The 57,671-nt window shown below is 51.8% G+C and carries 51 protein-coding genes, 6 tRNA genes, 2 rRNA genes and 1 pseudogene (1 of these 60 running past the window's edge); 42 read left to right on the forward strand and 18 right to left on the reverse strand.

Translation table 11 applies throughout. The features are described from left to right. The 4 genes from WC5_RS23755 to WC5_RS14790 all read left to right on the forward strand — a co-directional run bounded on the left by WC5_RS23755 (position 1) and on the right by WC5_RS14790 (position 2,793). Positions 1-2,362: ribosomal RNA gene (locus WC5_RS23755) — 23S ribosomal RNA — on the forward strand. Positions 2,363-2,462: 100 nt separating this feature from the next. Further along, positions 2,463-2,578: ribosomal RNA gene (gene rrf / locus WC5_RS14800) — 5S ribosomal RNA — on the forward strand. A gap of 54 nt (positions 2,579-2,632) precedes the next feature. Continuing rightward, positions 2,633-2,709 (forward strand) — tRNA-Asp (locus WC5_RS14795). Positions 2,710-2,717: 8 nt separating this feature from the next. Beyond that, positions 2,718-2,793, forward strand: a tRNA-Trp gene (locus WC5_RS14790). 95 nt (positions 2,794-2,888) lie between these two features. On the opposite strand, the gene hdfR is transcribed toward WC5_RS14790, so the two are convergent. After that, on the reverse strand, positions 2,889-3,728 hold the full coding sequence (gene hdfR, locus WC5_RS14785) for an HTH-type transcriptional regulator HdfR (RefSeq protein WP_000379263.1): 840 nt from the start codon (positions 3,726-3,728) through the stop codon (positions 2,889-2,891). A gap of 118 nt (positions 3,729-3,846) precedes the next feature. Here hdfR and maoP point away from each other — a divergent pair, with 118 nt between their 5' ends. Further along, a complete protein-coding gene (maoP, locus tag WC5_RS14780) occupies positions 3,847-4,185 on the forward strand; it encodes a macrodomain Ori organization protein MaoP (RefSeq protein WP_000841001.1) in 339 nt (112 codons plus the stop codon). Between the two features lie 24 nt (positions 4,186-4,209). Here maoP and WC5_RS14775 read toward each other — a convergent pair whose 3' ends face one another. Then, a complete protein-coding gene (locus WC5_RS14775) occupies positions 4,210-5,730 on the reverse strand; it encodes a YifB family Mg chelatase-like AAA ATPase (RefSeq protein WP_000059004.1) in 1,521 nt (506 codons plus the stop codon). Between the two features lie 350 nt (positions 5,731-6,080). On the opposite strand from WC5_RS14775, the gene ilvL reads away from it, so the two are divergent. From ilvL to ilvA, 7 genes are all read left to right on the forward strand, one after another. Next, positions 6,081-6,179: an ilv operon leader peptide gene (gene ilvL / locus WC5_RS0122050; RefSeq protein ID WP_001311244.1), complete on the forward strand. Its 99-nt coding sequence runs from the start codon at positions 6,081-6,083 to the stop codon at positions 6,177-6,179. Between the two features lie 86 nt (positions 6,180-6,265). Continuing rightward, positions 6,266-6,316, forward strand: a complete 51-nt coding sequence (gene ilvX / locus WC5_RS25235) for a peptide IlvX (protein WP_001387183.1) — start codon at positions 6,266-6,268, stop codon at positions 6,314-6,316. Positions 6,317-6,318: 2 nt separating this feature from the next. Further along, positions 6,319-7,965, forward strand: coding sequence for an acetolactate synthase 2 catalytic subunit (gene ilvG / locus WC5_RS14770; protein ID WP_001012644.1), 1,647 nt, complete (start codon positions 6,319-6,321; stop codon positions 7,963-7,965). Beyond that, entirely contained in the window at positions 7,962-8,225 is a 264-nt protein-coding gene (gene ilvM, locus WC5_RS14765; protein ID WP_000983255.1) for an acetolactate synthase 2 small subunit, read from the forward strand. Before ilvG ends, ilvM begins: the two co-directional genes overlap by 4 nt. Positions 8,226-8,244: 19 nt before the next feature. Further along, a complete protein-coding gene (gene ilvE, locus WC5_RS14760) occupies positions 8,245-9,174 on the forward strand; it encodes a branched-chain-amino-acid transaminase (protein ID WP_000208526.1) in 930 nt (309 codons plus the stop codon). Positions 9,175-9,238: 64 nt separating this feature from the next. After that, positions 9,239-11,089, forward strand: coding sequence for a dihydroxy-acid dehydratase (gene ilvD, locus WC5_RS14755; protein ID WP_001127416.1), 1,851 nt, complete (start codon positions 9,239-9,241; stop codon positions 11,087-11,089). 2 nt (positions 11,090-11,091) lie between these two features. Further along, complete coding sequence (gene ilvA / locus WC5_RS14750; protein WP_000785603.1) at positions 11,092-12,636, forward strand: threonine ammonia-lyase, biosynthetic; 1,545 nt, start codon at positions 11,092-11,094, stop codon at positions 12,634-12,636. On the opposite strand, the gene ilvY is transcribed toward ilvA, so the two are convergent. Next, positions 12,633-13,523 (reverse strand): HTH-type transcriptional activator IlvY, encoded by an 891-nt coding sequence (ilvY, locus tag WC5_RS14745; protein WP_000365753.1) that lies wholly within the window; start codon positions 13,521-13,523, stop codon positions 12,633-12,635. The two genes, ilvA and ilvY, sit on opposite strands and share 4 nt — an antisense overlap. Before the next feature lie 151 nt (positions 13,524-13,674). Between ilvY and ilvC the strand changes: the two genes are divergently transcribed. Further along, entirely contained in the window at positions 13,675-15,150 is a 1,476-nt protein-coding gene (gene ilvC / locus WC5_RS14740; protein WP_000024944.1) for a ketol-acid reductoisomerase, read from the forward strand. A 74-nt stretch (positions 15,151-15,224) separates the two neighbouring features. On the opposite strand, the gene ppiC is transcribed toward ilvC, so the two are convergent. Together ppiC and WC5_RS14730 are read right to left on the reverse strand one after the other, a co-directional pair. Beyond that, positions 15,225-15,506 carry a peptidylprolyl isomerase PpiC gene (ppiC, locus tag WC5_RS14735; protein WP_001140258.1) on the reverse strand — a complete coding sequence of 94 codons (282 nt, stop codon included), beginning with the start codon at positions 15,504-15,506 and terminating at the stop codon, positions 15,225-15,227. Positions 15,507-15,662: 156 nt separating this feature from the next. After that, positions 15,663-16,112 carry a type II toxin-antitoxin system PemK/MazF family toxin gene (locus WC5_RS14730; protein ID WP_000996704.1) on the reverse strand — a complete coding sequence of 150 codons (450 nt, stop codon included), beginning with the start codon at positions 16,110-16,112 and terminating at the stop codon, positions 15,663-15,665. 215 nt (positions 16,113-16,327) lie between these two features. Here WC5_RS14730 and rep point away from each other — a divergent pair, with 215 nt between their 5' ends. Beyond that, positions 16,328-18,349 carry a DNA helicase Rep gene (gene rep, locus WC5_RS14725; protein ID WP_001238878.1) on the forward strand — a complete coding sequence of 674 codons (2,022 nt, stop codon included), beginning with the start codon at positions 16,328-16,330 and terminating at the stop codon, positions 18,347-18,349. A 104-nt stretch (positions 18,350-18,453) separates the two neighbouring features. Here the strand turns inward: rep and gppA are convergent, their stop codons facing one another. Together gppA and rhlB are read right to left on the reverse strand one after the other, a co-directional pair. Then, a complete protein-coding gene (gene gppA, locus WC5_RS14720) occupies positions 18,454-19,938 on the reverse strand; it encodes a guanosine-5'-triphosphate,3'-diphosphate diphosphatase (protein ID WP_000535974.1) in 1,485 nt (494 codons plus the stop codon). Positions 19,939-20,073: 135 nt separating this feature from the next. After that, the gene (rhlB, locus tag WC5_RS14715) at positions 20,074-21,339 is read right to left on the reverse strand and encodes an ATP-dependent RNA helicase RhlB (RefSeq protein ID WP_000047511.1); all 1,266 of its coding nucleotides are present in this window, start codon (positions 21,337-21,339) and stop codon (positions 20,074-20,076) included. A gap of 130 nt (positions 21,340-21,469) precedes the next feature. Here rhlB and trxA point away from each other — a divergent pair, with 130 nt between their 5' ends. The 19 genes from trxA to WC5_RS14625 all read left to right on the forward strand — a co-directional run bounded on the left by trxA (position 21,470) and on the right by WC5_RS14625 (position 37,991). Next, complete coding sequence (gene trxA / locus WC5_RS14710) at positions 21,470-21,799, forward strand: thioredoxin TrxA (RefSeq protein WP_001280776.1); 330 nt, start codon at positions 21,470-21,472, stop codon at positions 21,797-21,799. Between the two features lie 139 nt (positions 21,800-21,938). After that, the gene (rhoL, locus tag WC5_RS0122055; RefSeq protein WP_010345119.1) at positions 21,939-22,040 is read left to right on the forward strand and encodes a rho operon leader peptide RhoL; all 102 of its coding nucleotides are present in this window, start codon (positions 21,939-21,941) and stop codon (positions 22,038-22,040) included. Between the two features lie 84 nt (positions 22,041-22,124). Then, a complete protein-coding gene (rho, locus tag WC5_RS14705) occupies positions 22,125-23,384 on the forward strand; it encodes a transcription termination factor Rho (RefSeq protein ID WP_001054527.1) in 1,260 nt (419 codons plus the stop codon). Positions 23,385-23,623: 239 nt separating this feature from the next. Next, positions 23,624-24,727: a UDP-N-acetylglucosamine--undecaprenyl-phosphate N-acetylglucosaminephosphotransferase gene (gene wecA, locus WC5_RS14700; RefSeq protein ID WP_001050953.1), complete on the forward strand. Its 1,104-nt coding sequence runs from the start codon at positions 23,624-23,626 to the stop codon at positions 24,725-24,727. 11 nt (positions 24,728-24,738) lie between these two features. Then, entirely contained in the window at positions 24,739-25,785 is a 1,047-nt protein-coding gene (gene wzzE / locus WC5_RS14695) for an ECA polysaccharide chain length modulation protein (protein WP_000193459.1), read from the forward strand. Positions 25,786-25,840: 55 nt separating this feature from the next. Next, entirely contained in the window at positions 25,841-26,971 is a 1,131-nt protein-coding gene (gene wecB, locus WC5_RS14690; RefSeq protein ID WP_010349832.1) for a non-hydrolyzing UDP-N-acetylglucosamine 2-epimerase, read from the forward strand. Continuing rightward, positions 26,968-28,230, forward strand: coding sequence for a UDP-N-acetyl-D-mannosamine dehydrogenase (gene wecC / locus WC5_RS14685; protein WP_000006633.1), 1,263 nt, complete (start codon positions 26,968-26,970; stop codon positions 28,228-28,230). Before wecB ends, wecC begins: the two co-directional genes overlap by 4 nt. A gap of 34 nt (positions 28,231-28,264) precedes the next feature. After that, positions 28,265-28,939: a dTDP-4-amino-4,6-dideoxy-D-galactose acyltransferase gene (rffC, locus tag WC5_RS14680; RefSeq protein ID WP_001122571.1), complete on the forward strand. Its 675-nt coding sequence runs from the start codon at positions 28,265-28,267 to the stop codon at positions 28,937-28,939. A gap of 4 nt (positions 28,940-28,943) precedes the next feature. Continuing rightward, a complete protein-coding gene (rffA, locus tag WC5_RS14675; protein ID WP_000612066.1) occupies positions 28,944-30,074 on the forward strand; it encodes a dTDP-4-amino-4,6-dideoxygalactose transaminase in 1,131 nt (376 codons plus the stop codon). A 1-nt stretch (position 30,075) separates the two neighbouring features. Continuing rightward, positions 30,076-31,326, forward strand: coding sequence for a lipid III flippase WzxE (gene wzxE, locus WC5_RS14670; protein ID WP_000050234.1), 1,251 nt, complete (start codon positions 30,076-30,078; stop codon positions 31,324-31,326). After that, positions 31,323-32,402: a TDP-N-acetylfucosamine:lipid II N-acetylfucosaminyltransferase gene (gene rffT, locus WC5_RS14665; protein WP_000217205.1), complete on the forward strand. Its 1,080-nt coding sequence runs from the start codon at positions 31,323-31,325 to the stop codon at positions 32,400-32,402. The genes wzxE and rffT overlap by 4 nt, the downstream gene beginning before the upstream one ends. Next, positions 32,399-33,751: an ECA oligosaccharide polymerase gene (gene wzyE, locus WC5_RS14660; RefSeq protein ID WP_000055105.1), complete on the forward strand. Its 1,353-nt coding sequence runs from the start codon at positions 32,399-32,401 to the stop codon at positions 33,749-33,751. The genes rffT and wzyE overlap by 4 nt, the downstream gene beginning before the upstream one ends. Before the next feature lie 2 nt (positions 33,752-33,753). Continuing rightward, on the forward strand, positions 33,754-34,494 hold the full coding sequence (wecG, locus tag WC5_RS14655; protein WP_001064022.1) for a lipopolysaccharide N-acetylmannosaminouronosyltransferase: 741 nt from the start codon (positions 33,754-33,756) through the stop codon (positions 34,492-34,494). Positions 34,495-34,683: 189 nt separating this feature from the next. After that, positions 34,684-36,069 (forward strand): bifunctional threonine/serine APC transporter ThrP, encoded by a 1,386-nt coding sequence (gene thrP, locus WC5_RS14650; RefSeq protein WP_000774732.1) that lies wholly within the window; start codon positions 34,684-34,686, stop codon positions 36,067-36,069. A 102-nt stretch (positions 36,070-36,171) separates the two neighbouring features. Then, positions 36,172-36,248, forward strand: a tRNA-Arg gene (locus WC5_RS14645). A 58-nt stretch (positions 36,249-36,306) separates the two neighbouring features. Beyond that, a tRNA-His gene (locus WC5_RS14640) sits at positions 36,307-36,382 on the forward strand. Between the two features lie 20 nt (positions 36,383-36,402). Further along, a tRNA-Leu gene (locus WC5_RS14635) sits at positions 36,403-36,489 on the forward strand. A gap of 42 nt (positions 36,490-36,531) precedes the next feature. Then, a tRNA-Pro gene (locus tag WC5_RS14630) sits at positions 36,532-36,608 on the forward strand. Between the two features lie 147 nt (positions 36,609-36,755). Continuing rightward, entirely contained in the window at positions 36,756-37,991 is a 1,236-nt protein-coding gene (locus WC5_RS14625) for an anaerobic sulfatase maturase (protein WP_000941564.1), read from the forward strand. 127 nt (positions 37,992-38,118) lie between these two features. Here the strand turns inward: WC5_RS14625 and aslA are convergent, their stop codons facing one another. The 5 genes from aslA to hemC form a co-directional block, all read right to left on the reverse strand. After that, the gene (aslA, locus tag WC5_RS14620; RefSeq protein ID WP_000406037.1) at positions 38,119-39,774 is read right to left on the reverse strand and encodes an arylsulfatase AslA; all 1,656 of its coding nucleotides are present in this window, start codon (positions 39,772-39,774) and stop codon (positions 38,119-38,121) included. 680 nt (positions 39,775-40,454) lie between these two features. Further along, on the reverse strand, positions 40,455-41,648 hold the full coding sequence (hemY, locus tag WC5_RS14615) for a protoheme IX biogenesis protein HemY (RefSeq protein WP_000921808.1): 1,194 nt from the start codon (positions 41,646-41,648) through the stop codon (positions 40,455-40,457). A gap of 2 nt (positions 41,649-41,650) precedes the next feature. Beyond that, complete coding sequence (gene hemX / locus WC5_RS14610; protein ID WP_000139134.1) at positions 41,651-42,826, reverse strand: uroporphyrinogen-III C-methyltransferase; 1,176 nt, start codon at positions 42,824-42,826, stop codon at positions 41,651-41,653. Positions 42,827-42,847: 21 nt separating this feature from the next. Further along, positions 42,848-43,588, reverse strand: a complete 741-nt coding sequence (gene hemD, locus WC5_RS14605) for a uroporphyrinogen-III synthase (RefSeq protein ID WP_000026037.1) — start codon at positions 43,586-43,588, stop codon at positions 42,848-42,850. Then, positions 43,585-44,526, reverse strand: a complete 942-nt coding sequence (hemC, locus tag WC5_RS14600) for a hydroxymethylbilane synthase (protein WP_010351350.1) — start codon at positions 44,524-44,526, stop codon at positions 43,585-43,587. Before hemC ends, hemD begins: the two co-directional genes overlap by 4 nt. Positions 44,527-44,911: 385 nt before the next feature. Between hemC and cyaA the strand changes: the two genes are divergently transcribed. Further along, on the forward strand, positions 44,912-47,458 hold the full coding sequence (cyaA, locus tag WC5_RS14595; protein ID WP_000281706.1) for a class I adenylate cyclase: 2,547 nt from the start codon (positions 44,912-44,914) through the stop codon (positions 47,456-47,458). Positions 47,459-47,497: 39 nt separating this feature from the next. Here the strand turns inward: cyaA and cyaY are convergent, their stop codons facing one another. Both cyaY and WC5_RS25245 read right to left on the reverse strand, forming a co-directional pair. Continuing rightward, complete coding sequence (cyaY, locus tag WC5_RS14590) at positions 47,498-47,818, reverse strand: iron donor protein CyaY (RefSeq protein WP_000999936.1); 321 nt, start codon at positions 47,816-47,818, stop codon at positions 47,498-47,500. Between the two features lie 47 nt (positions 47,819-47,865). Then, positions 47,866-48,057, reverse strand: a pseudogene (locus tag WC5_RS25245) (DKNYY family protein); the annotation flags it as partial. A gap of 179 nt (positions 48,058-48,236) precedes the next feature. On the opposite strand from WC5_RS25245, the gene lptM reads away from it, so the two are divergent. The 6 genes from lptM (at position 48,237) to uvrD (ending at position 53,860) form a co-directional block, all read left to right on the forward strand. Beyond that, positions 48,237-48,440: an LPS translocon maturation chaperone LptM gene (gene lptM / locus WC5_RS14580; protein WP_000799886.1), complete on the forward strand. Its 204-nt coding sequence runs from the start codon at positions 48,237-48,239 to the stop codon at positions 48,438-48,440. A 36-nt stretch (positions 48,441-48,476) separates the two neighbouring features. Continuing rightward, the gene (gene dapF / locus WC5_RS14575; protein ID WP_001160645.1) at positions 48,477-49,301 is read left to right on the forward strand and encodes a diaminopimelate epimerase; all 825 of its coding nucleotides are present in this window, start codon (positions 48,477-48,479) and stop codon (positions 49,299-49,301) included. Continuing rightward, the gene (locus WC5_RS14570; protein WP_000812781.1) at positions 49,298-50,005 is read left to right on the forward strand and encodes a DUF484 domain-containing protein; all 708 of its coding nucleotides are present in this window, start codon (positions 49,298-49,300) and stop codon (positions 50,003-50,005) included. The genes dapF and WC5_RS14570 overlap by 4 nt, the downstream gene beginning before the upstream one ends. Continuing rightward, a complete protein-coding gene (xerC, locus tag WC5_RS14565; RefSeq protein WP_000130704.1) occupies positions 50,002-50,898 on the forward strand; it encodes a tyrosine recombinase XerC in 897 nt (298 codons plus the stop codon). Before WC5_RS14570 ends, xerC begins: the two co-directional genes overlap by 4 nt. After that, positions 50,898-51,614, forward strand: coding sequence for a 5-amino-6-(5-phospho-D-ribitylamino)uracil phosphatase YigB (gene yigB / locus WC5_RS14560; RefSeq protein ID WP_001213584.1), 717 nt, complete (start codon positions 50,898-50,900; stop codon positions 51,612-51,614). Before xerC ends, yigB begins: the two co-directional genes overlap by 1 nt. Positions 51,615-51,697: 83 nt before the next feature. Continuing rightward, on the forward strand, positions 51,698-53,860 hold the full coding sequence (uvrD, locus tag WC5_RS14555; protein WP_000383446.1) for a DNA helicase II: 2,163 nt from the start codon (positions 51,698-51,700) through the stop codon (positions 53,858-53,860). 135 nt (positions 53,861-53,995) lie between these two features. On the opposite strand, the gene WC5_RS14550 is transcribed toward uvrD, so the two are convergent. Continuing rightward, the gene (locus WC5_RS14550) at positions 53,996-54,760 is read right to left on the reverse strand and encodes a phosphodiester glycosidase family protein (protein ID WP_000951169.1); all 765 of its coding nucleotides are present in this window, start codon (positions 54,758-54,760) and stop codon (positions 53,996-53,998) included. A gap of 161 nt (positions 54,761-54,921) precedes the next feature. Between WC5_RS14550 and ysgD the strand changes: the two genes are divergently transcribed. Both ysgD and corA read left to right on the forward strand, forming a co-directional pair. Beyond that, positions 54,922-54,978, forward strand: coding sequence for a YsgD/CorL family protein (gene ysgD, locus WC5_RS25630; RefSeq protein ID WP_212723238.1), 57 nt, complete (start codon positions 54,922-54,924; stop codon positions 54,976-54,978). A 151-nt stretch (positions 54,979-55,129) separates the two neighbouring features. Continuing rightward, entirely contained in the window at positions 55,130-56,080 is a 951-nt protein-coding gene (gene corA / locus WC5_RS14545) for a magnesium/cobalt transporter CorA (protein ID WP_000947145.1), read from the forward strand. Positions 56,081-56,122: 42 nt separating this feature from the next. Here corA and WC5_RS14540 read toward each other — a convergent pair whose 3' ends face one another. The 3 genes from WC5_RS14540 to rarD all read right to left on the reverse strand — a co-directional run. Next, positions 56,123-56,503, reverse strand: coding sequence for a DUF2628 domain-containing protein (locus WC5_RS14540; protein ID WP_000033710.1), 381 nt, complete (start codon positions 56,501-56,503; stop codon positions 56,123-56,125). Between the two features lie 16 nt (positions 56,504-56,519). Next, a complete protein-coding gene (locus tag WC5_RS14535; protein ID WP_032159886.1) occupies positions 56,520-56,897 on the reverse strand; it encodes a hypothetical protein in 378 nt (125 codons plus the stop codon). Positions 56,898-56,991: 94 nt separating this feature from the next. Beyond that, positions 56,992-57,671, reverse strand: partial view of an EamA family transporter RarD gene (gene rarD, locus WC5_RS14530; RefSeq protein ID WP_000379997.1) — the 3' portion only. The gene runs 211 nt beyond the window's last position; the window shows 680 of its 891 coding nt (coding positions 212-891); its start codon lies beyond the right edge, outside the window; the stop codon is at positions 56,992-56,994.

Genomic DNA, 57,671 nt, shown 5'->3' on the forward strand with positions numbered 1-57,671 from the left:
TTTATGGGGTGACTGCGTACCTTTTGTATAATGGGTCAGCGACTTATATTCTGTAGCAAGGTTAACCGAATAGGGGAGCCGAAGGGAAACCGAGTCTTAACTGGGCGTTAAGTTGCAGGGTATAGACCCGAAACCCGGTGATCTAGCCATGGGCAGGTTGAAGGTTGGGTAACACTAACTGGAGGACCGAACCGACTAATGTTGAAAAATTAGCGGATGACTTGTGGCTGGGGGGGAAAGGCCAATCAAACCGGGAGATAGCTGGTTCTCCCCGAAAGCTATTTAGGTAGCGCCTCGTGAATTCATCTCCGGGGGTAGAGCACTGTTTCGGCAAGGGGGTCATCCCGACTTACCAACCCGATGCAAACTGCGAATACCGGAGAATGTTATCACGGGAGACACACGGCGGGTGCTAACGTCCGTCGTGAAGAGGGAAACAACCCAGACCGCCAGCTAAGGTCCCAAAGTCATGGTTAAGTGGGAAACGATGTGGGAAGGCCCAGACAGCCAGGATGTTGGCTTAGAAGCAGCCATCATTTAAAGAAAGCGTAATAGCTCACTGGTCGAGTCGGCCTGCGCGGAAGATGTAACGGGGCTAAACCATGCACCGAAGCTGCGGCAGCGACGCTTATGCGTTGTTGGGTAGGGGAGCGTTCTGTAAGCCTGTGAAGGTGGCCTGTGAGGGTTGCTGGAGGTATCAGAAGTGCGAATGCTGACATAAGTAACGATAAAGCGGGTGAAAAGCCCGCTCGCCGGAAGACCAAGGGTTCCTGTCCAACGTTAATCGGGGCAGGGTGAGTCGACCCCTAAGGCGAGGCCGAAAGGCGTAGTCGATGGGAAACAGGTTAATATTCCTGTACTTGGTGTTACTGCGAAGGGGGGACGGAGAAGGCTATGTTGGCCGGGCGACGGTTGTCCCGGTTTAAGCGTGTAGGCTGGTTTTCCAGGCAAATCCGGAAAATCAAGGCTGAGGCGTGATGACGAGGCACTACGGTGCTGAAGCAACAAATGCCCTGCTTCCAGGAAAAGCCTCTAAGCATCAGGTAACATCAAATCGTACCCCAAACCGACACAGGTGGTCAGGTAGAGAATACCAAGGCGCTTGAGAGAACTCGGGTGAAGGAACTAGGCAAAATGGTGCCGTAACTTCGGGAGAAGGCACGCTGATATGTAGGTGAAGCGGTTTACCCGTGGAGCTGAAATCAGTCGAAGATACCAGCTGGCTGCAACTGTTTATTAAAAACACAGCACTGTGCAAACACGAAAGTGGACGTATACGGTGTGACGCCTGCCCGGTGCCGGAAGGTTAATTGATGGGGTCAGCCGCAAGGCGAAGCTCTTGATCGAAGCCCCGGTAAACGGCGGCCGTAACTATAACGGTCCTAAGGTAGCGAAATTCCTTGTCGGGTAAGTTCCGACCTGCACGAATGGCGTAATGATGGCCAGGCTGTCTCCACCCGAGACTCAGTGAAATTGAACTCGCTGTGAAGATGCAGTGTACCCGCGGCAAGACGGAAAGACCCCGTGAACCTTTACTATAGCTTGACACTGAACATTGAGCCTTGATGTGTAGGATAGGTGGGAGGCTTTGAAGCGTGGACGCCAGTCTGCGTGGAGCCGACCTTGAAATACCACCCTTTAATGTTTGATGTTCTAACGTGGACCCGTGATCCGGGTTGCGGACAGTGTCTGGTGGGTAGTTTGACTGGGGCGGTCTCCTCCTAAAGAGTAACGGAGGAGCACGAAGGTTGGCTAATCCTGGTCGGACATCAGGAGGTTAGTGCAATGGCATAAGCCAGCTTGACTGCGAGCGTGACGGCGCGAGCAGGTGCGAAAGCAGGTCATAGTGATCCGGTGGTTCTGAATGGAAGGGCCATCGCTCAACGGATAAAAGGTACTCCGGGGATAACAGGCTGATACCGCCCAAGAGTTCATATCGACGGCGGTGTTTGGCACCTCGATGTCGGCTCATCACATCCTGGGGCTGAAGTAGGTCCCAAGGGTATGGCTGTTCGCCATTTAAAGTGGTACGCGAGCTGGGTTTAGAACGTCGTGAGACAGTTCGGTCCCTATCTGCCGTGGGCGCTGGAGAACTGAGGGGGGCTGCTCCTAGTACGAGAGGACCGGAGTGGACGCATCACTGGTGTTCGGGTTGTCATGCCAATGGCACTGCCCGGTAGCTAAATGCGGAAGAGATAAGTGCTGAAAGCATCTAAGCACGAAACTTGCCCCGAGATGAGTTCTCCCTGACTCCTTGAGAGTCCTGAAGGAACGTTGAAGACGACGACGTTGATAGGCCGGGTGTGTAAGCGCAGCGATGCGTTGAGCTAACCGGTACTAATGAACCGTGAGGCTTAACCTTACAACGCCGAAGGTGTTTTGGCGGATTGAGAGAAGATTTTCAGCCTGATACAGATTAAATCGACAGGTCGAAGAAAGACGTGTTGATAAAACAGAATTTGCCTGGCGGCCGTAGCGCGGTGGTCCCACCTGACCCCATGCCGAACTCAGAAGTGAAACGCCGTAGCGCCGATGGTAGTGTGGGGTCTCCCCATGCGAGAGTAGGGAACTGCCAGGCATCAAATTAAGCAGTAAGCCGGTCATAAAACCGGTGGTTGTAAAAGAATTCGGTGGAGCGGTAGTTCAGTCGGTTAGAATACCTGCCTGTCACGCAGGGGGTCGCGGGTTCGAGTCCCGTCCGTTCCGCCACCCTAATTAGGGGCGTAGTTCAATTGGTAGAGCACCGGTCTCCAAAACCGGGTGTTGGGAGTTCGAGTCTCTCCGCCCCTGCCAGAAATCATCCTTAGCGAAAGCTAAGGATTTTTTTTGTCTGAAATAACCCTCTCCGAAGTAAATCCTTCCACCGGCATCCTTGCCGGCCATTTTGATTAATACACATCATCCAGTACGTTAATTTTCAATAGATCGCGAATCAACGCATTTTTATCGCTATTTTGCAGCCATATGGCATAGAGCGGTCGTGAAAGAGTTGTGCTGTCGACAACGGTATGCAGTCCGCCTTTCTTACGTGCCCAACTCACCGGTAGCCATGTGCAACCATTAAGCATCGCAATCTGTTGCTGTGCCAGTTCAGCAGAACTGGTTGTTAGCATTGGAACTTCATCAGCACCGATCAAACCAGCCTCATGTTGTTGAAAATCCGGCCCCCATTCCAGACGGAGATAGTTAAGCTCACCTTTTAGCTTAGAAGGGGCACTGGTATAGAGTGCTAAAGTAAAATGCCCCAGTAACTGACTACTAAATTCATCCATTTTGGGTGCTTCAGTAGTAATAAGAAGATCAAGCTGGCGTTCATGCAACTGTTTTACCAGAGACTGCCGTTGGGCAATTCGCGCTTCGAACTGTAAGCCTGTATGGGCATCCTGATTTTGATACAAGCGTCCCAGCCACTGATTAAGCACACATTCCCACAACGAGGCGCTGGCACCGATAGAAAACTCATTATGTCGTGAGGTATGCGCTACCTCCTTACGAGCGGTCTGCCAGGTGCTCATGAGTGTTTCTGCATAAGGCAAAAGCTTTTCACCGGCTGCGGTTAAACGGATATTGTTTCTGTGACGGGTGAAAAGATTCACACCCAGCTGATTTTCTAGTTGTCTGATCCGAAAGCTCACTGCTGACTGGGTCAGATAGAGCGATTCAGCCGCTCGGCCAAAGTGACGCGTTCGGCTAACTTCCAGGAAAGTTTTTAACAATTCCGTATCCACAGTGCTCTCCGCAAAATTATTTGTCGTTATGATTTAAATGTTTTGTTTTACACTCTGTCAAGCGTAACTAATACTCCGCGCCATAACTAGCTCGGTCAAAGAATTAGGAGCGTGCAGGATGGCGGAAAGCTTTACGACGACTAATCGATATTTCGACAATAAACATTATCCACGTGGATTCTCTCGTCATGGTGATTTCACCATCAAAGAGGCACAACTGCTTGAACGTCATGGTTATGCCTTCAATGAGCTGGATCTCGGCAAACGCGAGCCGGTTACCGAGGAAGAGAAACTCTTCGTAGCAGTATGCCGTGGCGAACGTGAGCCAGTGACAGAAGCAGAACGCGTGTGGTCCAAGTATATGACGCGTATCAAGCGTCCAAAACGTTTTCACACTCTTTCCGGCGGTAAACCGCAGGTCGAAGGTGCTGAAGACTACACCGATTCCGACGATTAATAAAAAGGGCGAAATGCCCTTTTTTTACGTCAGCAGCTTTTGCAAATGGATGAGCAAACGGTCGATAGCCCGATAACTTACAGCCTCTTGTAAATGCTGACGTGTGATGGCGTCAGACTGATCAATATCAGCTATGGTTCTTGATACTTTCAGTAACCGCTGCCAGGCACGAATCGATAACCCCAGATGGATTAGCGTTTCTTCCAGCCACTGTGCGTCCTCGCTCTCAAGCTTGCAAAATTGTCGTATTTCCGGACTATCCAGCCAGGCATTCAGTTTATTCTGCCGCTTAAATTGGCGCTCTCTGGCGGCCATTACACGTTGTTTAACGGTGGCGCTGCTTTCCCCCTGAATGACCGCTTTGCTCAAAATACCGGGTGGCGGTAGCGGGATCTCCAGTGAGAGGTCAAAGCGGTCAAGAAAGGGACCGGAGAGTCGGTTGAGATAGCGCAGCGTTTGTTCCGGCGTGCAGCGGTTATGGTTCCCTTGATAATGTCCTGTTGGGCTGGGATTCATCGCCGCAACAAGCTGGAAACGGGCTGGATAGGTTATTTTTGCTCGTGTGCGTGAAAGATGGATTTGCCCTGACTCTATGGGTTCCCGCAAGGCATCCAGTGTACGCCGTTCAAATTCAGGTAGTTCATCAAGAAAAAGTACGCCGTTATGCGCCAGCGAAATTTCACCAGGCCCGGGAATTGCACCACCGCCCACCATCGCTGTTAACGACGCACTGTGGTGCGGTGAACGGAACGGGCGCTGCCGCCATTGTTTTTGCACTGATTCGGCATTTACCAGACTTAATATTGCGGCACTCTCCAGTGCCTCTTCATTGCTTAAATCTGGCAACAGGCCATTAATACGGCTGGCGAGCATTGTTTTACCTGTTCCCGGCGGCCCAATCAGTAAAAGGTTGTGTCCGCCAGCAGCAGTAATTTCCAGTCCTCGCTTTCCTTGCTCCTGACCCACAACATCACTGAGATCATGTTGTAATACACTGGATACGGCATCAGTTGATTTAGGACGTTCGAGAGAATGTTTACCTTCCAGAAACGCACAGACAGTTTGTAGATGATCAGCTATCAGACACCCTTCACCGTTAATTAGCCCCACTTCAGCTTCGTTGTCTTTCGCGACGATAATCTTTCTGCCTGACTTAATGGCTTCAGTTGCGCTGGATATTGCGCCTGGAACACCACGCAGAGCGCCCGTAAGCGCCAGTTCGCCCACTAATTCATATTCATCCAACTGATTCGCTGTAAGCTGTTCAGAGGCCGCCAGCAATGCAATGGCGATAGGTAAATCATATCGCCCTCCTTCTTTCGGTAGATCGGCAGGAGCAAGGTTAATGGTGATTTTTTTCGCCGGATATTCATATCCGCTATTGATAATGGCGCTGCGTACGCGATCGCGGGCTTCTTTTACCGTTGTTTCTGGTAAGCCCACCATTGTTAATCCTGGTAGACCTTTACTGATATGTACCTCAACAGTGATCGGGGGAGCGTTTACTCCCAGGGCGGCACGAGTATGAACAATTGACAGTGACATAAGTCCTCCTTAAGCCACCATTATGAACATAAGAGATCCCTGCTGTAGTCTGCGAAATTGTGTTATTTAGCGGCTGATTCCCGTTTATTTATGCAAAGTAATTTGAGTTGTATTAGTGATGGAATCACTCTCGCAAAAATAAAAAGCACAAAAAATAGTCACTCAAAGAGCGCGAGAATTATACGGAAATTGAATTTTTTTCACTCACAAATTTTCATATAAAAAACAATGGTTTTTATAGAAATTATTATGAGAGTCATAAGAATCGGATAAAAAATATCTTGTGCTATTCGCAAAATCTATGGTAACTCTTTAGGCATTCCTTCGAACAAGATGCAAGAAAAGACAAAATGACAGCCCTTCTACGAGTGATTAGCCTGGTCGTGATTAGCGTGGTGGTGATTATTATCCCACCGTGCGGGGCTGCACTTGGACGAGGAAAGGCTTAGAGATCAAGCCTTAACGAACTAAGACCCCCGCACCGAAAGGTCCGGGGGTTTTTTTTGACCTTAAAAACATAATCGAGGAGCAGACAATGAATAACAGCACAAAATTCTGTTTCTCAAGATTCAGGACGGGGAACTAACTATGAATGGCGCACAGTGGGTGGTACATGCTTTGCGGGCACAGGGTGTGAACACCGTTTTCGGTTATCCGGGTGGCGCAATTATGCCTGTTTACGATGCATTGTATGACGGTGGCGTGGAACACTTGCTGTGCCGGCATGAACAGGGCGCGGTAATGGCGGCTATCGGTTATGCCCGTGCTACCGGCAGAACTGGTGTGTGCATCGCCACATCTGGCCCTGGCGCAACCAACCTGATCACTGGTCTGGCAGATGCGCTGTTAGATTCCATCCCTGTCGTTGCGATCACCGGTCAGGTGTCCGCACCGTTCATCGGCACCGACGCATTTCAGGAAGTGGATGTCCTGGGATTGTCGTTAGCCTGTACCAAACACAGCTTCCTGGTACAGTCGCTGGAAGAGTTGCCGCGCATCATGACCGAAGCGTTTGATGTCGCCAGCTCAGGTCGTCCCGGTCCGGTTCTGGTCGATATCCCTAAAGATATCCAGTTAGCCAGCGGTGACCTGGAACCTTGGTTCACCACCGTTGAAAACGAAGTGACTTTCCCACATGCCGAAGTCGAGCAAGCGCGCCAGATGCTGGCAAAAGCGCAAAAACCGATGCTGTATGTTGGCGGCGGCGTGGGTATGGCGCAGGCGGTTCCTGCTCTGCATGAATTTCTCGCTGCCACAAAAATGCCTGCCACCTGCACGCTGAAAGGGCTGGGCGCAGTCGATGCGGATTATCCGTACTATCTGGGGATGCTGGGGATGCACGGCACCAAAGCGGCGAACTTCGCAGTGCAGGAATGTGACCTGCTGATCGCCGTGGGGGCTCGTTTTGATGACCGGGTTACCGGCAAACTTAACACGTTCGCGCCACACGCCAGCGTGATCCATATGGATATCGACCCGGCAGAAATGAACAAGCTGCGTCAGGCGCATGTGGCATTACAAGGCGATTTAAACACGCTGTTGCCTGCGTTACAGCAATCGTTAAATATCGATGAATGGCAGCAATACTGCGCACAAATGCGTAGTGAACATGCCTGGCGTTACGATCATCCTGGAGATGCTATCTACGCGCCGTTGTTGTTAAAACAACTGTCGGATCGTAAACCTGCGGATTGCGTCGTGACCACTGATGTGGGGCAGCATCAGATGTGGGCTGCGCAGCACATCGCCCACACTCGCCCGGAAAATTTCATCACTTCAAGCGGTTTAGGCACTATGGGCTTCGGTTTACCGGCGGCGGTTGGCGCACAAGTTGCGCGACCGAACGATACCGTCGTCTGTATCTCCGGTGACGGCTCTTTCATGATGAATGTGCAAGAGCTGGGCACCGTAAAACGCAAGCAGTTACCGTTGAAAATCGTCTTACTCGATAACCAGCGGTTAGGGATGGTTCGACAATGGCAGCAACTGTTTTTCCAGGAACGATATAGCGAAACCACCCTTACCGATAACCCCGATTTCCTCATGTTAGCCAGCGCCTTCGGCATTCCTGGCCAACACATCACCCGTAAAGACCAGGTTGAAGCGGCACTCGACACCATGCTGAACAGTGATGGGCCATACCTGCTTCATGTCTCAATCGACGAACTTGAGAACGTCTGGCCGCTGGTGCCGCCTGGCGCCAGTAATTCAGAAATGTTGGAGAAATTATCATGATGCAACATCAGGTCAATGTATCGGCTCGCTTCAATCCGGAAACCTTAGAACGTGTTTTACGCGTGGTGCGTCATCGTGGTTTCCACGTCTGCTCAATGAATATGGCTGCCGCCAGCGATGCACAAAATATAAATATTGAATTGACCGTTGCCAGCCCGCGTTCGGTCGACTTACTGTTTAGTCAGTTAAATAAACTGGTAGACGTCGCACACGTTGCTATCTGCCAGAGCACAACCACATCACAACAAATCCGCGCCTGAGCGCAAAAGGAATATAAAAATGACCACGAAGAAAGCTGATTACATTTGGTTCAATGGGGAGATGGTTCGCTGGGAAGATGCGAAGGTGCATGTGATGTCGCACGCGCTGCACTATGGCACCTCGGTTTTTGAAGGCATCCGTTGCTACGATTCGCATAAAGGGCCAGTTGTATTCCGTCATCGTGAGCATATGCAACGTCTGCGTGACTCCGCCAAAATTTACCGCTTCCCGGTTTCGCAGAACATTGATGAGCTGATGGAAGCTTGCCGCGAAGTGATCCGTAAAAACAATCTCACCAGCGCCTATATCCGTCCGCTGATCTTCGTAGGTGATGTTGGCATGGGCGTTAACCCACCAGCGGGATACACCACCGACGTAATTATTGCCGCTTTCCCGTGGGGAGCTTATCTGGGCGCGGAAGCCCTGGAACAGGGGATCGACGCGATGGTTTCTTCCTGGAACCGCGCGGCACCAAACACCATTCCAACCGCTGCGAAAGCGGGGGGTAACTACCTCTCTTCCCTGCTGGTTGGCAGCGAAGCGCGCCGCCACGGTTATCAGGAAGGTATCGCGCTGGATGTGAATGGTTACATCTCTGAAGGCGCAGGCGAAAACCTGTTTGAAGTGAAAGACGGCGTGCTGTTCACCCCGCCGTTCACCTCTTCCGCGCTTCCGGGTATTACCCGTGACGCCATCATCAAACTGGCGAAAGAGCTGGGAATTGAAGTGCGTGAGCAGGTGCTGTCGCGTGAATCACTGTATCTGGCGGATGAAGTGTTTATGTCCGGTACGGCGGCTGAAATCACGCCAGTGCGCAGCGTCGACGGTATTCAGGTGGGTGAAGGCCGTTGTGGCCCGGTCACCAAACGCATCCAGCAAGCCTTCTTCGGCCTCTTCACCGGCGAAACCGAAGATAAATGGGGCTGGTTGGATCAGGTTAATCAATAAATACAAAAAATGGGACGGCACGCACCGTCCCATTTACGAGACAGACACTGGGAGTAAATAAAGTATGCCTAAGTACCGTTCCGCCACCACCACTCATGGTCGTAATATGGCGGGTGCTCGTGCGCTGTGGCGCGCCACCGGAATGACCGACGCCGATTTCGGCAAGCCGATTATCGCTGTTGTGAACTCGTTCACTCAATTTGTACCGGGTCACGTCCATCTGCGCGATCTCGGTAAACTGGTCGCTGAACAAATTGAAGCGGCTGGTGGCGTTGCCAAAGAGTTCAACACCATTGCGGTGGATGATGGGATCGCCATGGGCCACGGGGGGATGCTTTATTCACTGCCATCTCGCGAACTGATCGCTGATTCCGTTGAGTATATGGTCAACGCTCACTGCGCCGATGCCATGGTTTGCATCTCTAACTGCGACAAAATCACCCCAGGGATGCTGATGGCCTCTCTGCGCCTGAATATTCCGGTGATCTTTGTTTCCGGCGGCCCGATGGAGGCCGGGAAAACCAAACTATCCGATCAGTTAATCAAGCTTGATCTGGTTGATGCGATGATCCAGGGGGCAGATCCGAAAGTTTCTGACTCCCAGAGCGATCAGGTTGAACGTTCGGCCTGTCCAACCTGTGGTTCCTGCTCCGGGATGTTCACTGCTAACTCGATGAACTGCCTGACCGAAGCTCTGGGTCTGTCGCAGCCAGGCAACGGCTCGCTACTGGCAACCCACGCGGACCGTAAGCAGCTGTTCCTTAATGCCGGTAAACGCATTGTTGAATTAACCAAACGTTACTACGAGCAAAACGACGAAAGCGCACTGCCGCGTAATATCGCCAGTAAAGCGGCGTTTGAAAACGCCATGACGCTGGATATCGCGATGGGCGGCTCTACCAACACGGTTCTTCACCTGCTGGCGGCGGCACAAGAAGCGGAAATCGACTTCACCATGAGTGATATCGACAAACTTTCGCGTAAAGTCCCGCAGTTGTGCAAAGTTGCGCCGAGCACCCCAAAATACCATATGGAAGATGTTCACCGTGCTGGTGGCGTGATCGGTATTCTTGGCGAGCTGGATCGTGCTGGGTTACTGAACCGTGATGTGAAAAACGTGCTCGGCCTGACCTTGTCGCAAACGCTGGAACAATACGACGTTATGCTGACCCAGGATGACGCGGTAAAAAATATGTTCCGCGCTGGCCCGGCGGGAATCCGCACTACACAGGCATTCTCGCAGGATTGCCGTTGGGATTCTCTCGATGACGATCGCGCTAACGGCTGCATCCGCTCGCTGGAGCACGCCTACAGCAAAGACGGCGGCCTGGCGGTGCTTTACGGCAACTTCGCGGAAAACGGCTGCATCGTTAAAACGGCGGGCGTCGATGACAGTATTCTCAAATTCACCGGTCCGGCGAAAGTGTACGAAAGCCAGGACGATGCGGTAGAAGCGATTCTTGGCGGTAAAGTTGTCGCTGGCGATGTGGTTGTTATTCGCTACGAAGGCCCGAAAGGCGGCCCTGGGATGCAGGAAATGCTCTACCCAACCAGCTTCCTGAAATCGATGGGTCTTGGCAAAGCCTGTGCGCTGATCACCGACGGTCGTTTCTCTGGCGGTACGTCTGGCCTTTCCATCGGTCACGTATCGCCGGAAGCGGCAAGCGGCGGTAGCATTGGCTTGATTGAAGATGGTGACCTGATCGCCATCGACATTCCGAACCGTGGCATTCAGTTGCAGGTAAGCGATGCCGAACTGGCGGCGCGTCGTGAAGCGCAGGAAGCCCGTGGCGACAAAGCCTGGACGCCGAAAAACCGTGAACGTCAGGTCTCCTTTGCTTTGCGCGCTTACGCCAGCCTGGCGACCAGCGCCGACAAAGGTGCGGTGCGCGATAAATCGAAACTGGGGGGTTAATAATGGCTGACTCGCAACCCCTGTCCGGTGCCCCTGAAGGTGCCGAATATTTAAGAGCGGTGCTACGTGCGCCGGTCTATGAAGCGGCACAGGTCACGCCGCTACAGAAAATGGAAAAACTGTCGTCGCGTCTTGATAACGTGATACTGGTGAAGCGCGAAGACCGCCAGCCAGTGCACAGCTTCAAGCTGCGCGGCGCATACGCCATGATGGCAGGTCTGACGGAAGAACAGAAAGCGCACGGTGTGATCACCGCCTCGGCGGGTAACCATGCGCAAGGTGTCGCGTTTTCCTCCGCTCGGTTAGGTGTGAAGGCGCTGATCGTCATGCCAACTGCTACCGCCGACATCAAAGTCGACGCGGTGCGCGGCTTCGGCGGTGAGGTGCTGCTTCACGGCGCGAACTTTGACGAAGCAAAAGCGAAAGCGATTGAATTGTCTCAGCAGCAGGGCTTCACCTGGGTGCCGCCGTTCGATCATCCGATGGTGATCGCCGGGCAGGGCACACTGGCGCTGGAACTGCTCCAGCAGGACGCCCATCTCGACCGCGTATTTGTGCCGGTTGGTGGCGGTGGCCTGGCGGCAGGCGTAGCGGTACTGATCAAACAACTGATGCCGCAAATCAAAGTTATCGCTGTAGAAGCAGAAGATTCCGCCTGTCTGAAAGCGGCGCTGGATGCCGGTCATCCCGTAGATCTGCCGCGCGTGGGGCTGTTTGCTGAAGGTGTTGCGGTAAAACGCATCGGCGATGAGACTTTCCGCCTGTGTCGGGAGTACCTCGACGACATCATCACTGTCGATAGCGATGCCATCTGCGCAGCGATGAAAGATCTGTTCGAAGATGTGCGCGCAGTGGCGGAACCCTCTGGCGCACTGGCGCTGGCGGGAATGAAAAAATATATCGCCCAGCACAACATTCGTGGTGAACGACTGGCACATATTCTTTCTGGTGCCAACGTGAACTTCCACGGTTTGCGCTACGTCTCGGAACGTTGCGAACTGGGCGAACAGCGTGAAGCGTTGCTGGCAGTAACCATCCCAGAAGAAAAGGGTAGCTTCCTGAAGTTCTGCCAGTTGCTTGGCGGGCGTTCGGTCACCGAGTTCAACTACCGTTTTGCTGATGCGAAAAATGCCTGCATTTTTGTCGGCGTGCGCTTAAGTCGCGGCCTCGAAGAGCGCAAAGAAATTTTGCAGATGCTTAACGACGGCGGCTACAGCGTGGTTGATCTCTCCGACGACGAAATGGCGAAGCTGCATGTGCGCTATATGGTCGGCGGTCGTCCATCGCATCCGTTGCAGGAGCGCCTCTACAGTTTCGAATTCCCGGAATCGCCGGGCGCGCTGCTGCGCTTCCTCAACACGCTGGGTACGCACTGGAACATCTCGCTGTTCCACTATCGCAGCCACGGTACTGACTACGGGCGCGTACTGGCGGCGTTCGAGCTTGGCGACCATGAACCGGATTTCGAAACCCGGCTGAATGAGCTGGGCTACGATTGCCACGACGAAACTAATAACCCGGCGTTCAGGTTCTTTTTGGCGGGTTAATGGTTCGGCAAAATCTTCCAGAACGTTTCAATCAGCGGCTCATGTAGCCGCTTTTTCTGCGCACAAACGCCCAGCTCAAACGGCGTTTTCTCATCGCTGCGATCAAGAATCATCACGCGGTTACGTACTGGTTCAGGGCTATTATCCAGCACCACTTCTGGCAGCAGCGCCACGCCGCAGCCAAGCGCCACCATCGATACCATCGCTTCATGCCCGCCAACCGTGGCGTAAATCATCGGGTTGCTGATTTTATTGCGTCGAAACCACAGCTCAATGCGGCGGCGTACTGGTCCCTGATCGGCCATGATAAACGGCACCGTTGACCAGTCGGGCTTTTCGACTGATACCTGATTACGCACCGGGCAGGGCAGCGCAGGCGCGATCAGCACCACCGCCAGATTCTCCAGCATCGAAAATGCCACCGCACCTGGCAGAGTCTCTGGCTTACCGGCTATCGCCAGATCCGCTTCTCCGGTAACCACTTTTTCCATTGCATCCGCCGCATCACCGGTAGTGAGTTTAATCTCCACCGACGGGTGTTCCGCGCGGAAGCGATCAAGAATCGGTGGAAGATGACTGTAAGCGGCGGTCACCGAGCAGAAGATATGTAATTCTCCAGAGAGCGACGGCCCTTGCTGGTCGATGGTGTGGCGCAATTGCTGATACTGCAACAGAGTTTGCTGGGCGAAAACGCGCAACTCTTCGCCCGCTTCCGTCAGCGTTACCGTGCGGTTATCGCGTACAAAAAGCGGTTGGCCGATATCTTCTTCCAGCCGCTGAATCTGTCGGGAAAGCGTGGAGGGGCTGACGTGCATTGCCCGCGCGCTACGGCCAAAATGGCGGCTTTCCGCCAGATGCAAAAACATTTTCAGGTCGCGTAAATCCACAGGCTTAACCCCCGGTTATGACGTTGCAGAAATTGCAATATGACGTTGTGAATATATCAATTTCCGCAATAAATTTCCTGTTGTAATGTGGTGACATTCTCGCTCAACAGCGAACCGAACAATAAGAAGCACAACATCACGAGGAATCACCATGGCTAACTACTTCAATACACTGAATCTGCGCCAGCAGCTGGCACAGTTGGGTAAATGTCGCTTTATGGGGCGCGACGAATTCGCTGACGGCGCGAGCTACCTTCAGGGTAAAAAAGTGGTCATCGTCGGTTGTGGCGCGCAGGGTCTCAACCAGGGTCTGAACATGCGTGATTCTGGTCTGGATATCTCCTATGCCCTGCGAAAAGAAGCGATTGCCGAAAAGCGAGCGTCCTGGCGTAAAGCGACCGAAAACGGTTTTAAAGTAGGCACTTACGAAGAGCTGATCCCGCAGGCGGATCTTGTCGTTAACCTGACGCCAGACAAACAGCACTCCGACGTAGTGCGTTCTGTTCAGCCGCTGATGAAAGATGGCGCGGCGCTGGGTTACTCTCACGGTTTCAATATCGTAGAAGTGGGCGAGCAGATCCGTAAAGACATCACCGTAGTGATGGTTGCGCCGAAATGTCCTGGCACCGAAGTGCGTGAAGAGTACAAACGTGGATTCGGCGTACCGACGCTGATCGCCGTTCACCCGGAAAACGATCCGAAAGGTGAAGGCATGGCGATTGCTAAAGCCTGGGCGGCAGCAACCGGCGGTCATCGTGCCGGCGTTCTGGAATCCTCTTTCGTTGCGGAAGTTAAATCAGACCTGATGGGTGAACAAACTATCCTGTGCGGTATGTTGCAGGCTGGTTCTCTGCTGTGCTTCGACAAGCTGGTAGAAGAAGGCACTGATCCGGCATATGCAGAAAAACTGATTCAGTTCGGTTGGGAAACCATCACCGAAGCACTGAAACAGGGCGGCATCACCCTGATGATGGACAGGCTCTCTAACCCGGCGAAACTGCGTGCTTATGCGCTGTCAGAACAACTGAAAGAGATCATGGCGCCGCTGTTCCAGAAACATATGGACGATATCATCTCCGGCGAATTCTCCTCCGGCATGATGGCAGACTGGGCCAATGACGATAAGAAACTGCTGACCTGGCGTGAAGAGACCGGCAAAACCGCGTTCGAAACCGCACCGCAGTATGAAGGTAAAATCGGCGAGCAGGAGTACTTCGATAAAGGCGTGCTGATGATCGCAATGGTGAAAGCGGGCGTTGAGCTGGCGTTCGAAACCATGGTTGATTCCGGCATCATCGAAGAGTCGGCTTACTATGAATCACTGCACGAGCTGCCGTTGATTGCCAACACCATCGCCCGTAAGCGACTGTACGAAATGAACGTGGTTATCTCTGATACCGCAGAATATGGTAACTATCTGTTCTCTTACGCTTGTGTACCGCTGCTGAAACCGTTTATGGCAGAGCTGCAGCCTGGCGATCTGGGTAAAGCTATTCCGGAAGGGGCGGTAGATAACGCGCAACTGCGTGATGTAAATGATGCGATTCGCAGCCATGCGATTGAGCAGGTTGGTAAGAAACTGCGCGGTTATATGACGGATATGAAACGTATTGCTGTTGCGGGTTAAGTGTGCGCTGATGCCCTCTCCCACAGGGAGAGGGAGAAAACACTCAAGGCCTTCTCCGGGAGAAGGCCTTGCTGTTAGTTACGGTACAGCACCTTAATAATGTGATACCCGAACTGGGTATGCAGCGGGCCAGTCGGCTCCAGCACCGGACAAGAGAAAACCACTTTATCGAACGCCGGAACCATCTGACCCTGGCGGAATTCACCTAAATCACCGCCGCGTTTGCCTGACGGGCAAATGGAGTGTTTCTTCGCCAGCTTGCCGAAATCGGCGCCGTTCTTGATCTGCTCCAGAAGTTCTAGAGCCAGTTTCTCTTCTTTTACAAGGATATGCAGTGCTGCTGCTGTTTTTGCCATGATCGTGCCTTGAATTAAAAAGTGTCAGTCAGGGAGAGGGGCTGGTACATATATGGCAAAAGCCCGGAAAATCCGGGCTTCGCAGGTCCCTCAAGGGGAGTAAACTTAGGGCCTCTATGGGCTACAGAGTCATTATCGAGGATGGTGATTTTATTGTCAATTTATGAGCGATATGGCATTGATTGACTTAATGACCGCCCTCTGTATGTCTGCAACCAATTCATGCGGCAAACATTGATTAAGATACCCTCTATAAGTCCTTGCTCTGTTTAATCGATTTCGACTGACTTGTTGTACCAGGTCGGCTTTGGCCCAACGTATCTGCTGATCAAAGAATTGCAGGTCATTGATAACATTACTGGCTATTTCAACATGCATTCCACGATTTAACTTGTCATGGTCGCGAGTGGTTGATAATGGAACGACGATACATGCATTGCCATTAATTTTTCCATTGAGCACGACAACCAGCCTGTTTTTTATCATCTCAGGTGGAATGCGGCCATCGTAATACGCCGTACTGATCTGTCCATTCTGGCTAACAGGATAGTTACCAAAGTTGCATTCCAGTATTTCACCAACCTTAGGGCTGAAATTAATCGCCACGAGTAAACCTCTCCTTAGTAAACTCTGAAAAATAATAACACAACGTTACGACCCGATATTTTCTAAGTCTAATGGATTCACGATGAATTCCGGTTTCGGTCTTTCCTCTCTGATTTAAACATCAGTCGTTATCCGGTTAGCGGTTTACACTCGGTCACATTCAAATGCGATTCTGCTACAATCCTCCCCCCGTTCGAAGATTGAGCAATACTCCTATGCGTCTAAACCCCGGCCAACAACAAGCTGTCGAATTCGTTACCGGCCCCTGCCTGGTGCTGGCGGGCGCGGGTTCCGGCAAGACTCGTGTTATCACTAATAAAATCGCCCATCTGATCCGTGGCTGCGGTTATCAGGCGAGACATATCGCGGCGGTGACCTTTACCAATAAAGCAGCGCGCGAGATGAAAGAGCGTGTCGGGCAGACGCTGGGGCGCAAAGAGGCGCGTGGGCTGATGATCTCCACTTTCCACACACTGGGGCTGGATATCATCAAACGCGAGTATGCGGCGTTGGGGATGAAAGCGAACTTTTCGCTGTTTGACGATACCGATCAGCTGGCTTTGCTCAAAGAGCTGACCGAAGGACTGATTGAAGATGACAAAGTTCTGCTGCAACAGCTGATCTCAACCATCTCTAACTGGAAGAATGATCTCAAAACTCCTGCGCAGGCGGCGGCAGAGGCAAAAGGCGAGCGGGATCGCATTTTTGCCCATTGTTATGGGCTGTATGATGCGCACCTGAAAGCGTGCAATGTTCTCGACTTCGACGATCTGATTTTATTGCCGACGTTGCTGCTGCAACGCAATGAGGAAGTACGCGAACGCTGGCAAAACAAGATTCGCTACCTGCTGGTGGATGAGTATCAGGACACCAACACCAGCCAGTATGAACTGGTGAAACTGCTGGTGGGTAGCCGTGCACGCTTTACTGTGGTGGGTGACGATGACCAGTCGATCTACTCCTGGCGCGGTGCCCGTCCGCAAAACCTGGTGCTATTGAGCCAGGATTTCCCAACGTTGAAGGTGATTAAGCTTGAGCAGAATTACCGCTCTTCCGGGCGTATTTTGAAAGCGGCCAACATTCTCATCGCCAATAACCCGCACGTATTTGAAAAGCGTCTGTTCTCCGAACTTGGCTACGGCGCGGAACTAAAAGTTTTAAGCGCGAATAACGAAGAACATGAAGCCGAGCGCGTTACCGGCGAGCTGATTGCGCATCACTTCGTCAACAAAACACAGTACAAAGATTACGCCATTCTCTATCGCGGCAACCATCAGTCGCGGGTGTTTGAAAAATTCCTGATGCAAAACCGCATCCCGTACAAAATATCCGGCGGTACTTCATTCTTCTCCCGCCCTGAAATCAAGGATTTGCTGGCTTATCTGCGTGTACTGACTAATCCGGACGATGATAGTGCGTTCCTGCGTATCGTTAACACGCCGAAGCGAGAGATTGGCCCGGCGACGCTGAAAAAGCTGGGCGAGTGGGCGATGACGCGTAATAAAAGTATGTTTACCGCCAGCTTTGATATGGGGTTGAGTCAGACACTGAGTGGACGTGGTTATGAAGCGTTGACCCGATTTACTCACTGGCTGGCGGAAATCCAGCGACTGGCGGAGCGGGAGCCTATCGCTGCAGTGCGCGATCTGATCCACGGGATGGATTATGAATCCTGGTTATACGAAACGTCACCCAGCCCGAAAGCCGCCGAAATGCGCATGAAGAACGTTAACCAGTTATTTAGCTGGATGACGGAGATGCTGGAAGGTAGCGAACTGGATGAGCCGATGACGCTCACCCAGGTGGTGACGCGCTTTACTCTGCGCGACATGATGGAGCGTGGCGAGAGTGACGAAGAGCTTGATCAGGTGCAACTGATGACTCTGCACGCGTCGAAAGGGCTGGAGTTTCCCTATGTTTACATGGTCGGTATGGAAGAGGGATTTTTGCCGCACCAAAGCAGCATCGACGAGGATAATATCGATGAAGAGCGGCGGCTGGCCTATGTCGGCATCACCCGCGCTCAGAAAGAGTTGACCTTTACGCTGTGTAAAGAACGCCGTCAGTACGGCGAACTGGTGCGCCCGGAGCCAAGCCGCTTCCTGCTGGAGCTGCCGCAGGATGATCTGATTTGGGAACAAGAGCGCAAAGTGGTCAGCGCCGAAGAACGGATGCAGAAAGGGCAAAGCCATCTGGCGAATCTGAAAGCGATGATGGCAGCAAAACGAGGCAAATAGCCATTTGTCTTGCCTGGGGCTGGTTGGATTAGATGGTCACGGCACCGGAAAGCGGAATTATTGCCGGATAAGATGCGTCAGCATCGCATCCGGCACATTACACGTTAAAGCACTTCCAGCGGCCAGTGGACATAGCTCTGCCACTCAGTTTCCTGATCGATAATTTCTTTACCCAGCGGGTGCTGAGCCAGCCAACCTTGCGGCAGCGTCAGGGTCAACTGTTCATGGTTGGCTTGTAATGTAATCTCCGGCACTAAATCATCACGGCGACGGCTGGCAAAAATGATTGCCAGGCGCAGTAAACGGCAGAGTTGTTCCGCAACGCGCGGCGGTACGGCATTTTGTTGATGCAACGATGAGAGATCGACAGGATTCGTCTGGTTGAGCAATAGCGTCGCCAGCAGCTTTTTCTGCGCAGGCGTAAAACCGGGAAGATCCAGATTACGCACCAGATAAGCGGCATGTTGCGGCGCTTGTTTGAAATCAACGCTCAGGCCAATTTCATGAAGTTGACAGGCGCTGATTAGCAAATCGCGGCTAATCGCTTCAAGATGCCACTCTTTTTCTACCTGATCAAACAAGTTAGCGGCAACGTTGACCACGCGCTGCGCCTGATCAATATCAATCATAAAGCGGCGCTGAATATTACGCAGTGTACGACTGCGAATATCCTGCTCAACCGCCAAATGCAACATGCCGTAGACCAGGCCTTCACGTAGAGCACCGCCAGCCAGCGTCATACACTGAATATTCAGCTCGGTAAAAATAGCTATCAGGATCGCCAGACCACTCGGGAATACTAATGCGCGCTCCAGCGTTAACCCTTCAATCTCCAGCTCTTCCAGCCGACCGCAATGAATAGCGCGCTGTTTCAGTTGCTGCAACTTCGCAAGGGTAATGCGCTCATCCATTCCCTGCGCCATCATGATTTCCTGTAATGCTTGCACGGTGCCGGAAGCGCCAACGCACACTTTCCAGCCGTGATACCGCAATTCATCGGCAACCGGACGTAACACTTCGCGTGCCGCTTTTTCTGCAGCATCAAAATTTTCCTGCCCCAGATTACGATCGGCAAAATAGCGTTCCAGCCAGGTGACGCAGCCCATCGACAGGCTGAACAACGAGGTGGTTTGTGCACCCGTGCCGGTTACCAGTTCAGTGCTGGCGCCGCCAATATCCACGACCAGGCGCTGATCGGCTCCGCCGGTGGTGTGAGCAACACCCTGATAAATCAGGCGAGCTTCTTCTTCACCGCTGATCACCTGTACCGGACAACCGAGGATTTCCTGCGCTTTAGCAATAAAATCACCGGCATTGACGGCAAGTCGTAACGTCGCCGTAGCGACAACGCGAATTTGCGATGGTGGGATATCTTGCAGACGTTCAGCAAACAGGCGCAAACATTGCCAGCCGCGCTCCATTGCTTCATTAGACAGGGCATTTTCGCTGTTCAGGCCAGCAGCCAGACGCACTTTACGTTTAATTCGCGTCAGCGTCTGGATGCTTCCAGCCACCTCGCGCACTACCAGCATATGGAAACTATTTGAACCGAGATCAATAGCTGCATATAGCGACGAGGTGGAACCCATACTCTTCATCCTTCAATCTGTCTCTGCGTTGGCTGCATTCTTTCACCCAAATCACTTACTACAGTAAGCGCATCGGGATTCATTCTCTTGCCATCTTGATACAGTTTGAATGATTTTGAGTATGACATTATTTATTTAACCTGAACGACGACGATTACGTGGAGCGCCAGTACGACGCGGACCATTGCCTGTGCGCGGGCGCGTGAGGCGCAGCGGTTTTGGCAGATCGGTCATCAATGCGTCTGGATTGTATTTGCTTACCGGAATTGAGTGACCAATATAGGTCTCAATAGCAGGCAAATTCAATGCATACTCTTCACACGCCAGGCTGATAGAGTGACCGCTTGCGCCTGCGCGGCCAGTACGACCGATACGGTGAACGTAATCTTCACAGTCATCGGGCAAATCGTAGTTAAAGACGTGCGTCACTGCCGGAATATGCAGACCACGAGCAGCAACGTCGGTAGCAACCAGAATATCCAGATCGCCACGGGTAAATTCATCAAGAATACGCAGGCGTTTTTTTTGCGCCACATCGCCCGTCAACAGACCGACACGATGGCCATCTGCCGCCAGGTGACCCCAGATATCTTCACAACGGTGTTTGGTGTTGGCGAAAATAATCGCTCTGTCTGGCCACTCTTCTTCGATCAGCGTTTGCAACAAACGCATCTTTTCTTCGTTAGAAGGGTAGAAAAGCTCTTCTTTAATACGGTGGCCCGTTTTCTGTTCCGGTTCCACTTCGATATATTCGGCGTTATTCATCTGCTCGAACGCCAGTTCACGTACACGGTACGAAAGCGTGGCGGAGAACAGCATGTTGAGGCGCTGGTTCGCTGGCGGCATACGGCGGAACAGCCAGCGGATATCTTTAATAAAGCCCAGATCATACATACGATCGGCTTCATCCAGCACCACCACTTGAATGGCACCGAGGTTAATGTGGTTCTGCTTGGCGTAGTCAATTAAACGACCCGTGGTGCCAATCAGGATGTCAACGCCGCTTTCCAGCACTTTCAGCTGTTTGTCGTAGCCATCGCCACCGTAAGCCAGCCCCAGTTTCAGTCCGGTAGCTTGTGCCAGTGGCTCCGCGTCGGCGTGGATCTGCACGGCAAGTTCACGCGTCGGTGCCATAATTAAGGCACGCGGTTGATTCACCTTGCGATCGGCAATTGCGGGATGAGAGAGAAGGTAATGAAACGAAGACGTAAGAAACGCCATCGTTTTCCCGGTACCAGTTTGCGCCTGCCCGGCTACGTCACGACCTTCCAGCGTTAGCGGAAGAGCCAGTGCCTGAATGGGCGTACAGTTATGAAACCCTTTTTTTTCAAGGGCTTCTACAACTTTCGGATGCAGGGCGAAGTCGGAAAACTTCTGTTCTGTTAAATGTGTTTTGCTCATAGTGTGATAGAATATCAGCTTACTATTGCTTTACGAAAGCGTATCCGGTGAAATAAAGTCAACCTTTAGTTGGTTAATGTTACACCAACAACGAAACCAACACGCCAGGCTTATTCCTGTGGAGTTATATATGAGCGATAAAATTATTCACCTGACTGACGACAGTTTTGACACGGATGTACTCAAAGCGGACGGGGCAATCCTCGTCGATTTCTGGGCAGAGTGGTGCGGTCCGTGCAAAATGATCGCCCCGATTCTGGATGAAATCGCTGACGAATATCAGGGCAAACTGACCGTTGCAAAACTGAACATCGATCAAAACCCTGGCACTGCGCCGAAATATGGCATCCGTGGTATCCCGACTCTGCTGCTGTTCAAGAATGGCGAAGTGGCGGCAACGAAAGTCGGCGCGCTGTCTAAAGGTCAGTTGAAAGAGTTCCTCGACGCCAATCTGGCATAAGGGAACGTCATGTTCGGGTGCCCTGTCGCTAAAAACTGGACGCCCGGCGTGAGCCATGCTAACTTAATGTTGACTTCGTATTAAACTTACCTTATTAAGTTTGAATCTTGTAATATCCAACACTTCCCGTTTTTATCTAATGCGAAGTGAACAGATTTCTGGTTTGTCACTCAATCCGTCTTGTCGTTTCAGTTCTGCGTACTTTCCTGTGACCAGACAGCGAAAAGACATGAGTCGATGACCGTAAACAGGCATGGATGATCCTGCCATACCATTCACAACATTAAGTTCGAGATTTACCCCAAGTTTAAGAACTCACACCACTATGAATCTTACCGAATTAAAGAATACGCCGGTTTCTGAGCTGATCACTCTCGGCGAAAATATGGGGCTGGAAAATCTGGCTCGTATGCGTAAGCAGGACATTATTTTTGCCATCCTGAAGCAGCACGCAAAGAGTGGCGAAGATATCTTTGGTGATGGCGTACTGGAGATATTGCAGGATGGATTTGGTTTCCTCCGTTCCGCAGACAGCTCCTACCTCGCCGGTCCTGATGACATCTACGTTTCTCCCAGCCAAATCCGCCGTTTCAACCTCCGCACTGGTGATACCATCTCTGGTAAGATTCGCCCGCCGAAAGAAGGTGAACGCTATTTTGCGCTGCTGAAAGTTAATGAAGTTAACTTCGATAAACCTGAAAACGCCCGCAATAAAATCCTCTTTGAGAACTTGACCCCGCTGCACGCAAACTCTCGTCTGCGTATGGAACGTGGTAACGGTTCTACTGAAGATTTGACCGCTCGCGTGCTGGATCTGGCTTCGCCAATCGGTCGTGGTCAGCGTGGTCTGATTGTGGCACCGCCGAAAGCCGGTAAAACCATGCTGCTGCAGAACATTGCTCAGAGCATTGCTTACAACCACCCGGATTGTGTGCTGATGGTTCTGCTGATTGACGAACGTCCGGAAGAAGTAACCGAGATGCAGCGTCTGGTTAAAGGGGAAGTTGTCGCTTCTACCTTTGATGAACCGGCATCCCGTCACGTTCAGGTTGCGGAAATGGTGATCGAGAAGGCGAAACGTCTGGTTGAGCACAAGAAAGACGTTATCATTCTGCTTGACTCTATTACTCGTCTGGCACGTGCTTACAACACCGTCGTTCCTGCTTCCGGTAAAGTGTTGACCGGTGGTGTGGACGCTAACGCACTGCATCGTCCGAAACGCTTCTTCGGTGCGGCGCGTAACGTGGAAGAGGGCGGCAGCCTGACCATCATCGCAACGGCGCTCATCGATACGGGTTCCAAAATGGACGAAGTTATCTACGAAGAGTTTAAAGGCACCGGTAACATGGAGCTGCACCTCTCTCGTAAGATCGCTGAAAAACGCGTCTTCCCGGCTATCGACTACAACCGTTCTGGTACGCGTAAAGAAGAACTGCTCACCACTCAGGAAGAGCTGCAGAAAATGTGGATCCTGCGCAAAATCATTCACCCAATGGGCGAAATCGACGCAATGGAATTCCTCATTAACAAGCTCGCGATGACCAAGACGAATGACGATTTCTTTGAGATGATGAAACGCTCATAAATTTGTCTTATGCTAAAAACGCCACGTGTTTACGTGGCGTTTTGCTTTTATATCTGTAATCTTAGCAGCATGCCTGTGATAGTGGGAAAATTCCTGGTTTTTGCGGGTGTTTTATACGATTTTCGTCGCGAGTGGTTGGTTTTTACACAAGTCTGATTGGTTCAGAAAGTAGTTTCCCTTCTGAATAAAGGTCTTCGTGGGTATACTTCTGCTAATAATTTTCTCTGAGAGCATGCATTGTGAATTTACTGACAGTGAGTACTGATCTCATCAGTATTTTTTTATTCACGACACTGTTTCTGTTTTTTGCCCGCAAGGTAGCAAAAAAAGTCGGTTTAGTGGATAAACCTAACTTCCGCAAACGTCACCAGGGATTGATACCGCTCGTTGGGGGTATTTCAGTTTATGCAGGGATTTGCTTTACGTTCGGAATTGTCGATTATTACATTCCGCATGCATCTCTCTACCTGGCTTGCGCTGGCGTCCTGGTGTTCATTGGCGCGCTGGATGACCGTTTTGATATCAGCGTAAAAATCCGAGCCACCATACAGGCCGCTGTTGGCATCATTATGATGGTGTTCGGCAAACTTTATCTCAGTAGCCTTGGCTATATTTTTGGCGACTGGGAGATGGTACTCGGACCGTTTGGGTATTTCCTGACGTTGTTTGCAGTCTGGGCGGCAATTAATGCTTTCAATATGGTTGATGGCATTGACGGTTTGCTGGGCGGCTTATCCTGCGTCTCATTTGCGGCAATTGGCATGATTTTGTGGTTCGACGGGCAAACCAGCCTCGCTATCTGGTGCTTTGCGATGATCGCCGCCATCCTGCCTTACATCATGCTCAACCTCGGTATTCTGGGTCGTCGCTATAAAGTCTTTATGGGCGATGCGGGCAGTACACTGATTGGTTTTACCGTAATCTGGATCCTGCTGGAAACCACCCAGGGCAAAACGCATCCGATTAGCCCGGTGACTGCATTATGGATAATCGCCATTCCGCTAATGGATATGGTAGCAATTATGTATCGTCGTCTGCGTAAAGGCATGAGCCCGTTCTCTCCTGACCGCCAGCACATTCATCATTTAATCATGCGCGCCGGCTTTACTTCTCGTCAGGCATTTGTGCTGATTACCCTTGCTGCTGCACTGCTTGCCTCCATTGGCGTGCTGGCAGAATATTCTCATTTTGTCCCTGAATGGGTCATGCTGGTGCTCTTTTTGCTAGCATTCTTCCTCTATGGCTATTGCATTAAGCGCGCCTGGAAGGTTGCTCGCTTTATTAAGCGTGTGAAACGCCGACTGCGCAGAAACCGTGGTGGCAGCCCCAACTTAACCAAATAAACGAGGATGTAATGACGCAACCAATGCCTGGGAAACCAGCCGAAGACGCTGAAAATGAACTGGATATTCGTGGGTTGTTTCGTACCTTGTGGGCTGGGAAGCTGTGGATTATTGGCATGGGGCTGGCGTTTGCGTTAATTGCGCTGGCATATACATTTTTCGCCCGCCAGGAGTGGAGCGCGACGGCGATTACCGATCGTCCAACGGTGAATATGCTGGGGGGATACTACTCACAGCAGCAGTTTTTGCGTAACCTGGACGTCCGTTCGAACATGGCTCCAGCCGACCAACCATCGGTCATGGACGAAGCCTATAAAGAATTTGTTATGCAGCTGGCGTCGTGGGACACCCGTCGCGATTTCTGGCTGCAGACTGATTATTACAAACAGCGGATGGTCGGTAACAGTAAAGCTGATGCGGCTCTGCTGGATGAAATGATCAACAACATCCAGTTTATTCCCGGTGATTTCACCCGCGCGATCAATGATAACGTTAAATTGATTGCCGAAACTGCCCCTGATGCCAATAATCTGCTGCGTCAATATGTCGCATTCGCCAGTCAGCGCGCTGCCAGCCATCTGAATGATGAGCTGAAAGGCGCATGGGCAGCACGCACTATCCAAATGAAAGCCCAGGTGAAACGTCAGGAAGAAGTGGCGAAAGCGATCTACGACCGCCGGGTAAACAGCATTGAGCAGGCGCTCAAAATCGCCGAGCAACATAATATTTCTCGTAGTGCGACAGATGTCCCTGCGGATGAATTGCCTGATTCAGAAATGTTTTTGCTGGGTCGCCCTATGCTGCAGGCGCGATTAGAAAACTTACAGGCCGTCGGTCCGGCCTTTGATCTCGACTATGATCAGAATCGGGCCATGTTAAACACCCTTAATGTAGGTCCAACCCTGGATCCGCGTTTTCAGACCTATCGCTATTTGCGTACGCCGGAAGAACCGGTAAAACGCGATAGCCCACGTCGTGCCTTCCTGATGATTATGTGGGGCATTGTCGGGGGGCTGATCGGGGCTGGTGTCGCATTAACCCGCCGTTGCTCGAAATAGCAACACAGCTGCGGTGAGCGCAAAGGCGCTCGCCGCTTATTCAAAGAGAATCGATGTGAAAGTACTGACTGTATTTGGTACGCGCCCGGAAGCCATCAAGATGGCGCCGCTGGTGCATGCGTTGGCAAAAGATCCTTTTTTTGAGGCTAAAGTTTGCGTCACTGCGCAGCATCGGGAGATGCTCGATCAGGTGCTGAAACTCTTTTCCATTGTACCTGACTACGATCTCAACATAATGCAGCCAGGGCAGGGCCTGACAGAGATAACCTGTCGAATTCTTGAAGGATTAAAACCTATTCTTGCCGAGTTCAAACCAGACGTGGTGCTGGTACACGGCGATACCACCACGACGCTGGCCACCAGTCTGGCGGCGTTTTATCAGCGTATTCCTGTTGGTCACGTAGAGGCTGGACTGCGTACGGGCGATCTCTATTCACCCTGGCCGGAAGAGGCTAACCGCACGCTGACCGGTCATCTGGCGATGTACCATTTCTCCCCTACTGAAACATCGCGGCAAAACCTGCTGCGTGAAAATGTCGCTGATAGCCGAATCTTTATCACCGGCAATACCGTTATCGACGCCTTGCTGTGGGTGCGCGACCAGGTGATGAGCAGCGATACGCTGCGTTCTGAACTGGCGGAAAATTACCCGTTTATCGACCCCAATAAGAAGATGATTCTGGTGACCGGTCACAGACGTGAGAGCTTCGGTCGTGGTTTTGAAGAAATTTGCCACGCACTGGCAGAAATCGCCACCACTCATCAGGACATCCAGATTGTCTATCCGGTACATCTCAACCCGAACGTCAGAGAACCGGTAAACCGCATTCTGGGGCATGTGAAAAATGTCATTCTGATCGATCCCCAGGAGTATTTACCGTTTGTCTGGCTGATGAACCACGCCTGGTTGATTTTGACTGACTCTGGCGGTATTCAGGAAGAAGCGCCTTCACTGGGTAAACCGGTGCTGGTGATGCGCGATACCACTGAACGTCCGGAAGCGGTGACTGCGGGTACGGTGCGTCTGGTCGGCACGGATAAGCAACGAATTGTCGAGGAAGTGACGCGTCTTTTAAAAGACGAAAATGAATATCAAACTATGAGCCGCGCCCATAACCCGTATGGTGATGGTCAGGCATGCTCTCGCATTTTGGAAGCGTTAAAAAATAATCGGATATCACTATGAGTTTTGCGACCATTTCTGTCATTGGACTGGGTTACATTGGGCTGCCAACGGCGGCAGCGTTTGCCTCCCGGCAAAAACAGGTGATTGGTGTCGATATCAACCAACAAGCGGTTGATACCATCAATCGTGGCGAAATCCATATCGTCGAGCCTGATTTGGCGAGTGTGGTAAAAACTGCCGTAGAAGGTGGTTTTTTACGAGCGAGCACGACGCCGGTTGAGGCGGATGCCTGGCTGATTGCTGTACCTACGCCGTTTAAAGGCGATCATGAACCGGATATGACTTACGTCGAATCGGCTGCCCGCTCCATTGCGCCAGTACTGAAAAAAGGCGCGCTGGTGATCCTTGAGTCCACCTCGCCGGTGGGCTCAACTGAGAAGATGGCAGAATGGTTAGCAGAGATGCGTCCAGATCTGACTTTCCCGCAGCAAGTGGGCGAGCAGGCGGACGTCAACATTGCTTACTGCCCGGAACGCGTGTTGCCGGGGCAGGTGATGGTCGAGTTGATTAAAAATGACCGTGTGATTGGCGGTATGACACCGGTTTGTTCTGCGCGCGCCAGCGAACTGTACAAAATTTTCCTCGAAGGTGAGTGTGTCGTCACTAACTCGCGGACGGCAGAAATGTGTAAGCTGACTGAAAACAGCTTCCGCGATGTGAATATTGCTTTTGCTAACGAACTATCGCTGATTTGTGCCGATCAGGGGATTAACGTCTGGGAACTGGTTCGCCTGGCGAATCGCCATCCACGAGTCAATATTCTTCAGCCTGGGCCTGGCGTGGGCGGTCACTGTATTGCAGTTGATCCGTGGTTTATCGTGGCGCAGAACCCGCAGCAGGCGCGGCTTATCCGTACCGCGCGCGAAGTGAACGACAACAAACCTTTCTGGGTTATCGATCAGGTCAAAGCGGTGGTAGCTGATTGCCTGGCTGCTACGGATAAACGCGCCAGCGAGCTGAAAATTGCCTGCTTTGGTCTGGCGTTTAAACCGAATATTGATGATCTACGCGAAAGTCCGGCAATGGAAATCGCTGAGCTGATCGCTCAATGGCACAGTGGTGAAACGCTGGTTGTTGAACCGAATATTCACCAGTTGCCGAAAAAACTGACCGGGCTTTGCACTCTGGCGCAGCTTGACGACGCGCTGGCAACGGCAGATGTGCTGGTGATGCTGGTCGATCATAGTCAGTTCAAAGCCATTAGCGGCGAACATGTTAAACAGCAGTATGTCGTGGATACCAAAGGGGTCTGGCGCTGATTACAGTGAATGACTGTTTTGAGGGAGTCACACAATGCCCATTCGCGCCAGAATTGAACCACTAACCTGGGAAAACACCTTCTTTGGTGTCAACAGCGCCATTGTGCGCATTAGTCCTGACGCACCACTCCTGACGTCAGACGCCTTAGCGCCGTGGTCACGGGTGCAGGCCAAAATTGCTGCATCAAATACCGATGAGCTGGACGCCTTGCAACAACTGGGATTCTTACTGGTTGAAGGTGAAGTTGATTTGGTACTGCCCGTGAACAACGCAAGTGATAGCGACGCAGAAGTGGCACAAGAGACAGATATTCCAGTGCTACGCCAGTTAGCCAGTGAGGCATTTGCGCAAAGCCGTTTTCGTGCGCCGTGGTATGCGCCTGACGCCAGTGGCCGCTTTTATGCACAGTGGATTGAAAACGCCGTACGCGGCACTTTTGATCATCAATGCCTGATTTTACGCTCAGCGTCTGGTGATATTTGTGGCTATGTTTCTCTACGAGAATTGAATGCCACTGACGCGCGCATTGGCTTGCTGGCAGGCCGTGGCTCCGGTGCACAGCTGATGCAAGCGGCACTAAACTGGGCGTATGCTCGCGGTAAAAAAACATTGCGGGTGGCGACCCAGATGGGCAACACCGCCGCGCTTAAACGATACATACAAAGTGGTGCGAATGTAGAAAGCACCGCGTACTGGTTATACAGGTGATCACATGATTCCATTTAACGCACCGCCGGTGGTAGGAACCGAACTCGACTATATGCAGTCGGCAATGGGTAGCGGCAAACTGTGCGGCGATGGCGGTTTTACCCGTCGCTGCCAGCAGTGGCTGGAGCAACGTTTTGGTAGTGCCAAAGTGCTGCTGACGCCGTCCTGCACCGCTTCGCTGGAGATGGCGGCGTTGCTGCTCGATATCCAGCCGGGCGATGAAGTGATCATGCCGAGCTACACCTTTGTCTCCACCGCCAACGCCTTCGTGCTGCGTGGAGCAAAAATCGTCTTTGTGGATGTCCGCCCGGACACCATGAACATCGACGAAACGCTTATTGAATCGGCGATCACCGACAAAACGCGCGTTATCGTGCCGGTACATTACGCGGGCGTGGCCTGTGAAATGGACACCATTATGGCGCTGGCGAAAAAGCATAACCTGTTTGTGGTGGAAGATGCCGCGCAGGGCGTGATGTCCACTTACAAAGGGCGTGCGCTGGGAACCATTGGTCATATTGGCTGCTTTAGCTTCCATGAAACCAAAAACTACACGGCGGGCGGTGAAGGTGGTGCGACGCTGATTAACGATAAAGTGTTGATTGAACGTGCCGAGATCATCCGTGAAAAAGGCACTAACCGCAGCCAGTTCTTCCGTGGTCAGGTCGATAAATATACCTGGCGTGATATTGGTTCCAGCTATCTGATGTCCGATCTGCAAGCTGCGTACCTGTGGGCGCAACTGGAAGCCGCCGAACGTATCAACCAGCAACGTCTGGCGTTGTGGCAAAACTACTACGATGCGTTAGCACCTCTGGCGAAAGCCGGGCGTATCGAATTGCCGTCGATTCCAGATGGCTGCGTGCAGAACGCGCATATGTTCTACATTAAGCTGCGGGATAATGATGACCGGAGCGCATTGATTAACTTCCTGAAAGAAGCGGAGATTATGGCGGTGTTCCATTATATTCCGCTACACGCAAGCCCTGCGGGTGAACGCTTTGGTGAGTTCCACGGCGAAGATCGCTACACCACCAAAGAGAGCGAGCGCCTGCTGCGCCTTCCTCTGTTCTACAATTTGTCGCCCGTCAATCAACGCACGGTAATTGCGACCTTGTTGAACTACTTCTCCTGATATGTCGCTGGCAAAAGCGTCCTTATGGACGGCGGCCAGTACGCTGGTCAAGATTGGCGCCGGATTACTGGTCGGTAAGTTGCTGGCGGTATCATTTGGTCCGGCTGGGCTGGGACTGGCGGCAAATTTCCGCCAGTTGATTACCGTGCTCGGCGTGCTTGCTGGGGCGGGCATCTTTAACGGCGTAACCAAATACGTTGCCCAGTACCATGATAATCCGCAGCAGTTGTGCCGAGTGGTCGGTACTTCATCCGCGATGGTGCTTGGCTTTTCCACGCTGATGGCGCTGGTTTTTGTGCTGGCAGCTGCGCCAATCAGCCAGGGATTGTTTGGTAATACCGACTATCAAGGGCTGGTGCGTTTAGTGGCGTTGGTGCAAATGGGGATCGCCTGGGGCAACCTGTTACTGGCGTTGATGAAAGGCTTTCGCGATGCCGCAGGTAATGCGTTATCGCTGATTGTCGGCAGCTTGATTGGCGTTATCGCCTATTACGTCAGTTACCGTTTGGGCGACTATGAAGGCGCGTTGCTGGGTCTGGCGTTGATTCCTGCGCTGGTGGTGATTCCTGCCGTCATCATGTTAATTAAGCGTGGTGCAATCCCGTTAAGCTATCTGAAACCCAGCTGGGATAATGGTCTGGCTGGGCAGTTGAGTAAGTTCACTCTCATGGCGCTGATTACGTCGGTGACCTTGCCCGTTGCTTACATCATGATGCGTAAACTGCTGGCGGCGCAATACAGCTGGGATGAAGTGGGGATCTGGCAAGGGGTGAGCAGTATTTCCGATGCCTACCTGCAATTTATTACGGCATCGTTCAGCGTATATTTGCTGCCCACGTTGTCGCGGCTAACGGAAAAGCGCGATATTACCCGGGAAGTGGTGAAGTCGCTGAAATTCGTCTTACCGGCAGTGGCGGCGGCGAGTTTTACCGTCTGGCTGCTGCGTGATTTTGCTATCTGGCTGTTGTTGTCGAATAAATTTACCGCCATGCGCGATCTCTTTGCCTGGCAGTTGGTAGGCGATGTATTGAAAGTGGGCGCTTATGTCTTTGGTTATCTGGTGATCGCCAAAGCATCGCTGCGGTTTTATATTCTGGCGGAAGTCAGCCAGTTCACTTTGTTGATGGTATTTGCCCACTGGTTGATCCCCGCGCATGGTGCTCTGGGCGCGGCGCAGGCTTATATGGCAACTTATATCGTCTATTTCTCTCTTTGTTGTGGCGTGTTTTTACTCTGGCGTAGGCGGGCATGACTGTACTGATTCACGTACTGGGATCGGATATCCCTCACCATAACCAAACCGTTCTACGGTTTTTCAACGACGCGCTGGCCGCGACGAGCGAGCACGCGCGCGAGTTTATGGTTGCTGGCAAGGACGACGGCTTAAGTGACAGCTGTCCGGCGCTTTCTGTGCAATTTTACCCTGGTAAAAAATCCCTGGCAGAAGCGGTCATCGCAAAGGCGAAAGCTAACCGCCAGCAGCGATTTTTCTTCCACGGTCAGTTCAACACCGCGCTATGGCTGGCGTTGCTGAGTGGTGGTATCAAACCCAGCCAGTTTTACTGGCATATCTGGGGGGCAGATCTCTATGAGGTTTCCAGCGGGCTGAAATTCAAACTTTTCTATCATGTCCGCCGACTGGCACAAAAGCGAGTTGGCTGCGTATTTGCCACTCGCGGTGATTTGAGCTTTTTTGCTAAAACGCATCCTAAGGTGCGGGGCGAACTGATTTACTTCCCAACCCGGATGGATCCTTCTCTCAATACGATGGCGAACGATCGGCAACATGAAGGGAAAATGACCATTCTGGTGGGGAACTCCGGCGATCGTAGCAATGAACACATCGCCGCCTTAAATGCTGTTCATCAGCAGTTTGGCGATACGGTAAAAGTGGTGGTGCCGATGGGATATCCGCCCAATAACGATGCGTATATTAACGAAGTTCGTCAGGCAGGACTGAAACTGTTCAGCGAAGAAAATCTGCAAATTCTGAGCGAAAAACTGGATTTTGACGCCTATCTGGCGCTACTTCGCCAGTGCGATCTCGGCTACTTTATTTTTGCCCGCCAGCAGGGCATTGGTACGCTGTGCTTACTGATTCAGGCGGGTATTCCTTGTGTGCTCAACCGGGAAAATCCGTTCTGGCAGGATATGACGGAACAGCATTTGCCGGTGCTGTTTACTACCGACGATCTCAACGAGGATATTGTGCGTGAAGCGCAGCGCCAGTTGGCGTCGGTGGATAAAAACAACATTGCCTTCTTTAGCCCGAACTATCTGCAAGGCTGGCAGCGGGCGCTGGTTATTGCCAACGGGGAGGACGCATGAGCCTGTTGCAATTTAGCGGCCTGTTTGTTGTCTGGCTGCTTTGCTCACTGTTTATTGCTACGCTGACTTGGTTTGAGTTTCGCCGCGTGCGCTTTAACTTCAATGTCTTCTTTTCATTGCTGTTTTTGCTCACCTTTTTCTTTGGCTTTCCGCTGACCAGCGTGCTGGTATTTCGCTTTAATGTCGGCGTTGCGCCGCCAGAAATTCTCCTTCAGGCGCTGCTTTCTGCTGCTTGCTTCTACGCGGTTTACTACGTTACCTACAAAACCCGCCTACGCAAACGCGTTGCTGATGTAGCGCGCCGCCCGCTGTTTACCATGAACCGCGTGGAGACCAATCTTACGTGGGTGATTCTGATGGGCATCGCGCTGGTGAGCGTCGGCATCTTCTTCATGCACAACGGTTTTTTGCTGTTCCGGCTTAACTCCTACAGCCAGATCTTCTCCAGTGAAGTCTCCGGCGTGGCGCTAAAACGCTTCTTTTACTTTTTCATCCCGGCGATGCTGGTGGTCTACTTTCTGCGCCAGGACAGCAAAGCGTGGCTGTTTTTCCTCGTCAGCACGGTCGCATTTGGCTTGCTGACTTATATGATCGTCGGCGGTACTCGCGCCAATATCATCATCGCATTCGCTATCTTCCTGTTTATTGGCATTATTCGCGGCTGGATTTCGTTGTGGATGCTGGCGGCGGCAGGCGTGCTGGGGATTGTTGGCATGTTCTGGCTGGCGCTAAAACGCTATGGAATGAACGTGAGCGGCGATGAGGCGTTCTACACGTTTCTCTATCTCACCCGCGACACCTTCTCGCCGTGGGAGAATCTGGCGTTGCTGTTGCAGAACTACGACAACATCGACTTCCAGGGGCTGGCACCGATTGTCCGCGATTTCTATGTCTTTATTCCTTCCTGGTTGTGGCCGGGACGCCCGAGTATGGTGCTGAATTCTGCCAACTATTTCACCTGGGAAGTGCTGAACAATCACTCCGGCCTGGCAATCTCGCCTACGCTTATTGGTTCACTGGTTGTTATGGGCGGCGCGCTGTTTATTCCTCTGGGGGCGATTGTAGTTGGACTGATCATTAAATGGTTCGACTGGCTGTATGAGCTGGGCAACCGCGAAACCAATCGTTATAAGGCCGCGATATTGCACAGTTTCTGCTTCGGGGCGATCTTTAATATGATTGTACTGGCGCGCGAAGGGCTGGATTCGTTTGTCTCACGCGTGGTCTTTTTTATCGTGGTCTTCGGCGCATGTCTGATGATCGCAAAACTGTTGTACTGGCTTTTTGAAAGCGCCGGACTCATTCATAAACGCACAAAATCATCGCTCCGGACGCGGGTTGAAGGATAACAATGAATAACAACACCACGGCACCGACCTACACGCTACGTGGCTTACCGTTGATCGGTTGGCGTGATATGCAGCACGCCCTCGATTATCTGTTCGCTGACGGGCAGCTTAAGCAGGGAACGCTGGTTGCCATTAATGCCGAAAAAATGCTGACCATTGAAGATAATGCCGAGGTCAGGGAGTTAATTAACGCTGCCGAATTTAAATATGCCGATGGTATTAGCGTTGTACGTTCAGTACGGAAAAAGCACCCACAGGCACAGGTTTCCCGCGTTGCCGGAGCCGATCTCTGGGAAGAGCTGATGGCGCGTGCAGGCAAAGAAGGGACGACGGTATTTCTTGTGGGCGGTAAACCTGAAGTGCTGGCGCAGACCGAAGCTAAACTGCGCAACCAGTGGAATGTGAATATCGTTGGCAGTCAGGATGGTTATTTTAAACCCGAGCAGCGTCAGGCGCTGTTTGAACGCATTCATGACAGTGGAGCGCAAATCGTCACCGTTGCGATGGGATCGCCAAAACAGGAGATCTTCATGCGTGACTGCCGTCTGGTGCATCCAGATGCGCTGTATATGGGCGTTGGCGGGACTTACGATGTCTTTACTGGTCATGTGAAACGCGCGCCGAAAATTTGGCAAACGCTGGGGCTGGAGTGGCTCTACCGCCTGCTTTCGCAGCCGAGCCGCATTAAGCGTCAGCTTCGTTTGCTGCGTTATTTACGCTGGCACTACACCGGCAACCTCTGATTTTCCTTTCTGTAAAGCGACGGAGTGGTCACTCCGTCGCCTGCCTGCTGTTTTATTACACAAAGCATTCAAATTTTTAATGCTTCATTTGCCATTTCTTCTAAATTACGAAAACATTCGCAACACTCGATGTACCCATAACGATAACCGGTAACACCGGAAAAACATGCAAACACAACACGAGGATTTATGGCAGATAACAAACCAGAGCTACAGCGTGGGCTGGAAGCTCGACATATCGAACTCATCGCCCTTGGGGGCACTATCGGTGTCGGCCTGTTTATGGGAGCCGCCAGTACCTTGAAATGGGCCGGGCCATCCGTATTGTTGGCCTATATCATCGCCGGGCTGTTCGTCTTTTTCATTATGCGTTCAATGGGCGAAATGTTGTTCCTCGAACCGGTTACCGGTTCGTTCGCCGTTTATGCGCATCGTTATATGAGCCCGTTTTTTGGCTATCTCACCGCCTGGTCTTATTGGTTTATGTGGATGGCGGTGGGGATCTCAGAAATCACCGCCATTGGCGTCTACGTCCAGTTCTGGTTCCCGGAGATGGCGCAGTGGATACCCGCATTGATCGCGGTGGCGCTGGTGGCGTTGGCGAATCTGGCGGCGGTGCGGTTGTACGGCGAAATCGAGTTCTGGTTCGCGATGATCAAAGTCACCACAATCATTGTGATGATCGTCATTGGCCTGGGCGTGATTTTCTTTGGCTTTGGTAATGGCGGGCAGTCGATTGGGTTTAGCAATCTCACAGAGCATGGCGGTTTCTTTGCGGGTGGCTGGAAAGGGTTCCTGACCGCGCTGTGTATCGTGGTGGCGTCCTACCAGGGCGTGGAGCTGATTGGTATCACTGCCGGTGAAGCGAAGAATCCGCAGGTGACGCTGCGCAGCGCGGTAGGCAAAGTACTGTGGCGGATCCTGATTTTCTACGTAGGCGCGATTTTCGTTATCGTCACCATCTTCCCGTGGAATGAAATTGGCAGCAACGGCAGCCCGTTCGTACTGACTTTCGCCAAAATCGGTATTACCGCAGCGGCGGGCATTATCAACTTTGTGGTGCTGACGGCGGCGCTCTCTGGCTGTAACAGCGGCATGTACAGTTGCGGACGTATGCTTTACGCGCTGGCGAAAAACCGTCAGTTACCGGCGGCGATGGCGAAAGTTTCTCGTCACGGCGTACCGGTTGCGGGTGTGGCGGTATCAATAGCCATTCTGTTGATTGGTTCATGCCTGAACTACATCATCCCCAATCCACAGCGTGTGTTTGTTTACGTCTACAGCGCCAGCGTTCTTCCGGGGATGGTGCCGTGGTTTGTGATCCTGATTAGTCAGCTGCGTTTTCGTCGTGCGCACAAAGCGGCGATTGCCAGCCATCCGTTCCGCTCCATTCTCTTCCCGTGGGCCAATTACGTAACAATGGCATTCCTGATTTGCGTTTTGATCGGTATGTACTTTAATGAAGATACCCGTATGTCGCTGTTTGTCGGCATCATCTTCATGCTGGCGGTGACGGCGATTTATAAAGTTTTTGGCCTTAATCGCCACGGTAAAGTGCATAAACTGGAGGAATAAGCAGCAAAATGCACAAACCGTAACCAAACGCGCATTTTATTTAAAAAGGGACTAGACAGAGGGGTGGGAAGTCCGTATTATCCACCCCCGCAACGGCGCTAAGCGCCCGTAGCTCAGCTGGATAGAGCGCTGCCCTCCGGAGGCAGAGGTCTCAGGTTCGAATCCTGTCGGGCGCGCCATTTAGTCCCGGCGCTTGAGCTGCGGTGGTAGTAATACCGCGTAACAAGATTTGTAGTGGTGGCTATAGCTCAGTTGGTAGAGCCCTGGATTGTGATTCCAGTTGTCGTGGGTTCGAATCCCATTAGCCACCCCATTATTAGAAGTTGTGACAATGCGAAGGTGGCGGAATTGGTAGACGCGCTAGCTTCAGGTGTTAGTGTCCTTACGGACGTGGGGGTTCAAGTCCCCCCCCTCGCACCACGACTTTAAAGAATTGAACTAAAAATTCAAAAAGCAGTATTTCGGCGAGTAGCGCAGCTTGGTAGCGCAACTGGTTTGGGACCAGTGGGTCGGAGGTTCGAATCCTCTCTCGCCGACCAATTTTGAACCCCGCTTCGGCGGGGTTTTTTGTTTTCTGTGCATTTCGTCACTCTCCCTTCGCAATAAACGCCCGTAGTTAATCATTGCCAAACGGTATTATTTCGCCCTTAAATTCATCGAAGGACGACTTCAGGCAAGGAGCGACTATGCTGCAACAGGTTCCGACGCGTGCTTTTCACGTAATGGCGAAACCGAGCGGTTCAGATTGTAATCTGAACTGTGACTACTGTTTTTATCTCGAAAAACAATCCCTTTACCGCGAACAACCTGTCACGCATATGGACGATGACACGCTTGAAGCGTATGTCCGTCACTATATCGCTGCCAGCGAACCCCAAAACGAAGTGGCTTTTACCTGGCAGGGCGGCGAACCAACGTTACTCGGGCTGGATTTTTACCGCCGTGCAGTGGCGCTACAGGCGAAATATGGTGCTGGCAGGAAGGTAAGTAACAGCTTCCAGACTAACGGCGTGCTGCTCGATGACGAATGGTGTGCATTTCTGGCAGAAAATCATTTCCTGGTCGGTTTATCGCTGGATGGTCCGGCTGAGATCCATAATCAATATCGCGTGACCAAAGGCGGCAGACCAACGCATAAGCTGGTGATACGCGCACTTAAATTACTGCAAAAATATCGCGTTGATTATAACGTTCTGGCGTGCGTCAACCGTACCAGCGCGCAGCAACCGTTACAGGTTTATGATTTTTTACGTGATGCGGGCGTGGAGTTCATCCAGTTTATTCCGGTAGTGGAACGTCTGACTGATGAAACAGCAGCCCGCGATGGACTGAAATTACATGCGCCTGGCGATATTCAGGGTGAGTTGACGGAATGGTCGGTGCGCCCCGATGAGTTCGGTGAATTTCTGGTGGCGATATTCGACTACTGGATCAAACGTGATGTCGGCAAGATTTTCGTAATGAATATCGAATGGGCGTTCGCCAATTTTGTCGGCGCGCCGGGCGCAGTTTGCCATCATCAGCCAACCTGTGGGCGCTCGGTGATTGTTGAACATAACGGCGATGTTTACGCCTGCGATCACTATGTTTATCCGCAATATCGACTGGGGAATATACTTCAGCAGACAGTTGCAGAAATGATCGATTCCCCGCAACAGCAGGCGTTTGGTGAAGATAAATTCAAGCAGTTACCGGCGCAGTGCCGCAGTTGCAACGTGTTAAAAGCGTGCTGGGGAGGTTGCCCGAAACACCGCTTTATGCTCGATACCAGCGGCAAACCGGGGCTGAATTACTTATGTGCCGGGTATCAGCGTTATTTCCGCCATCTACCGCCATATCTTAAAGCAATGGCTGATTTGCTGGCGCACGGCCGCCCGGCCAGCGACATTATGCAGGCACATTTGATGGTAGTGAGTAAGTAAAAAGCGGCCATTTGGAGGCCGCTGCGGTTGCTTGCCGGTGCCTACATGATCGTGCAAATTCAATAAATTGCAGCGTTCTGTAGGCTGGATAAGCTGCATCAGCATCGCATCCGGCAAAGGTAGCTGCTTAGTCAGATTTAATCTGCGCGCGTGGCGGATATTTTTTCAGGATCTCCATATACGCATGCATTTCGGTCTGTAGCGGTACTCCCATCGGAATATGTCGCACGCCGATGGAGTCGCTTTCCTGCGGATCGGTATAGAGATTAAATACCGCAGAGCCCGCCGTTTGCATTACTGTACCGGTGAATCCTCCCTGATATCCGCTCTGGGTATAGGCATATGGCTGCTGAATAAGAACATGATATTTGAACTCATCCATACGCACGGCAGCAAGTTGACCATTCAGGAAATAGTGCTCGGCTTTACGATTGGACTGACCGTTTGTTCCGAGGAAGAAAGAAGTCTGATCCACGCCATCGATAAAGGTGGTTTTCGGCACTAAATTTGCCACTTTCGCCCCAGGATGACCCGCCAGATCCAGCGCGGTTGGGAAAATATCCGCCAGATCGACAATACCGTCAGATTTACGCGGCTGGATCATGCCTTTCCAGTACACGAAAGTCGGTACGCGGACGCCGCCTTCCCAGGTCGAACCTTTAGAGCCACGGAACGGTGTGCGACCGTGTGGCGGCACTTCGGCTTCCGGGCCATTATCGGAGGTAAAGATAATCAGCGTGTTATCGAGCTGACCGTTTTTCTCCAGTGCTTTATACAGGTTGGCGAACACATCGTTCATCTCAACCATACAGTCGCCGTAAGAGGTGCGCGCCGGAGAACTTCCCGCATATTTTGCGTTCGGGTAGTTATCAAAGTGACAGCCGCGAGTGCCGTAATAGAGGAAGAAAGGTTTGTCGCTTTTTGCCATTTTATCGAGGAAATTAACGCCATATTCCATCCAGCGTTGATCCAGATCTTCCATATATTTCGGCGTAATGTCGGCAATGGCTTTTTGCTCACCGCCGCGCACGGCATGAACGTCATCTTTGCTGAACGGTAATTGTTTGATGTATTCAGAACGATCCGGGCTCAGGGCGACTTCCGGATTTACGTGAACATCGCGCCATTCGGTATACATATCGGACACTGAGTTGAAGCCACGGAAATCATCGAAGCCGACGTTCTGCGGCTGCGACTCTTTGTTTTCCCCCATGTGCCATTTCCCGATGGCTTGAGTGACATAGCCTTGATCATGCAGCAGTTGCGGTAGTGTCGTTAACCCTTGCAGACCGCCAGGTTGTCCGTACATCGGCGGCATCAAAATGCCGTGGTGGATGGAATACTGTCCAGTGAGAATCGTTGCGCGGGTTGGTGAAGAACTGGGTTGTGAATAAGCAGACGTTAAAATCAGCCCCTGGCTGGCAACGGCGTCAATGTCTGGCGTTGGGTTACCCACCGCCACGCCGCCGCCGTTAAAGCCAACGTCCATCCAGCCCACATCGTCCAGCAAGAAAACAACCACGTTCGGTTTCTTACCGGTTTTTTTCTCAAGTTCTGCCAGTTTCTGCTGGGTTTCTTTATCCTGCGCCGGGTGCTGCATTACCGGCATCATATTATCGGCAATTTGGGTTGCCGGTTTAACCAGATATTGATTTGGGTGATCGTATCCGGCAAAGCCTTTGCGTGCGGTGGCAGTTGACGGGGTATCTGCTGCACTGGCCATAAGGGGAATAGCAGTGGCAACAGCAATAACAAGAAGTTTGGGTGAAAAAGAAATTTCCATGCGAAATGCTCCGGTTTCCTGTCATCAAAACGACGACGTAATTAAGCATTGATAATTGAGATCCCTCTCCCTGATAAAATAATTATATAAATAATTTATGGAAATATATTATTTATATACCGTGGAAATAAATATGAATATCAGGAGAGCATTTTCAATCCTACCTCCAGTGTGGCGGATATGTAAGGCTGGTTTATTATATAATATTGATTATTGATGCTATTTTGATTTTGAATTCAATTAATATTTATATTGCCTATTTAACGACTTTAACTATTCATGAAGTATATAACCAAAGGCTGCCAGATTTGAGATAACATTCACCAATGTAATTATTGCAAGTGAATGAAAACAGGGTGCAGAATTATCTCATAACAAGTATTAAAGGATGTTATTTCCTTGTCCTATATGGCATAATGATTGAGTAGATGCTCATTCCATTTCTTATGTTCGCCTTAGTGCCTCATAAACTCCGGAATGACGCAGAGCCGTTTACGGTGCTTATCGTCCACTGACAGATGTCGCTTTTGCCTCATCAGACACCATGGACACAACGTTGAGTGAAGCACCCACTTGTTGTCATACAAACCTGTTTTAACGCCTGCTCCGTAATAAGAGCAGGCGTTTTTTTATCCCTTCAGGAAAGGCCCGGAGGCTCTGTGCCTCCCGGTGAGAAAGGATTACTGCGGCGGGTTCTGTAACGTTAGCATTAAACCGTCGCGGCGCATCGCTGCGGCTTCTTCCGGTTTGTGCAGTCTGTCCAACACGTCGGCAAGCCATGCATAATCATAAGCGTCCGGGCGTTGTTTCAGCGCCGCGCGGAAGGCGAGGGATGCTTCCTGCCATTCGCCATGCTTCATCAGCGACTGACCCAATGTGCTCCATAACAGCGGGCGGTCGCCCACGTTTTTGATCTGTTGGCGCAGCACTTTTTCCAGTTGTTCTGGATTGTTGGTTTTCAGGCGTGGGATCGGCAGCAGCAAACGATCGTCATACTGGTGTTTCAGGCCGTCGATGATAATTTGCTGGGCGGTGTCATGGTCATCACATTCAATAAGGTGTTCCGCCATTGCCACCTGCAACGCCACCTGATGACGCGTTTTCCGGCTTTGATTTTTCCACCAGTTACGCAAGCCTTCACTACCGTCATCAGCCCGCGCCTGATCCATCAGGCCAATCCATGCCTGTTGTTCCAGTGCTGCGCGGTGTTCTTCATCGCTAACGTGGGCTTTCGCCATTGATGGGATGATGTCCAGTAGCGAACTCCATGCGCCCGTGCGGATATAAGCCTGTTCAGCCAGACGTAATACTTCTGGATGGCGTGGCGTTACTTCCAACAACTTATCCACGCCGTGGCGTGCCGCATGGTTTTCATTACGCGCCAGTTGCAGGCGAACGCGGGCGATTTCTACCGGAATAGTATCATTGCCCGCCAGTTCTGCCGCGCGTTCCAGATGCTGATTGGCGCGCGATTCATCACCACGCTGTTGCGCGGCTTCGGCAGCCAGCAAATAGTTCACTACGGGTTGCTCAGCATGATCGGCATTTTTCGCCATCAGCTTTTCGACTTGCTGATAATCGCCTTCCGCCAGTTTCAGCAGCGCCTGCTCGGTCTGTTTACGCGCGCGGCGACGCTTACGGCCGACAAACCAACCGCGAGTGTGTGCGCCTGTGCGGAAAATCCGTCGCAGTAACCATTCGATAGCAAACAGCACCACCATCGCCAGAATCAAAATGATTGCCAGTCCCGTGACGCTGGTTTCGATATTGTAGTTATCCGTTTGGATCAGCACGTAACCCTGGTGTCCGGCAATCATTGGGCCGACGACGATGCCTGCAATCAGCAACACAAAGAGCAATAACACTTTTAGCATGGTTATTCTCCTTGCGGCGCGGCTGCCGGTGTATCAGCTTGCGGTGCAGGTGCAGCCTCCGCTACTGGTGTTACTGGTTGCGCCAGCAGATTGCGCACGCGAGTCTGCATCAGTTTTTCCAGCATTGCCTGGCTTTGCAGGGTTTCCGGGAGATCCATCGAGATATTTTGCTGACTTAACTGATCCACCTCGTCGAGGAACGCTTTGGTGGTGGCATCGTCAGTATCGTAGTAAGCACGTACCCAGGTGGAGACGTTCTCCAGCGCCTGGCGGTAAGTCTCTTGCTGATGACGTGGCACAGCTTGTGCAGCGACCAGCAGGCGAGAGCGAATATTTTCGCGCAGATAGATATCCTGATTCGGCGCTAACAGCGGTACGGCGGTGTCATCACGACGGCGAATCGTAATGAAGTTGTCCATAAAGTTCTGCCAGCTTTTTTGCAGATTGATGCGCCATTCGCTGATGGAGCTGGAAAGCTCTTCACCATCGGAATCCATCGGCGAACCGTCACTGTCATTATCGGCCAGACGCAGGTTATCAACCTGATTAGAAAGTTGATTCAGCTTGAGGATGATGCCGTCATAATCTACCTGCGAGACCGCAGAAAGGCTGGCGATATCATCGGTAATTGCCCGGCGAACGGTAATCAGACTCGGGTCATTCATATCCGCCAGGCTGGCGTCTGCGCTTTTCAGCAATGCCGCAGCGGTAGTGACGTCCTGATCGCTCCACAGCTTACGTCCGGCGAGCTTCACCAGGAAATCAGCCTGCGCCAGCAGCCAGGTTTTGGCGTCACTACCTGAAATAGTGGCGACCTTTTGTTGAACTTCATCCAGCTTTTTGGCCAGCGTTTCCTGCTGACGATTTGCCTGCTCTAACTGCGTAGCCTGTTGTTTTATGATGCTTTCCAGCTCGGCTTTTTGGCTCTCCTGGGCTTTTTGCAGAGCCGCGAGTTGGTTAGCCAGAACATCGCTGGTGGCCGTCTGACTGACGGCCTGTTGTTTACCCCAGCCATACAAACCGACACCTGCAGCCAGAGCAATAGCGATAGCCACCGCACTTAAAATTAGAGCAGTACTGTTATTACTCTTTTTTTCTACTGTGACAGATTGTGGCGTGGTGTCCACGACCTCCCTGGTCTCTTCAACCACGGCGGAGGTTTTTTCTTGTTCCGTCATTATGGCTTCCTGTTATGAGAGTTATTGTAATGCCCGTAAAAGCGCATCGTTGTCTGCGTTATCGGCGACCTTAATATCTTGCCAGCCCAGTTCCCGGGCGAGTTTCGCCAGACGCTCGCTGACAACCAGTAGTCGACAGCGTAGTAACCAGTGCTCACGATACCATCGTGGAATCAGCGACCAGAGCTGTTGCAGCATTTCACCGCTGGTAACAACGACAGTTGTCACTTCGCGAGACTGCCAGCGCATCGCTTCTTCTGCACCATCGTAATGAATGGCGCATCGTTGATAACATTCGCAAAAAATGACTTCAGCACCGCGTGCCATCAGGGTATCCCCGATCAGCTCACGACCGCCGTTGCCACGTAAAATTAGCGCACGTTTGCCTGCAATATTTTGTAATTCAGGTAATTGTAGCAAGACTTCGCTGATTTCCCGATCCTGCGGATAACGAACTTCGTGTCCGCTCACGGTATGCAGCGCCAGTGCGGTAGTGCGACCAATGGCGAAATAAGCGGGTAGGGCGGGCCACTTGAGACCTTGCTGATGCAGCTGTGACTGTGCAAAAGCAACGGCATGTTGCGAAAGGGCAAATACCAGATCGCCTTCGCTCAGTGCCGCCAACTGGTCGGCAAGTTGTGGCAGTTGCCGACCCGGAGAAAACTCAATCAGCGGAAAATGCCAGGCCACCTGTCCCAGTGCGCGCAGACGGCTCACTAACTCTTCTCCTGCGGGAGATGGGCGGGTGACCAGGATACTCATGCTGGCGCATCTCCGCTGTAGACTTCGGCGAGGATCTCGCGCGCGCCGTTATTCAGTAGCTCTTCCGCCAGCGAAATGCCCATTTGCTCGGCATCCTGCGGCGAACCACGGCGCTCACCGCGAATAATCTGCGAACCGTCCGGTGCGCCAACCAGCGCACGCAGCCAGATTTCGCCATTGATAAGTTCGGCATAGCTACCAATCGGCACCTGACAACCGCCTTCGAGGCGGGTATTCATGGCGCGTTCGGCGGTGACGCGTAGCGCAGTTTCGTGGTGATTCAGCGCGGCGAGTACCTCGCGGGTGCGCGAATCATTAAGGCGGCATTCAATGCCTACTGCACCTTGTCCTACTGCCGGAAGAGAAATTTCAGGCGGCAGCGCAGCACGAATGCGAGACTCCAGTCCTAAACGTTTTAAGCCAGCTACGGCAAGAATAATGGCATCGTATTCGCCATTATCCAGTTTACTCAGACGAGTACCGACATTGCCGCGCAGAGAACGGATAATGAGATCCGGACGGCGTTCAGCCAGTTGGCACTGGCGGCGTAAGCTGGAAGTTCCGACGATGCTGCCTGCGGGTAACGCATCCAGACTGTCGTAGTGATTGGAAACAAAGGCATCGCGAGGATCTTCGCGCTCGCAAATGGTGACCAGCCCCAGACCTTGCGGAAATTCAACCGGCACATCTTTCATTGAATGCACGGCGATATCGGCACGGTTTTCCAGGAGCGCGACCTCCAGCTCTTTCACAAATAAGCCTTTTCCGCCAACCTTCGCCAGCGGCGTATCAAGAATCACATCGCCGCGCGTTACCATCGGCACCAGTTCAACCACCAGCCCTGGATGGCTCGCCAGCAATTTGTCTTTGACATAATGTGCCTGCCAGAGTGCAAGTGGGCTTTGGCGTGTGGCAATTCTTAAAACATTGTCTAACATGCTTGTTACCGTCATTATCATCCATGGTCCATCCTAACATCCTTGCCGGAGCGATGTCAGTGTTGTGGTGAAACGTCGATGCCTGTGCAAAACGTAAAATGTAGCCAGGCGCTGGTTCCTGACAGGCGCTTCAAGCCGTCGTAATACGGAATTTACAGAGAATAAACGGTGCTACACTTGTATGTAGCGCATCTTTCTTTACGGTCAACCGGCAAGGTGTTAAATTGATCACGTTTTAGACCATTTTTTCGTCGTGAAACTAAAAAAACCAGGCGCGGAAAGTGGTACGGTTACCTTTGACATACGAAATATCCCGAATGCCGCGTGTTTCCGTTGATGTTGGCGGAATCACAGATATGACGGGTAGCAAATCAGGCGATACGTCTTGTACCTCTATATTGAGACTCTGAAACAGAGACTGGATGCCATAAATCAATTGCGCGTGGATCGCGCGCTTGCTGCTATGGGGCCTGCATTCCAACAGGTCTACAGTCTGCTGCCGACATTGTTGCACTATCACCATCCGCTAATGCCGGGTTACCTTGATGGTAATGTTCCCAGAGGCATTTGCCTTTACACGCCTGATGAAACCCAACGCCACTACCTGAACGAACTGGAACTGTATCGTGGAATGTCAGTACAGGATCCGCCAAAAGGCGAGCTTCCGATTACTGGCGTATACACCATGGGCAGCACCTCGTCTATAGGGCAAAGCTGTTCCTCCGACCTGGATATCTGGGTCTGCCATCAATCCTGGCTCGATAGCGAAGAGCGCCAGTTACTACAACGTAAATGCAGCCTGTTGGAAAGTTGGGCCGCCTCGCTGGGCGTGGAAGTCAGCTTCTTCCTGATTGATGAAAACCGTTTCCGCCATAATGAAAGTGGTAGTCTGGGGGGCGAAGATTGTGGCTCTACCCAGCATATACTGCTGCTTGACGAATTTTATCGTACCGCCGTGCGTCTCGCTGGTAAGCGTATTCTGTGGAATATGGTGCCGTGCGACGAAGAGGAGCATTACGATGACTACGTAATGACGCTCTACGCGCAGGGCGTGCTCACGCCTAATGAATGGCTGGATCTGGGTGGTTTAAGTTCACTTTCCGCTGAAGAGTACTTTGGTGCCAGCCTTTGGCAACTCTACAAAAGCATCGATTCTCCGTACAAAGCGGTGCTGAAAACACTGCTGCTGGAAGCTTATTCCTGGGAATATCCAGACCCACGCCTGCTGGCGAAAGATATCAAACAGCGTTTGCACGATGGCGAGATAGTGTCATTTGGTCTCGATCCTTACTGCATGATGCTGGAGCGCGTTACTGAATATCTGACGGCAATTGAAGATTTCACCCGTCTGGATTTAGTGCGTCGCTGCTTCTATTTAAAAGTGTGCGAAAAACTCAGCCGCGAACGCGCTTGCGTAGGCTGGCGTCGTGAAGTATTAAGCCAACTGGTCAAAGAGTGGGGATGGGACGAAGCCCGTCTGGCGATGCTCGATAATCGCGCCAACTGGAAGATTGATCAGGTGCGTGAAGCGCACAACGAGTTGCTTGATGCAATGATGCAGAGCTACCGTAATCTGATCCGCTTTGCCCGTCGCAATAACCTTAGCGTTTCCGCCAGCCCGCAGGATATCGGCGTGCTGACGCGTAAACTGTACGCTGCGTTTGAAGCATTACCGGGGAAAGTGACGCTGGTAAACCCGCAGATTTCACCGGATCTTTCCGAGCCAAACCTGACCTTTATTTATGTGCCGCCGGGTCGTGCCAACCGTTCAGGTTGGTATCTGTATAACCGTGCGCCGACAATCGAGTCGATCATCAGTCATCAGCCGCTGGAATATAACCGCTATCTGAATAAGCTGGTGGCCTGGGCGTGGTTTAATGGCTTGCTGACATCACGGACGCATCTGTTTATTAAAGGCAACGGCATTGTCGATCTGCCTAAGTTGCAGGAGATGGTGGCTGATGTGTCGCACCATTTCCCGTTGCGTTTACCTGCGCCGACGCCGAAGGCGCTCTACAGCCCCTGTGAGATCCGCCATCTGGCGATTATCGTCAACCTGGAATATGACCCGACGACAGCGTTTCGTAACCAGGTAGTACATTTCGATTTCCGTAAGCTGGATGTCTTCAGCTTTGGCGAAGAGCAAAAATGCCTGGTGGGTAGTGTTGACCTGTTGTATCGCAATTCATGGAACGAAGTGCGCACGCTACATTTCAACGGCGAGCAGTCGATGATTGAAGCCCTGAAAACCATCCTTGGCAAAATGCATCAGGACGCCGCGCCGCCTGATAGCGTAGAAGTCTTCTGCTACAGTCAGCATCTGCGCGGATTAATCCGTACTCGCGTGCAACAACTGGTTTCTGAGTGTATCGAACTGCGTCTTTCCAGCACTCGCCAGGAAACCGGGCGCTTCAAGGCGCTGCGTGTTTCTGGTCAAACCTGGGGCTTGTTCTTCGAACGCCTGAATGTGTCTGTGCAGAAACTGGAAAATGCTATTGAGTTTTATGGTGCTATTTCGCATAACAAACTGCATGGTTTGTCAGTGCAGGTTGAGACCAATCACGTCAAATTACCGGCAGTAGTGGATGGCTTTGCCAGCGAAGGGATAATCCAGTTCTTCTTCGAAGAAACGCATGATGAGAACGGTTTTAATATCTACATTCTCGATGAAAGCAATCGGGTTGAGGTGTATCACCACTGCGAAGGTAGCAAAGAGGAGCTGGTGCGTGACGTCAGCCGCTTCTACTCGTCATCGCACGACCGTTTCACTTACGGCTCCAGTTTCATCAACTTCAACCTGCCGCAGTTCTATCAGATTGTGAAGGTCGATGGTCGCGAACAGGTCATTCCGTTCCGTACCAAATCTATCGGCAACATGCCGCCAGCCAATCAGGATAATGACACGCCGCTGTTACAGCAGTATTTTTCGTGATGAGTATGCCGGAAAGCGAGGCTTATCCGGCATGAAATCTTAACGGAAGCTCACCGTCTCTCCCGCCTGCTGCGTCGCCGCCTGTTCCAGCAAATCCCAGAAGGTTTCGCCGCTGCGATCGCAAATCCACTCGTCGCCTTTCAGATCAAAGTGGTAGCCGCCCTGTTTAGTCGCCAGCCACACCTGATGCAGTGGTTCCTGGCGGTTGATAATGATTTTGCTGCCATTTTCAAAGGTAATGGTCAGTACGCCGCCGTTGATTTCGCAGTCGATATCGCTGTCGCCATCCCAGTCGTCCAGGTGTTCTTCAATGGTTAGCCACAGTTGGTCAGCCAGGCGATGAAATTCACTGTCGTTCATTGTTGTATCCTGTTTTTAGGTGATGGCGGCAGTATAGCGGCATGGGGTCAGGGCTTCAAAGTTTGCCCGTCTGCTGCATTCCGGCATGATTCCTCCGTCACCGGAATAATAATGTCTCTGTTTTGAATCTCACGCACATCTTCCTCTCTGAAGTGTGTTTTCGCCGGGCAGGGGAATGGCATAACCCTTACCTCTGTATCGATCCAGGTATAAACATTGCGATAGTACATAAAGCCATCCTGGCGCGAGGTGTCGATCACGAAACTACCAGCAAAACATAAATCCTCTCTTGTAAGCGTTATACTCGCAGCAATTCCTCACTTTTCAGACTTCATAAAGAGTCGCTAAACGCTTGCTTTTACGTCTTCTCCTGCGATGATAGAAAGCAGAAAGCGATGAACTTTACAGGCAATCCATAATGAAAAACGTGTTTAAGGCACTCACTGTATTACTTACTCTTTTCAGCCTGACGGGCTGCGGTTTGAAAGGTCCGCTCTATTTCCCGCCCGCAGATAAAAACGCGCCACCGCCGACTAAACCGGTAGATACGCAAACACAATCCACGTTGCCGGATAAAAACGACCGCGCCACTGGCGATGGCCCATCTCAGGTGAATTACTAAAAGTCAGTTTCTGTACCCGCGTGAATGGAGTAGATAATGCAGTTCTCGAAAATGCATGGCCTTGGCAACGATTTTATGGTCGTCGACGCGGTAACGCAGAATGTCTTTTTTTCACCGGATCTGATTCGTCGCCTGGCGGATCGGCACCTGGGTGTGGGTTTTGACCAGCTACTGGTGGTTGAGCCGCCGTACGATCCAGAACTGGATTTCCACTATCGCATTTTCAATGCTGACGGTAGTGAAGTGGCGCAGTGTGGCAACGGTGCACGCTGCTTTGCCCGTTTTGTACGCCTGAAAGGGCTGACCAATAAGCGCGATATTCGCGTCAGCACTGCCAATGGTCGGATGGTACTGACCGTCACCGATGACGATCTGGTACGGGTAAATATGGGCGAACCAAATTTCGAACCTTCCGCCGTGCCGTTTCGCGCCAACAAAGCGGAAAAGACCTATATCATGCGCGCCGCCGAGCAGACAATCTTATGCGGCGTAGTGTCGATGGGAAATCCGCACTGCGTGATTCAGGTCGATGATGTCGATACTGCGGCGGTAGAAACACTGGGGCCAGTTCTGGAAAGCCACGAACGTTTCCCGGAGCGCGCCAACATCGGTTTCATGCAAGTGGTTAAGCGCGAGCATATTCGTTTACGCGTTTATGAGCGTGGGGCAGGTGAAACCCAGGCCTGCGGCAGCGGCGCGTGTGCGGCGGTAGCGGTAGGGATTCAGCAAGGTTTGCTGGCCGAAGAAGTTCGTGTGGAACTCCCTGGCGGTCGCCTTGATATTGCCTGGAAAGGTCCGGGTCATCCGTTATATATGACGGGTCCGGCAGTACATGTTTACGACGGATTTATTCATCTATGAAGCAACCAGGGGAAGAACTACAGGAAACACTCACGGAGCTTGATGACCGGGCGGTTGTCGATTACCTGATTAAAAATCCTGAGTTTTTTATCCGCAATGCGCACGCAGTAGAGGCAATTCGAGTGCCGCATCCGGTACGTGGCACCGTTTCGCTCGTCGAATGGCATATGGCTCGCGCGCGTAACCATATTCATGTTCTGGAAGAGAACATGGCGCTGTTGATGGAACAGGCTATCGCCAACGAAGGCCTGTTTTATCGCTTACTCTATTTGCAGCGCACTCTTACTGCCGCCAGCAGTCTCGACGACATGCTAATGCGCTTTCATCTGTGGGCACGCGATCTTGGCCTGGCGGGTGCGAGTCTGCGCCTGTTCCCGGATCGTTGGCGTTTAGGCGCGCCGTCGAACCATACCCATCTGGCATTAAGCCGTCAGGCTTTCGAACCTCTGCGTATTCAGCGTCTGGGGCAGGAACCGCATTATCTGGGGCCGCTTAACGGGCCTGAATTGCTGGTGGTGCTGCCGGAAGCGAAAGCGGTGGGATCGGTGGCGATGTCGATGCTGGGAAGTGATGCTGATCTTGGTGTGGTGCTGTTCACCAGCCGTGATGCCAGTCACTATCAACAAGGGCAGGGAACGCAGTTACTCCATGAAATTGCGCTGATGATGCCGGAGCTTCTGGAGCGTTGGATTGAACGCGTATGACCGATTTACATACCGATGTGGAACGCTACCTACGTTATTTGAGCGTGGAGCGTCAACTTAGCCCGATTACCCTGGTTAACTACCAGCGGCAGCTTGAGGCGATCATCAATTTTGCCAGCGAAAACGGCCTGCAAAGCTGGCAACAATGTGATGTGGCGATGGTGCGTAATTTTGCTGTACGCAGTCGTCGTAAAGGGTTGGGAGCGGCAAGTCTCGCATTACGGCTTTCTGCGCTACGTAGCTTTTTTGACTGGCTGGTCAGCCAGAACGAGCTCAAAGCTAACCCGGCGAAAGGTGTTTCGGCACCGAAAGCGCCGCGTCATCTGCCGAAAAATATCGACGTCGATGATATGAATCGGCTGCTGGATATCGATATCAACGATCCCCTCGCTGTACGTGACCGGGCAATGCTGGAAGTGATGTACGGCGCGGGGCTGCGTCTTTCCGAACTGGTGGGGCTGGATATCAAACACCTCGACCTGGAGTCCGGCGAAGTGTGGGTGATAGGAAAAGGTAGCAAAGAGCGCCGCCTGCCGATTGGTCGTAACGCCGTGGCGTGGATTGAGCACTGGCTTGATTTACGCGACCTGTTTGGCAGCGAAGACGACGCACTTTTCCTGTCGAAACTGGGTAAACGCATCTCTGCGCGTAACGTACAAAAACGCTTTGCCGAATGGGGCATCAAACAGGGGCTGAATAATCACGTTCACCCGCATAAATTACGTCACTCATTCGCCACGCATATGCTGGAGTCGAGCGGCGATCTGCGTGGTGTGCAAGAGCTGTTGGGTCATGCCAATCTCTCTACCACGCAAATCTATACTCATCTTGATTTTCAACACCTTGCCTCGGTGTATGATGCGGCGCATCCACGCGCCAAACGGGGGAAATAATGCGTTTTTACCGGCCTTTGGGGCGCATCTCGGCGCTCACCTTTGACCTGGATGATACCCTTTACGACAACCGTCCGGTGATTTTGCGCACCGAGCGAGAGGCGCTTACCTTTGTGCAAAATTATCATCCGGCGCTGCGCAGCTTCCAGAATGAAGATCTGCAACGCCTGCGTCAGGCGGTACGGGAAGCGGAACCCGAGATTTATCACGACGTGACGCGCTGGCGTTTTCGCTCGATTGAACAAGCGATGCTTGATGCCGGGCTGAGTGCCGAAGAGGCCAGTGCAGGCGCACATGCTGCGATGATCAACTTTGCCAAATGGCGCAGTCGGATCGATGTTCCGCAGCAAACGCACGACACCTTAAAACAGCTGGCGAAGAAATGGCCGCTGGTGGCGATCACCAACGGTAACGCACAGCCGGAACTGTTTGGTTTGGGCGACTACTTTGAGTTTGTGCTGCGCGCTGGCCCACACGGACGCTCGAAGCCGTTCAGCGATATGTACTTTCTGGCGGCAGAAAAACTCAATGTGCCGATCGGCGAGATCTTACATGTAGGTGACGATCTTACCACCGACGTGGGTGGGGCGATCCGCAGCGGAATGCAGGCCTGTTGGATCAGACCGGAAAATGGCGATCTGATGCAAACCTGGGACAGCCGTTTACTGCCGCATCTGGAAATTTCCCGGTTGGCATCTCTGACCTCGCTGATATAATCAGCAAATCTGTATATATACCCAGCTTTTTGGCGGAGGGCGTTGCGCTTCTCCGCCCAACCTATTTTTACGCGGCGGTGCCAATGGACGTTTCTTACCTGCTCGAAAGCCTTAATGACAAACAGCGCGAAGCGGTGGCCGCGCCACGCAGCAACCTTCTGGTGCTGGCGGGCGCAGGCAGTGGTAAGACGCGCGTACTGGTGCATCGTATCGCCTGGCTGATGAGCGTGGAAAACTGCTCGCCGTACTCGATTATGGCGGTGACCTTTACCAACAAAGCGGCGGCGGAGATGCGCCATCGTATCGGGCAACTGATGGGCACCAGTCAGGGCGGCATGTGGGTCGGCACCTTCCACGGGCTGGCGCACCGCCTGCTGCGTGCGCACCATATGGACGCCAACCTGCCGCAGGATTTCCAGATCCTCGATAGCGAAGACCAACTGCGCCTGCTTAAACGTCTGATCAAGGCGATGAATCTCGACGAGAAGCAGTGGCCGCCACGTCAGGCAATGTGGTACATCAACAGCCAGAAAGATGAAGGACTGCGTCCGCATCATATTCAGAGCTACGGTAATCCGGTGGAGCAAACCTGGCAGAAGGTTTATCAGGCGTATCAGGAAGCGTGTGATCGCGCGGGTCTGGTGGATTTCGCGGAACTGCTGCTACGCGCGCATGAGCTTTGGCTTAACAAGCCGCATATCCTTCAGCACTATCGCGAACGTTTCACCAACATTCTGGTGGACGAATTCCAGGATACCAACAACATTCAGTATGCGTGGATCCGTTTGCTGGCGGGCGATACCGGCAAAGTAATGATTGTTGGTGATGACGACCAGTCAATCTATGGCTGGCGTGGGGCGCAGGTCGAGAATATTCAGCGTTTCCTCAATGATTTCCCCGGTGCCGAAACTATTCGTCTGGAGCAAAACTACCGCTCTACCAGCAATATTCTGAGCGCCGCCAACGCCCTGATTGAAAACAACAATGGGCGTCTGGGTAAAAAACTGTGGACCGATGGTGCGGACGGTGAGCCGATTTCCCTCTATTGCGCCTTTAACGAACTCGACGAAGCGCGTTTCGTGGTTAACCGCATCAAAACCTGGCAGGACAACGGCGGGGCGCTCGCTGAGTGCGCTATCCTCTACCGTAGCAACGCCCAGTCGCGTGTACTGGAAGAAGCTTTATTGCAGGCCAGTATGCCGTATCGCATTTACGGCGGGATGCGCTTCTTCGAACGTCAGGAAATCAAAGATGCGCTCTCGTATCTGCGCCTGATTGCCAACCGCAACGATGACGCGGCATTTGAGCGCGTGGTCAATACGCCAACGCGGGGTATTGGTGACCGGACGCTGGACGTAGTGCGCCAGACATCGCGCGATCGCCAGTTAACTCTCTGGCAGGCGTGTCGTGAACTGTTGCAGGAAAAAGCTCTCGCTGGTCGTGCTGCCAGCGCCTTGCAGCGGTTTATGGAACTGATCGACGCCTTAGCGCAGGAAACTGCCGATATGCCGCTGCATGTACAGACTGACCGGGTAATTAAAGACTCCGGCCTGCGCACCATGTACGAGCAGGAGAAAGGCGAAAAAGGCCAGACGCGTATCGAAAACTTAGAGGAACTGGTGACGGCAACGCGCCAGTTCAGCTACAACGAAGAAGACGAAGATTTAATGCCGCTACAGGCGTTCCTCTCCCATGCGGCACTGGAAGCAGGTGAAGGGCAGGCGGATACCTGGCAGGATGCGGTACAGCTGATGACGCTGCACTCGGCGAAAGGTCTGGAGTTCCCGCAGGTGTTTATTGTCGGTATGGAAGAGGGCATGTTCCCAAGTCAGATGTCGCTGGATGAAGGCGGGCGTCTGGAAGAAGAACGCCGTCTGGCCTACGTTGGTGTAACCCGCGCGATGCAGAAACTGACGCTGACTTACGCGGAAACCCGCCGCCTGTACGGCAAAGAAGTTTACCATCGCCCGTCGCGCTTTATCGGCGAGCTACCGGAAGAGTGTGTGGAAGAGGTGCGCCTGCGCGCCACGGTAAGCCGCCCGGTCAGCCATCAGCGTATGGGTACGCCGATGGTCGAGAACGACAGCGGTTACAAGCTCGGCCAGCGCGTGCGCCACGCCAAATTTGGTGAAGGCACTATCGTCAATATGGAAGGCAGCGGCGAACATAGCCGTTTGCAGGTGGCGTTCCAGGGCCAGGGAATCAAATGGCTGGTGGCGGCTTACGCCCGGCTGGAGACGGTATAACGTTGCCGGATGCGGTGCTGTGCACCTTATACGGCCTACAAAATCATGCAGATTCAATAAATTGTGGCCGGATAAGGCGTTTACGCCGCATCCGGCATCAGCACCATATTCAGTATCTGACACAAAACGATCATTCTAACTTTTCTGCTCGACGGAAATCATGGTAACAAAAGGATAGCGTTGCCACGGGATTGCTCCGCCTTTCATATACATATGCGAGATCGTGCCATCAAGATAAAGCAGCTGCTCGACGTCCAGTTTTGCTTTGGCATAGCAGGCAAAATCATAAAAATTTGTCGCCTGCTGGCTCAACAAAAACACAGCGTTCCCTTGTTTATTTATCCCTACACCGTTACGAATTTTACGCGAGGCAACATTCGGGTGAATGCGCGGATTAATTACGCCGTTTTCTAACAACATTGGCCCTGACTGCACTGCGAACTGAATCTCTTTACTGGCTTTAAATGCCTGCAGCGGAACGATAGCGGCTTTATCTCCCGCGACATAAAACACGCCGCCAGGACGGATAAAGAAGTTCCCTTCCCCTGAGGCGAGATTTAGCGCCACCTTCTGCTGACCGTTTTCGATGTACAAACCGAGCGGCGCATAGCTTTCATCATAGATGCCGCCGTTCATCACCATCTGAATTTGCCCCTGGCTATTAATATCCGCCAGCAGCGCCTGTAACGTTCCCCACGCTTCGCCATTGGCTTTTTGCCAGTACATTTTCACCCGCTCTGTCTGAGGGTTAACGGTATACGCCTGTACTGTCAGCGACGGATCTGAGAGCGCGCAGTCATCAGCAGCAACAGCAAACAAGGGGAGTAAGACGAGGGCGAGAAAAATCCGTTTGAGATTCAAGGTGATCATTCCTTTACCAATGAGTAGCCGATGCGCCATTATAGGTCCTGGCTGTGTGATTTTTTTATCCTGTTAACGACCTTGACGAGTACCAAAAAGCGCGAAGTTCAACTATTGTTCTGTGGTGTTCCGTTGCGTGTTGACGGCAAAATTTTGCTGGCGTAACATGCGCGCACGATCACTCTAAGAGGACATTCGCCTTGGACACACCCAGTAGATACTGGCTCATTATCCTGTCATCCAGGATCAACTCCTAAGGCTATCCCCTTTTGCTGATAGCCTTAGCGGTTGTCAGCGACCTCAATTTTTCCCGTCGCGCTGAGTCAGGCTGTTTAATGGTCTGAAACCCAATTTGTTTCTGTGTGCCCACCGAACTGTCCGATATTTTAAGCATTGGGAGTCCCGGTCATGCTGAGCGCATTTCAACTGGAAAATAACCGACTGACCCGGCTGGAAGTCGAAGAGTCACAACCCCTTGTAGATGCAGTATGGATTGATCTTGTCGAACCGGATGACGACGAGCGACTGCGCGTACAATCTGAACTTGGCCAGAGCCTGGCAACCCGCCCGGAACTGGAAGACATCGAAGCATCGGCGCGTTTCTTTGAAGACGATGATGGCCTGCATATTCACTCCTTCTTCTTCTTTGAAGATGCGGAAGATCACGCCGGTAACTCCACTGTGGCATTTACCATCCGTGATGGTCGCCTGTTTACTCTGCGTGAGCGCGAGCTGCCTGCATTCCGTCTGTATCGTATGCGCGCCCGTAGTCAGTCAATGGTTGACGGTAACGCCTACGAGCTGCTGCTGGATCTGTTCGAAACCAAAATCGAACAGCTGGCGGATGAAATTGAAAACATCTACAGCGATCTGGAGCAGTTGAGCCGGGTAATTATGGAGGGGCATCAGGGCGATGAGTACGACGAGGCGCTCTCCACACTGGCGGAACTGGAAGATATCGGCTGGAAAGTTCGTCTGTGTCTGATGGATACCCAGCGCGCGCTCAACTTCCTGGTACGCAAGGCGCGTTTACCTGGCGGGCAACTGGAGCAGGCGCGTGAAATCCTGCGAGATATCGAATCCCTGCTGCCGCATAACGAATCCCTGTTCCAGAAGGTAAACTTCCTGATGCAGGCGGCGATGGGCTTTATCAACATCGAGCAGAACCGCATCATCAAAATCTTCTCAGTGGTATCCGTCGTGTTCCTGCCGCCAACGCTGGTCGCTTCCAGCTACGGGATGAACTTTGAGTTTATGCCAGAACTGAAGTGGAGTTTCGGCTACCCAGGCGCGATTATCTTTATGATTCTCGCGGGTCTGGCACCGTATCTGTACTTTAAGCGGAAGAACTGGTTGTAAAAAACGAGAGCGGTGGCTTAGCCTGGCTAAGCCACCTGTTATTTAGAGGCTCCAGGTATCAATACCCTTTACTTCTTTTTCATAGAACCATTTATTTGTGCTAACAGCAACATAGCCTGCTACAGCGAATCCCAGTACATTAACGCCAATTAATGCACCAATCAATAGTGAGAGAATGCCAAGTAATAGAACTATAATTGCTTTTTTCCATAATCCCAGGACAAATAAATATATCCAGGAGAAGAAAAAAGCAATGAAATTCATTTGAATAGTTAATCGTTGCCTTATTTTTAATGCTTTAAATGCTGTTTTATATTCTGGTGTTGCCCCCCAGAATCCAGGAAAACCATATTGGTCATAAAAATTAAATCGGTATTTCCATTTTTCACTTAATGAACCATCGTTCATATATCCCTTACTCATAAATACTCCGTAACTATTATTTTGATGAATCAGTAGGTGCAAGTATTAGCATACTGAAAGTGGTAAAATAGCAAATTAAGAAAATCATTGAACCATTGCCTGAACAATCAAAATGTTCGGCAATCATGGTGATGATAGAGATGGTATAGACAGCCAATGTGCAAAAAATATACGTTTTTATATACGTGAAACCACTATCACGGAGTCGTTGGCAATTCATATTGATGACGAGATAATGGAGAAGAATGGTAGATATTATAACAAAAAATCCTGATCCGGCCTCGCCAGAAAAAGCAATAAGTAAGACACAAACTAAATTTGTTAAAATAAATGAAAACAAATAACGGCGTCTGGAAATCTTGCCTTTAGATGTTGGCATAAATATACGTAACATTGATTTTACATCCCTGTGTGATTCTCCTGCCAGCATGGCAATATGCCCACTCTCATGCAAGAGCAGGCACATTTTTTCAGAATATATTTATTTTTTATTTGGACGTTCTACGCTGCGTATAAATCGCATCCATCACAAAAATTGCCAGCGCCACCCAAATAAAGGCGAAAGTCACCATCTTATCGGCACCCGGTGTTTCACCATAAAACGTCACGGCCAGCAGGAACATCAGCGTCGGGCCAATGTACTGGAAAAAGCCTAACGTTGAGAGACGCAGGCGCGTGGCGGCGGCGGTAAAACACAACAGCGGTACAGTGGTGACAACACCAGCGGCGATCAGCAGTAAATTCAGCGACATTGGGTTTTTCCCCATATGGCTGGTAGAACTATCAGCAATAGCAAACAGGTAAATCGCCGCCACGGGTAGCAGCCACATGGTTTCGATTAACATGCCTGTTTGAGCTTCAACCGCAATCTTCTTGCGTACCAGGCCGTAGAAGGCAAAACTAAATGCCAGTCCCAGTGCGATGATTGGCAGCGAACCAAAGGTCCAGAGCTGGACCAGCACACCACAAATCGCCAGAATCACTGCCAGCCATTGCATCCGGCGGAATCGCTCGCCGAGGAAAATCATCCCCAGTAATATATTCACCAGTGGATTAATAAAGTATCCAAGACTGGCCTCTAGCATATGGTGATTGTTCACTGCCCAGATAAACAGTAACCAGTTGCCACCAATTAGCACAGCAGAGACTGCCAGCATAAATATTTTCT

The organism is Escherichia sp. KTE114, assembly GCF_000407765.1.
In the GTDB taxonomy this organism is placed as follows: domain Bacteria; phylum Pseudomonadota; class Gammaproteobacteria; order Enterobacterales; family Enterobacteriaceae; genus Escherichia; species Escherichia ruysiae.

What these genes read in the sequence shown, in the direction of transcription:
- WC5_RS14540 (WP_000033710.1), bottom strand. Translation starts at nt 56,503, where the DNA reads ATGAGTAAGGGATATATGAACGATGGTTCATTAAGTGAAAAATGGAAA.
- wecC (WP_000006633.1), top strand. Translation starts at nt 26,968, where the DNA reads ATGAGTTTTGCGACCATTTCTGTCATTGGACTGGGTTACATTGGGCTG.
- rhlB (WP_000047511.1), bottom strand. Translation starts at nt 21,339, where the DNA reads ATGAGCAAAACACATTTAACAGAACAGAAGTTTTCCGACTTCGCCCTG.
- WC5_RS14535 (WP_032159886.1), bottom strand. Translation starts at nt 56,897, where the DNA reads ATGTTACGTATATTTATGCCAACATCTAAAGGCAAGATTTCCAGACGC.
- xerC (WP_000130704.1), top strand. Translation starts at nt 50,002, where the DNA reads ATGACCGATTTACATACCGATGTGGAACGCTACCTACGTTATTTGAGC.
- WC5_RS14550 (WP_000951169.1), bottom strand. Translation starts at nt 54,760, where the DNA reads ATGGCGCATCGGCTACTCATTGGTAAAGGAATGATCACCTTGAATCTC.
- wecG (WP_001064022.1), top strand. Translation starts at nt 33,754, where the DNA reads ATGAATAACAACACCACGGCACCGACCTACACGCTACGTGGCTTACCG.
- rffA (WP_000612066.1), top strand. Translation starts at nt 28,944, where the DNA reads ATGATTCCATTTAACGCACCGCCGGTGGTAGGAACCGAACTCGACTAT.
- ppiC (WP_001140258.1), bottom strand. Translation starts at nt 15,506, where the DNA reads ATGGCAAAAACAGCAGCAGCACTGCATATCCTTGTAAAAGAAGAGAAA.
- hemY (WP_000921808.1), bottom strand. Translation starts at nt 41,648, where the DNA reads ATGCTAAAAGTGTTATTGCTCTTTGTGTTGCTGATTGCAGGCATCGTC.
- hemD (WP_000026037.1), bottom strand. Translation starts at nt 43,588, where the DNA reads ATGAGTATCCTGGTCACCCGCCCATCTCCCGCAGGAGAAGAGTTAGTG.
- hemX (WP_000139134.1), bottom strand. Translation starts at nt 42,826, where the DNA reads ATGACGGAACAAGAAAAAACCTCCGCCGTGGTTGAAGAGACCAGGGAG.
- WC5_RS14775 (WP_000059004.1), bottom strand. Translation starts at nt 5,730, where the DNA reads ATGTCACTGTCAATTGTTCATACTCGTGCCGCCCTGGGAGTAAACGCT.
- cyaY (WP_000999936.1), bottom strand. Translation starts at nt 47,818, where the DNA reads ATGAACGACAGTGAATTTCATCGCCTGGCTGACCAACTGTGGCTAACC.
- maoP (WP_000841001.1), top strand. Translation starts at nt 3,847, where the DNA reads ATGGCGGAAAGCTTTACGACGACTAATCGATATTTCGACAATAAACAT.
- WC5_RS14625 (WP_000941564.1), top strand. Translation starts at nt 36,756, where the DNA reads ATGCTGCAACAGGTTCCGACGCGTGCTTTTCACGTAATGGCGAAACCG.
- ilvC (WP_000024944.1), top strand. Translation starts at nt 13,675, where the DNA reads ATGGCTAACTACTTCAATACACTGAATCTGCGCCAGCAGCTGGCACAG.
- rffC (WP_001122571.1), top strand. Translation starts at nt 28,265, where the DNA reads ATGCCCATTCGCGCCAGAATTGAACCACTAACCTGGGAAAACACCTTC.
- dapF (WP_001160645.1), top strand. Translation starts at nt 48,477, where the DNA reads ATGCAGTTCTCGAAAATGCATGGCCTTGGCAACGATTTTATGGTCGTC.
- aslA (WP_000406037.1), bottom strand. Translation starts at nt 39,774, where the DNA reads ATGGAAATTTCTTTTTCACCCAAACTTCTTGTTATTGCTGTTGCCACT.
- ilvA (WP_000785603.1), top strand. Translation starts at nt 11,092, where the DNA reads ATGGCTGACTCGCAACCCCTGTCCGGTGCCCCTGAAGGTGCCGAATAT.
- rep (WP_001238878.1), top strand. Translation starts at nt 16,328, where the DNA reads ATGCGTCTAAACCCCGGCCAACAACAAGCTGTCGAATTCGTTACCGGC.
- WC5_RS14570 (WP_000812781.1), top strand. Translation starts at nt 49,298, where the DNA reads ATGAAGCAACCAGGGGAAGAACTACAGGAAACACTCACGGAGCTTGAT.
- thrP (WP_000774732.1), top strand. Translation starts at nt 34,684, where the DNA reads ATGGCAGATAACAAACCAGAGCTACAGCGTGGGCTGGAAGCTCGACAT.
- lptM (WP_000799886.1), top strand. Translation starts at nt 48,237, where the DNA reads ATGAAAAACGTGTTTAAGGCACTCACTGTATTACTTACTCTTTTCAGC.
- ilvM (WP_000983255.1), top strand. Translation starts at nt 7,962, where the DNA reads ATGATGCAACATCAGGTCAATGTATCGGCTCGCTTCAATCCGGAAACC.
- rho (WP_001054527.1), top strand. Translation starts at nt 22,125, where the DNA reads ATGAATCTTACCGAATTAAAGAATACGCCGGTTTCTGAGCTGATCACT.
- gppA (WP_000535974.1), bottom strand. Translation starts at nt 19,938, where the DNA reads ATGGGTTCCACCTCGTCGCTATATGCAGCTATTGATCTCGGTTCAAAT.
- rffT (WP_000217205.1), top strand. Translation starts at nt 31,323, where the DNA reads ATGACTGTACTGATTCACGTACTGGGATCGGATATCCCTCACCATAAC.
- ilvE (WP_000208526.1), top strand. Translation starts at nt 8,245, where the DNA reads ATGACCACGAAGAAAGCTGATTACATTTGGTTCAATGGGGAGATGGTT.
- yigB (WP_001213584.1), top strand. Translation starts at nt 50,898, where the DNA reads ATGCGTTTTTACCGGCCTTTGGGGCGCATCTCGGCGCTCACCTTTGAC.
- ilvG (WP_001012644.1), top strand. Translation starts at nt 6,319, where the DNA reads ATGAATGGCGCACAGTGGGTGGTACATGCTTTGCGGGCACAGGGTGTG.
- corA (WP_000947145.1), top strand. Translation starts at nt 55,130, where the DNA reads ATGCTGAGCGCATTTCAACTGGAAAATAACCGACTGACCCGGCTGGAA.
- ilvL (WP_001311244.1), top strand. Translation starts at nt 6,081, where the DNA reads ATGACAGCCCTTCTACGAGTGATTAGCCTGGTCGTGATTAGCGTGGTG.
- ilvD (WP_001127416.1), top strand. Translation starts at nt 9,239, where the DNA reads ATGCCTAAGTACCGTTCCGCCACCACCACTCATGGTCGTAATATGGCG.
- rhoL (WP_010345119.1), top strand. Translation starts at nt 21,939, where the DNA reads ATGCGAAGTGAACAGATTTCTGGTTTGTCACTCAATCCGTCTTGTCGT.
- hemC (WP_010351350.1), bottom strand. Translation starts at nt 44,526, where the DNA reads ATGTTAGACAATGTTTTAAGAATTGCCACACGCCAAAGCCCACTTGCA.
- wzyE (WP_000055105.1), top strand. Translation starts at nt 32,399, where the DNA reads ATGAGCCTGTTGCAATTTAGCGGCCTGTTTGTTGTCTGGCTGCTTTGC.
- trxA (WP_001280776.1), top strand. Translation starts at nt 21,470, where the DNA reads ATGAGCGATAAAATTATTCACCTGACTGACGACAGTTTTGACACGGAT.
- wzxE (WP_000050234.1), top strand. Translation starts at nt 30,076, where the DNA reads ATGTCGCTGGCAAAAGCGTCCTTATGGACGGCGGCCAGTACGCTGGTC.
- wzzE (WP_000193459.1), top strand. Translation starts at nt 24,739, where the DNA reads ATGACGCAACCAATGCCTGGGAAACCAGCCGAAGACGCTGAAAATGAA.
- uvrD (WP_000383446.1), top strand. Translation starts at nt 51,698, where the DNA reads ATGGACGTTTCTTACCTGCTCGAAAGCCTTAATGACAAACAGCGCGAA.